Origin of the sequence: Pseudanabaena sp. UWO311, from assembly GCF_006937785.1 — a bacterium.
In the GTDB taxonomy this organism is placed as follows: domain Bacteria; phylum Cyanobacteriota; class Cyanobacteriia; order Pseudanabaenales; family Pseudanabaenaceae; genus Pseudanabaena.
In genome coordinates this window covers 227,998-283,806 of the sequence record NZ_SJEE01000002.1, presented here as the reverse complement: position 1 = coordinate 283,806, position 55,809 = coordinate 227,998, and the positions used below count along the sequence as shown (strand labels likewise).

63 protein-coding genes (2 of these 63 cut by a window edge) are annotated in these 55,809 nt (G+C 41.3%); 23 read left to right on the top strand and 40 right to left on the bottom strand.

The features are described 5' to 3' along the window. A protein-coding gene (locus PseudUWO311_RS03135; protein WP_142653619.1) for an AAA family ATPase crosses the window boundary here: on the bottom strand, positions 1-354 show its beginning. Its footprint begins 963 nt before the window's first position; 354 of the gene's 1,317 nt are visible here — the first part of the coding sequence; the start codon lies at positions 352-354; its stop codon lies beyond the left edge, outside the window. Positions 355-544: 190 nt separating this feature from the next. Here PseudUWO311_RS03135 and PseudUWO311_RS03130 point away from each other — a divergent pair, with 190 nt between their 5' ends. Genes PseudUWO311_RS03130 through PseudUWO311_RS03120 form a run of 3 tightly spaced genes read left to right on the top strand, consistent with a single transcriptional unit; the run spans position 545 to position 1,381 of the window. Continuing rightward, positions 545-742, top strand: a complete 198-nt coding sequence (locus tag PseudUWO311_RS03130) for a hypothetical protein (RefSeq protein ID WP_142653618.1) — start codon at positions 545-547, stop codon at positions 740-742. Continuing rightward, on the top strand, positions 739-1,005 hold the full coding sequence (locus PseudUWO311_RS03125) for a hypothetical protein (RefSeq protein WP_142653617.1): 267 nt from the start codon (positions 739-741) through the stop codon (positions 1,003-1,005). Before PseudUWO311_RS03130 ends, PseudUWO311_RS03125 begins: the two co-directional genes overlap by 4 nt. 40 nt (positions 1,006-1,045) lie before the next feature. Beyond that, complete coding sequence (locus PseudUWO311_RS03120) at positions 1,046-1,381, top strand: DUF433 domain-containing protein (RefSeq protein ID WP_142653616.1); 336 nt, start codon at positions 1,046-1,048, stop codon at positions 1,379-1,381. 31 nt (positions 1,382-1,412) lie between these two features. Here PseudUWO311_RS03120 and PseudUWO311_RS03115 read toward each other — a convergent pair whose 3' ends face one another. After that, on the bottom strand, positions 1,413-1,757 hold the full coding sequence (locus PseudUWO311_RS03115; protein WP_142653615.1) for a type II toxin-antitoxin system PemK/MazF family toxin: 345 nt from the start codon (positions 1,755-1,757) through the stop codon (positions 1,413-1,415). Further along, positions 1,757-2,002, bottom strand: a complete 246-nt coding sequence (locus tag PseudUWO311_RS03110) for a toxin-antitoxin system protein (protein ID WP_142653614.1) — start codon at positions 2,000-2,002, stop codon at positions 1,757-1,759. The genes PseudUWO311_RS03115 and PseudUWO311_RS03110 overlap by 1 nt, the downstream gene beginning before the upstream one ends. A 44-nt stretch (positions 2,003-2,046) precedes the next feature. Here PseudUWO311_RS03110 and PseudUWO311_RS03105 point away from each other — a divergent pair, with 44 nt between their 5' ends. Further along, entirely contained in the window at positions 2,047-2,478 is a 432-nt protein-coding gene (locus PseudUWO311_RS03105) for a Uma2 family endonuclease (RefSeq protein WP_263402892.1), read from the top strand. On the opposite strand, the gene PseudUWO311_RS03100 is transcribed toward PseudUWO311_RS03105, so the two are convergent. The 3 genes from PseudUWO311_RS03100 to PseudUWO311_RS03090 form a co-directional block, all read right to left on the bottom strand. Further along, positions 2,475-3,173, bottom strand: a complete 699-nt coding sequence (locus PseudUWO311_RS03100; protein ID WP_142653613.1) for an ABC transporter ATP-binding protein — start codon at positions 3,171-3,173, stop codon at positions 2,475-2,477. The two genes, PseudUWO311_RS03105 and PseudUWO311_RS03100, sit on opposite strands and share 4 nt — an antisense overlap. 167 nt (positions 3,174-3,340) lie before the next feature. Further along, on the bottom strand, positions 3,341-4,615 hold the full coding sequence (locus PseudUWO311_RS03095; RefSeq protein WP_142653612.1) for an ABC transporter permease: 1,275 nt from the start codon (positions 4,613-4,615) through the stop codon (positions 3,341-3,343). 99 nt (positions 4,616-4,714) lie between these two features. Then, entirely contained in the window at positions 4,715-6,130 is a 1,416-nt protein-coding gene (locus tag PseudUWO311_RS03090; RefSeq protein ID WP_142653611.1) for an HlyD family secretion protein, read from the bottom strand. A 267-nt stretch (positions 6,131-6,397) separates the two neighbouring features. Here PseudUWO311_RS03090 and PseudUWO311_RS03085 point away from each other — a divergent pair, with 267 nt between their 5' ends. Beyond that, positions 6,398-7,291: a cation diffusion facilitator family transporter gene (locus PseudUWO311_RS03085; protein ID WP_142653610.1), complete on the top strand. Its 894-nt coding sequence runs from the start codon at positions 6,398-6,400 to the stop codon at positions 7,289-7,291. A 197-nt stretch (positions 7,292-7,488) separates the two neighbouring features. Here the strand turns inward: PseudUWO311_RS03085 and PseudUWO311_RS03080 are convergent, their stop codons facing one another. The 4 genes from PseudUWO311_RS03080 to def form a co-directional block, all read right to left on the bottom strand. Next, positions 7,489-8,388: a neutral zinc metallopeptidase gene (locus PseudUWO311_RS03080; protein ID WP_142653609.1), complete on the bottom strand. Its 900-nt coding sequence runs from the start codon at positions 8,386-8,388 to the stop codon at positions 7,489-7,491. 268 nt (positions 8,389-8,656) lie between these two features. Next, complete coding sequence (locus PseudUWO311_RS03075; RefSeq protein WP_142653608.1) at positions 8,657-9,451, bottom strand: ABC transporter permease; 795 nt, start codon at positions 9,449-9,451, stop codon at positions 8,657-8,659. Continuing rightward, entirely contained in the window at positions 9,441-9,806 is a 366-nt protein-coding gene (locus tag PseudUWO311_RS03070; protein WP_142653607.1) for a cupin domain-containing protein, read from the bottom strand. Before PseudUWO311_RS03070 ends, PseudUWO311_RS03075 begins: the two co-directional genes overlap by 11 nt. A gap of 54 nt (positions 9,807-9,860) precedes the next feature. After that, positions 9,861-10,427 carry a peptide deformylase gene (def, locus tag PseudUWO311_RS03065; RefSeq protein ID WP_142653606.1) on the bottom strand — a complete coding sequence of 189 codons (567 nt, stop codon included), beginning with the start codon at positions 10,425-10,427 and terminating at the stop codon, positions 9,861-9,863. A gap of 249 nt (positions 10,428-10,676) precedes the next feature. Here def and PseudUWO311_RS03060 point away from each other — a divergent pair, with 249 nt between their 5' ends. Continuing rightward, positions 10,677-11,858 (top strand): AAA family ATPase, encoded by a 1,182-nt coding sequence (locus PseudUWO311_RS03060; RefSeq protein WP_142653605.1) that lies wholly within the window; start codon positions 10,677-10,679, stop codon positions 11,856-11,858. Continuing rightward, entirely contained in the window at positions 11,855-12,463 is a 609-nt protein-coding gene (locus tag PseudUWO311_RS03055; RefSeq protein WP_142653604.1) for a DUF4276 family protein, read from the top strand. The genes PseudUWO311_RS03060 and PseudUWO311_RS03055 overlap by 4 nt, the downstream gene beginning before the upstream one ends. A gap of 40 nt (positions 12,464-12,503) precedes the next feature. Here PseudUWO311_RS03055 and PseudUWO311_RS03050 read toward each other — a convergent pair whose 3' ends face one another. The 7 genes from PseudUWO311_RS03050 to PseudUWO311_RS03020 all read right to left on the bottom strand — a co-directional run bounded on the left by PseudUWO311_RS03050 (position 12,504) and on the right by PseudUWO311_RS03020 (position 21,054). Further along, entirely contained in the window at positions 12,504-12,992 is a 489-nt protein-coding gene (locus PseudUWO311_RS03050; protein ID WP_142653603.1) for a hypothetical protein, read from the bottom strand. Positions 12,993-12,995: 3 nt separating this feature from the next. Further along, entirely contained in the window at positions 12,996-14,372 is a 1,377-nt protein-coding gene (locus PseudUWO311_RS03045) for an AAA family ATPase (protein WP_142653602.1), read from the bottom strand. Positions 14,373-14,383: 11 nt separating this feature from the next. Beyond that, positions 14,384-14,866 carry a CRR6 family NdhI maturation factor gene (locus PseudUWO311_RS03040; RefSeq protein ID WP_142653601.1) on the bottom strand — a complete coding sequence of 161 codons (483 nt, stop codon included), beginning with the start codon at positions 14,864-14,866 and terminating at the stop codon, positions 14,384-14,386. A gap of 117 nt (positions 14,867-14,983) precedes the next feature. Then, entirely contained in the window at positions 14,984-15,955 is a 972-nt protein-coding gene (locus tag PseudUWO311_RS03035; RefSeq protein WP_142653600.1) for a DnaJ C-terminal domain-containing protein, read from the bottom strand. Between the two features lie 118 nt (positions 15,956-16,073). Next, positions 16,074-17,432: a phospholipid carrier-dependent glycosyltransferase gene (locus PseudUWO311_RS03030; protein ID WP_142653599.1), complete on the bottom strand. Its 1,359-nt coding sequence runs from the start codon at positions 17,430-17,432 to the stop codon at positions 16,074-16,076. Positions 17,433-17,596: 164 nt separating this feature from the next. Further along, the gene (locus tag PseudUWO311_RS03025; protein WP_142653598.1) at positions 17,597-18,358 is read right to left on the bottom strand and encodes a DsbA family protein; all 762 of its coding nucleotides are present in this window, start codon (positions 18,356-18,358) and stop codon (positions 17,597-17,599) included. A gap of 674 nt (positions 18,359-19,032) precedes the next feature. Next, positions 19,033-21,054, bottom strand: coding sequence for a PAS domain-containing hybrid sensor histidine kinase/response regulator (locus tag PseudUWO311_RS03020; RefSeq protein WP_142653597.1), 2,022 nt, complete (start codon positions 21,052-21,054; stop codon positions 19,033-19,035). Between the two features lie 509 nt (positions 21,055-21,563). Here PseudUWO311_RS03020 and PseudUWO311_RS03015 point away from each other — a divergent pair. Then, complete coding sequence (locus PseudUWO311_RS03015; protein ID WP_103670384.1) at positions 21,564-21,779, top strand: DUF2949 domain-containing protein; 216 nt, start codon at positions 21,564-21,566, stop codon at positions 21,777-21,779. A gap of 51 nt (positions 21,780-21,830) precedes the next feature. Here the strand turns inward: PseudUWO311_RS03015 and PseudUWO311_RS03010 are convergent, their stop codons facing one another. From PseudUWO311_RS03010 to PseudUWO311_RS03000, 3 genes are all read right to left on the bottom strand, one after another. Beyond that, positions 21,831-22,103 (bottom strand): MoaD/ThiS family protein, encoded by a 273-nt coding sequence (locus PseudUWO311_RS03010; protein ID WP_142653596.1) that lies wholly within the window; start codon positions 22,101-22,103, stop codon positions 21,831-21,833. Between the two features lie 103 nt (positions 22,104-22,206). Then, positions 22,207-23,169 (bottom strand): PhoH family protein, encoded by a 963-nt coding sequence (locus PseudUWO311_RS03005; protein WP_142653595.1) that lies wholly within the window; start codon positions 23,167-23,169, stop codon positions 22,207-22,209. Positions 23,170-23,328: 159 nt separating this feature from the next. Continuing rightward, the gene (locus PseudUWO311_RS03000) at positions 23,329-24,486 is read right to left on the bottom strand and encodes a peptidylprolyl isomerase (RefSeq protein ID WP_142653594.1); all 1,158 of its coding nucleotides are present in this window, start codon (positions 24,484-24,486) and stop codon (positions 23,329-23,331) included. A 105-nt stretch (positions 24,487-24,591) separates the two neighbouring features. On the opposite strand from PseudUWO311_RS03000, the gene PseudUWO311_RS02995 reads away from it, so the two are divergent. From PseudUWO311_RS02995 to PseudUWO311_RS02985, 3 genes are all read left to right on the top strand, one after another. Beyond that, entirely contained in the window at positions 24,592-26,535 is a 1,944-nt protein-coding gene (locus PseudUWO311_RS02995; protein ID WP_142653593.1) for a PAS domain S-box protein, read from the top strand. Positions 26,536-26,768: 233 nt separating this feature from the next. Next, positions 26,769-28,343, top strand: a complete 1,575-nt coding sequence (locus PseudUWO311_RS24310; protein ID WP_223807425.1) for a hypothetical protein — start codon at positions 26,769-26,771, stop codon at positions 28,341-28,343. A 186-nt stretch (positions 28,344-28,529) separates the two neighbouring features. Next, entirely contained in the window at positions 28,530-29,846 is a 1,317-nt protein-coding gene (locus PseudUWO311_RS02985; RefSeq protein ID WP_142653592.1) for a dihydrolipoamide acetyltransferase family protein, read from the top strand. Between the two features lie 367 nt (positions 29,847-30,213). Here the strand turns inward: PseudUWO311_RS02985 and PseudUWO311_RS02980 are convergent, their stop codons facing one another. After that, entirely contained in the window at positions 30,214-30,432 is a 219-nt protein-coding gene (locus tag PseudUWO311_RS02980; RefSeq protein WP_142653591.1) for a ribbon-helix-helix protein, CopG family, read from the bottom strand. A gap of 457 nt (positions 30,433-30,889) precedes the next feature. On the opposite strand from PseudUWO311_RS02980, the gene PseudUWO311_RS02975 reads away from it, so the two are divergent. From PseudUWO311_RS02975 to PseudUWO311_RS02965, 3 genes are all read left to right on the top strand, one after another. Then, positions 30,890-31,615 (top strand): hypothetical protein, encoded by a 726-nt coding sequence (locus PseudUWO311_RS02975; RefSeq protein WP_142653590.1) that lies wholly within the window; start codon positions 30,890-30,892, stop codon positions 31,613-31,615. A gap of 448 nt (positions 31,616-32,063) precedes the next feature. Next, positions 32,064-32,780 (top strand): Uma2 family endonuclease, encoded by a 717-nt coding sequence (locus PseudUWO311_RS02970; RefSeq protein WP_223807424.1) that lies wholly within the window; start codon positions 32,064-32,066, stop codon positions 32,778-32,780. A 75-nt stretch (positions 32,781-32,855) separates the two neighbouring features. After that, on the top strand, positions 32,856-33,635 hold the full coding sequence (locus PseudUWO311_RS02965) for a DUF3120 domain-containing protein (protein ID WP_142653589.1): 780 nt from the start codon (positions 32,856-32,858) through the stop codon (positions 33,633-33,635). 187 nt (positions 33,636-33,822) lie between these two features. On the opposite strand, the gene PseudUWO311_RS02960 is transcribed toward PseudUWO311_RS02965, so the two are convergent. After that, on the bottom strand, positions 33,823-35,184 hold the full coding sequence (locus PseudUWO311_RS02960) for an AmpG family muropeptide MFS transporter (protein WP_142653588.1): 1,362 nt from the start codon (positions 35,182-35,184) through the stop codon (positions 33,823-33,825). 512 nt (positions 35,185-35,696) lie between these two features. On the opposite strand from PseudUWO311_RS02960, the gene trxA reads away from it, so the two are divergent. The 4 genes from trxA (at position 35,697) to PseudUWO311_RS02940 (ending at position 37,335) form a co-directional block, all read left to right on the top strand. Continuing rightward, positions 35,697-36,026, top strand: a complete 330-nt coding sequence (gene trxA / locus PseudUWO311_RS02955) for a thioredoxin (RefSeq protein WP_094534188.1) — start codon at positions 35,697-35,699, stop codon at positions 36,024-36,026. A gap of 120 nt (positions 36,027-36,146) precedes the next feature. Beyond that, complete coding sequence (gene pyrR, locus PseudUWO311_RS02950) at positions 36,147-36,695, top strand: bifunctional pyr operon transcriptional regulator/uracil phosphoribosyltransferase PyrR (protein WP_142653587.1); 549 nt, start codon at positions 36,147-36,149, stop codon at positions 36,693-36,695. Positions 36,696-36,758: 63 nt separating this feature from the next. Further along, positions 36,759-37,001: an AbrB/MazE/SpoVT family DNA-binding domain-containing protein gene (locus PseudUWO311_RS02945; RefSeq protein ID WP_142653586.1), complete on the top strand. Its 243-nt coding sequence runs from the start codon at positions 36,759-36,761 to the stop codon at positions 36,999-37,001. Continuing rightward, on the top strand, positions 36,976-37,335 hold the full coding sequence (locus tag PseudUWO311_RS02940; protein WP_190303375.1) for a type II toxin-antitoxin system PemK/MazF family toxin: 360 nt from the start codon (positions 36,976-36,978) through the stop codon (positions 37,333-37,335). Before PseudUWO311_RS02945 ends, PseudUWO311_RS02940 begins: the two co-directional genes overlap by 26 nt. On the opposite strand, the gene cobM is transcribed toward PseudUWO311_RS02940, so the two are convergent. The 3 genes from cobM to PseudUWO311_RS23885 form a co-directional block, all read right to left on the bottom strand. Beyond that, entirely contained in the window at positions 37,332-38,090 is a 759-nt protein-coding gene (cobM, locus tag PseudUWO311_RS02935) for a precorrin-4 C(11)-methyltransferase (RefSeq protein WP_142653585.1), read from the bottom strand. The two genes, PseudUWO311_RS02940 and cobM, sit on opposite strands and share 4 nt — an antisense overlap. Before the next feature lie 44 nt (positions 38,091-38,134). Further along, a complete protein-coding gene (gene cbiD / locus PseudUWO311_RS02930; protein ID WP_142653584.1) occupies positions 38,135-39,172 on the bottom strand; it encodes a cobalt-precorrin-5B (C(1))-methyltransferase CbiD in 1,038 nt (345 codons plus the stop codon). Between the two features lie 84 nt (positions 39,173-39,256). Then, complete coding sequence (locus PseudUWO311_RS23885) at positions 39,257-39,784, bottom strand: hypothetical protein (RefSeq protein ID WP_190303374.1); 528 nt, start codon at positions 39,782-39,784, stop codon at positions 39,257-39,259. Positions 39,785-40,428: 644 nt separating this feature from the next. Between PseudUWO311_RS23885 and PseudUWO311_RS02915 the strand changes: the two genes are divergently transcribed. Beyond that, positions 40,429-41,271 carry an Npun_R2479 family HD domain-containing metalloprotein gene (locus tag PseudUWO311_RS02915; RefSeq protein ID WP_142653581.1) on the top strand — a complete coding sequence of 281 codons (843 nt, stop codon included), beginning with the start codon at positions 40,429-40,431 and terminating at the stop codon, positions 41,269-41,271. A gap of 52 nt (positions 41,272-41,323) precedes the next feature. Here the strand turns inward: PseudUWO311_RS02915 and psbO are convergent, their stop codons facing one another. Next, on the bottom strand, positions 41,324-42,163 hold the full coding sequence (psbO, locus tag PseudUWO311_RS02910) for a photosystem II manganese-stabilizing polypeptide (RefSeq protein WP_142653580.1): 840 nt from the start codon (positions 42,161-42,163) through the stop codon (positions 41,324-41,326). Between the two features lie 233 nt (positions 42,164-42,396). Between psbO and PseudUWO311_RS02905 the strand changes: the two genes are divergently transcribed. Next, the gene (locus PseudUWO311_RS02905) at positions 42,397-42,729 is read left to right on the top strand and encodes a hypothetical protein (protein ID WP_142653579.1); all 333 of its coding nucleotides are present in this window, start codon (positions 42,397-42,399) and stop codon (positions 42,727-42,729) included. 94 nt (positions 42,730-42,823) lie between these two features. On the opposite strand, the gene petG is transcribed toward PseudUWO311_RS02905, so the two are convergent. The 5 genes from petG to PseudUWO311_RS02880 all read right to left on the bottom strand — a co-directional run bounded on the left by petG (position 42,824) and on the right by PseudUWO311_RS02880 (position 46,431). Then, positions 42,824-42,922 carry a cytochrome b6-f complex subunit V gene (petG, locus tag PseudUWO311_RS02900; protein ID WP_071590170.1) on the bottom strand — a complete coding sequence of 33 codons (99 nt, stop codon included), beginning with the start codon at positions 42,920-42,922 and terminating at the stop codon, positions 42,824-42,826. Between the two features lie 161 nt (positions 42,923-43,083). After that, positions 43,084-44,514 carry an SGNH/GDSL hydrolase family protein gene (locus PseudUWO311_RS02895; protein WP_142653578.1) on the bottom strand — a complete coding sequence of 477 codons (1,431 nt, stop codon included), beginning with the start codon at positions 44,512-44,514 and terminating at the stop codon, positions 43,084-43,086. Positions 44,515-44,604: 90 nt separating this feature from the next. Beyond that, positions 44,605-44,988: a lactoylglutathione lyase gene (gene gloA / locus PseudUWO311_RS02890; protein ID WP_142653577.1), complete on the bottom strand. Its 384-nt coding sequence runs from the start codon at positions 44,986-44,988 to the stop codon at positions 44,605-44,607. 54 nt (positions 44,989-45,042) lie between these two features. Beyond that, complete coding sequence (locus PseudUWO311_RS02885) at positions 45,043-45,492, bottom strand: DUF3531 family protein (protein ID WP_142653576.1); 450 nt, start codon at positions 45,490-45,492, stop codon at positions 45,043-45,045. A gap of 63 nt (positions 45,493-45,555) precedes the next feature. Then, on the bottom strand, positions 45,556-46,431 hold the full coding sequence (locus tag PseudUWO311_RS02880; protein ID WP_190303373.1) for a DUF4349 domain-containing protein: 876 nt from the start codon (positions 46,429-46,431) through the stop codon (positions 45,556-45,558). Between the two features lie 453 nt (positions 46,432-46,884). Between PseudUWO311_RS02880 and PseudUWO311_RS02875 the strand changes: the two genes are divergently transcribed. Then, positions 46,885-48,315 (top strand): LCP family protein, encoded by a 1,431-nt coding sequence (locus PseudUWO311_RS02875; RefSeq protein WP_223807423.1) that lies wholly within the window; start codon positions 46,885-46,887, stop codon positions 48,313-48,315. Positions 48,316-48,397: 82 nt separating this feature from the next. Here PseudUWO311_RS02875 and PseudUWO311_RS02870 read toward each other — a convergent pair whose 3' ends face one another. From PseudUWO311_RS02870 to PseudUWO311_RS02860, 4 genes are all read right to left on the bottom strand, one after another. Then, the gene (locus tag PseudUWO311_RS02870; protein ID WP_142653574.1) at positions 48,398-49,225 is read right to left on the bottom strand and encodes an SDR family oxidoreductase; all 828 of its coding nucleotides are present in this window, start codon (positions 49,223-49,225) and stop codon (positions 48,398-48,400) included. A gap of 190 nt (positions 49,226-49,415) precedes the next feature. Next, positions 49,416-50,075, bottom strand: a complete 660-nt coding sequence (locus tag PseudUWO311_RS02865; RefSeq protein ID WP_142653573.1) for an SDR family oxidoreductase — start codon at positions 50,073-50,075, stop codon at positions 49,416-49,418. Between the two features lie 203 nt (positions 50,076-50,278). Then, a complete protein-coding gene (locus PseudUWO311_RS23880; protein ID WP_190303372.1) occupies positions 50,279-50,443 on the bottom strand; it encodes a hypothetical protein in 165 nt (54 codons plus the stop codon). Between the two features lie 20 nt (positions 50,444-50,463). After that, positions 50,464-50,886, bottom strand: a complete 423-nt coding sequence (locus tag PseudUWO311_RS02860) for a hypothetical protein (protein WP_142653572.1) — start codon at positions 50,884-50,886, stop codon at positions 50,464-50,466. Between the two features lie 265 nt (positions 50,887-51,151). Here PseudUWO311_RS02860 and PseudUWO311_RS02855 point away from each other — a divergent pair, with 265 nt between their 5' ends. Continuing rightward, on the top strand, positions 51,152-51,928 hold the full coding sequence (locus tag PseudUWO311_RS02855; RefSeq protein ID WP_142653571.1) for a Uma2 family endonuclease: 777 nt from the start codon (positions 51,152-51,154) through the stop codon (positions 51,926-51,928). 190 nt (positions 51,929-52,118) lie between these two features. Here PseudUWO311_RS02855 and PseudUWO311_RS02850 read toward each other — a convergent pair whose 3' ends face one another. Beyond that, positions 52,119-52,562, bottom strand: a complete 444-nt coding sequence (locus tag PseudUWO311_RS02850; protein ID WP_142653570.1) for an SMI1/KNR4 family protein — start codon at positions 52,560-52,562, stop codon at positions 52,119-52,121. Positions 52,563-52,711: 149 nt separating this feature from the next. Next, the gene (locus PseudUWO311_RS02845; protein WP_142653569.1) at positions 52,712-53,542 is read right to left on the bottom strand and encodes an Rpn family recombination-promoting nuclease/putative transposase; all 831 of its coding nucleotides are present in this window, start codon (positions 53,540-53,542) and stop codon (positions 52,712-52,714) included. A 1-nt stretch (position 53,543) separates the two neighbouring features. Between PseudUWO311_RS02845 and PseudUWO311_RS02840 the strand changes: the two genes are divergently transcribed. Continuing rightward, on the top strand, positions 53,544-53,732 hold the full coding sequence (locus PseudUWO311_RS02840; RefSeq protein WP_142653568.1) for a hypothetical protein: 189 nt from the start codon (positions 53,544-53,546) through the stop codon (positions 53,730-53,732). Here the strand turns inward: PseudUWO311_RS02840 and PseudUWO311_RS02835 are convergent. The 3 genes from PseudUWO311_RS02835 to glgA all read right to left on the bottom strand — a co-directional run. Next, positions 53,729-54,400, bottom strand: coding sequence for a hypothetical protein (locus tag PseudUWO311_RS02835; protein WP_142653567.1), 672 nt, complete (start codon positions 54,398-54,400; stop codon positions 53,729-53,731). The genes PseudUWO311_RS02840 and PseudUWO311_RS02835 overlap by 4 nt on opposite strands. Beyond that, positions 54,401-55,276 (bottom strand): hypothetical protein, encoded by an 876-nt coding sequence (locus PseudUWO311_RS02830; RefSeq protein ID WP_142653566.1) that lies wholly within the window; start codon positions 55,274-55,276, stop codon positions 54,401-54,403. It lies immediately after the preceding gene. A 219-nt stretch (positions 55,277-55,495) separates the two neighbouring features. Then, positions 55,496-55,809: the end of a glycogen synthase GlgA gene (gene glgA, locus PseudUWO311_RS02825; RefSeq protein WP_142653565.1), read on the bottom strand. It continues 1,063 nt past the right edge of the window; 314 of the gene's 1,377 nt are visible here — the last part of the coding sequence; its start codon lies off the right edge, out of view — the gene reads right to left on this strand; it ends in the stop codon at positions 55,496-55,498.

Genomic DNA, 55,809 nt, shown 5'->3' with positions numbered 1-55,809 from the left:
AGGTTCTTCACTACTTGAAGGATAGGCGAAACAGTATAGTAGTTTAATATCTCTAGAAAATGCTTGGTTAAATTCTGAATAGGAAATTGTTAATTCATTTATGGTTTCTTGAAAACCGTTGGAAATGTCATTTTCTCCAAAGCCGTTCATACCCCAAGCATCGGAGTTCTTTGCATTTCTAATACTACGCATTAATGGATGAATTAGCTCAAATAATAAGTTGTCTAAACAATCTATAACACTTGATTTGCCTGAGCCATTCACACCAATAAAAACAGCAAGATTTGATGGAAAATCTATAGTGATATCTTTGAATCCCCTAAAGTTTTGCATCCGCAACTTTTCTATATGCATAGCTGCTTTACACTAATAAACTTAATTTTCTATTCATTGTAGCGACATCCGAGAAAAATTAGACTAAATCACCTGAAATTAACTTTGCATGTTTAGTAGATTTCTTGAAAGGTGGTAAGTTAAGGTAAAGCTAACATATTACTGAGATTCTAGCTTTGATATAGTAGTTATAACTTATTGGCAAAAAACTATGAGTATTCAAGAACTTGAAACAGCGATAAAAAAGCTATCTGTTAAGGAATTAGCTAACCTAACAACATGGCTGATAGATTACCATGAGCAAATATGGGATCAGCAAATAGAAGAAGATCTTGATTCTGGAAAGCTCGATCAATTATTAGATGAGATTGATAGCGAGTATGAAGCAGGGCTAGCCAAAAGTTTATGAATCACCTGACTCTGCCTAGATTTTGGCAAGCATATAACAAACTTCCCAAAGACATCCAAGCACTCGCCGATAAAAATTATGAATTGTTGAAAAACAATCCTTTACATCCATCGCTTCACTTTAAGAAAGTTGGCAAGCGTAAAAAATTATGGTCTGTGAGGATCACCGATAATTATCGAGCACTTGGACTCGAAAAGCCAGAAGGTATTGTATGGTTTTGGATTGGCACACATAGCGATTATGATGCGATCCTAGATCAGTAAGGGTTGAACGATATTTAACATTAGTCAATCTAAAAATATTATGACGTTAGTAGTTACTGCTGAACCAGTTCCACTCAAAACCGATACCGATGGCGTAGTGCGCGTTGGCAAAACTCGCGTCACCCTTGATACAGTCATCAAAACCTTTCAAAATGGTGCAACGGCTGAAGAAATTGTTTATCGTTATCCATCCCTGAAACTAGCCGATGTCTATACCACCATTAGCTTTTACCTCAATCATCAACAAGAAGTCGAAACATATTTACAGCAAAGGCAAAATCAAGCGCAAATAATCCGCAAAATGAACGAGGCAAAATTTGATCCTCAAGGATTACGCGACAGATTAATTGCACGTCAGGTAGAGCAAGCTTCATGAAGTTTCTAACTGATGAAAACATCGAAATCAACTATAGACCCATCAGAATGCGTAATCGGTCTTCTACATCCGCAAACGACTGAGTAGATAAAGATCCTAAGCGCTTATCTAACCTCTCTACAGAAATCGATCGCACATCTTCACACTTAATAAAACTCTTCACCTTCAAACCTCCGTCTGGAGGATTAACCTCCACATGAAAAGGAATTGATTTATCCTTTGAAGTGATAGGAACAACAACCACTAATCCAGCAGATCCCTGATTGAACAAATCTACAGAAACTACCAAACAAGGACGTTTCCCCGCTTGTTCGTGACCTCTCACGGGATTAAGATCTGCTAACCATACCTCTCCCCTTGCAATCTTTTGAGGCATTAATCATCAATCCCGTCAGCTAAAGTTTGCTCCCACTCCTGACGCTCATTAAGCTCATCTTGCCACAATAACTCGTTTTTCCTTAAAGCCGTAAAAGCCTGATTCGCTTGTAAAAGAAACAACTGTCTGCGATATTGCTCCACTGCTTTATCCAGCAAAGTTTGAAAATTATCACCAGACTGTTGAGAAAGTCTTAAAAGAACCTCATGAGTATTCTTGTTTATAGTTATAGCGATTTCAGACATAGCTAAACCTTAAAAATCTATACTTAATTTTAGCAAATATTACGATGATACTTGTAAGTTATCTGATGAATTACATCTTACCTAGAGAACTGGGAATTATCCTCGACTCTAGTACAGCCTTCACGATGAAAAATGGTAACAAGCGATCGCCTGATATTTCCTTTGTATCTAGAGACAAGTTAAAAGGCTTAACTGAATTGCCCGATGGCTTTTTAGATGGCGCACCTGATTTAGAGATCGAGGTTCTCTCACCTAACAACACGATCGCTGAAATCGATCAAAAAATTGTGGAATATTTCGAGAATGGCTCACGCTTAGTTTGGGTGATCAATCTAAAATCACGTTATGGCCTAGTCTATCGCTCAGCACAAGAACCCGATCGCTTACTCAAGCAGTCAGATTCTTTAGATGGAGAAGATGTTATTGCTGGTTTTACAATGCCGTTGTCTGAACTATTTCAAAAGATATCATTTTAAATTGCTCTCTTCCCACCAGCCGCTATCTGTTCTGCTTTAACGATCAAACCATCTTGAATCCGAATGATACGGCGAGTTCTTTCTGCAACATCATGCTCATGGGTAACCAGAACGATCGTAATTCCCTGTGAATTTAATTCTCCTAATAATTCCATGACCTCATGGGATGTTTGCGTATCGAGAGCTCCCGTTGGTTCGTCAGCCAGAATTAACGCAGGACGATTGGCTAAGGCCCGAGCGATCGCAACTCGTTGCTGTTGACCGCCTGATAGTTGATTTGGACGGTTAGACAAGCGATCGCTAAGTCCGACTTTAGTTAATGCTTCAGTGGCGAGGCGATGACGTTTCTCTTTGGGGATATTGGAATAAATCATTGGCAGCATTACATTCTCGATCGCTGTTGAGCGCGAGAGTAAATTAAACTGCTGAAACACAAACCCAATCCGCCGATTGCGAATAAAGGCTAGTTCATCATCGTTATAGGTCGTTAATTCGCGATCTTCGAGATAGTATTTGCCAGACGTAGGGCGATCGAGACAGCCAATAATATTCATCAGTGTTGATTTGCCAGAGCCCGACATTCCCATAATGGCGGCATATTCTCCTGACTTAATCTCTAAATCAATACCTTTAAGAATTGGCACATCAACTTCACCAAGGCGATATGCTTTACGGATATTTTCTAATCGAATCATTTTGTTAATCACTTAAGTTGTGTTTGGGAAAGAGCAACCCGAAAGATAGCGCTTTCTCATGAGTTATACCAATCCACAGAAGTGTGGCAACACTTTTGTGGATTAAAAACCAAACCCTGCAAGGGTTTTAAAAACACAAAATAGCTACGCCATTTTGTGTTTTGATATTAATCACTTCTGAGAGCTTGAATAGGATCTAACTTAGCGGCACTCCTCGCAGGAATTACTCCAGCAACTAAGCCCACCATCATTGATAACCCGAAACCTGCTGCCACTGACCAAAGCGAAATCAGAAATGGAAATTGAAAAATTGTCGCCGAAGTATAGGCGATCGCAACACCTAGCCCAATACCAACTACACCGCCAAGTCCAGACACTAAAATCGCTTCGGTAAGAAACTGATTAAGAATCGCCGATCGCGTTGCCCCTAATGCTTTGCGGACACCGATTTCGCGGGTACGTTCTACCACCGAAACTAGCATGATATTCGCAATGCCGATGCCGCCAACGATTAGAGATATGGCTGCGATCGCGCCGACCATGAGCGTCAGCAAGCCGACAATATTTGTAAAGGCGCTCACGATATCTGTCTGGTTGACAATCCGAAAGTCATCAGGCTGTGGCGGATAAATTTTGTGCCGTAGACGCAACAGATTAGTCAATTGGAATTGTGCAGCTTCAAGCTCTGTCTCATCAAGGGCTTGCACCCAAAATCCACTGACAGATATACCCTGCAAAGCATTATTTCCTACCAGTCGCGCCGACATATTCTTGAGTGGAATAAATACGCGATCGTCCTGATCGAAGCCGCCAGAAGCGCCTTTTGATTCCATTACGCCGATCACTTGATATTGCTCGCCTTGAATGCGAATCCTCTCGCCGATCGCATTACTACTACCAAACAAATCCGCACGAACTTTAGAGCCAAGCACTACCATTGATTTCGCATTATCAATGTCTTCCTGTTCAAAATATCTTCCTTCCGTTGGGAAAGTATTGCGGAGTGGTGAATAGTTAACATCTGTCCCGATTACCGTTGTTGAGGTGTTTTGACCGCTATAGGAAACCTGCCTAGTACGCTGTAAATATGCAGACACCAACTTCACCGCAGGTGCTTTTGCCACAGCTTGAGCATCTTCTAAAGTCAAGGTGGAAGCCGAACCACCACCTTGACTAATGCCACCTGTTCGCGCTGAGCCAGTCAGGACATTAATTGAATTTGTGCCAAGGGCTTGTAACTGACTTTCCGTCGATTTTTGAATGCCTTGTCCAATTGATGTAATCGCAATCACGGCGGCAATGCCAATGATTACTCCCAGCATAGTCAACGCAGTTCGTAAACGATTATTCCAAAGAGACTCCGCTGCCATGGTCAGAATTTCAGCAAATGGAACCTTAGCAACTTGAAGGCGCGGTTTTGCTAATGGCTTTGACTTTTGCATAAATTTATCGCACTTTCTTAATTACAAACCAGATCTTGATTACATCGCTTTGAGTTCAAATCCGAATCTCACAAAACCTTTAAGGTTTTGTGAGGTTTATTAACTACGACTTCGTTGAGGAGAAGGCGATAGTCCTGGAATACCTCTAGGTTCGGTTTTCGGACGTGAACCTTCAGGAAAAGAGATAAAAATTTTCTCATTGCCAGTTAAACCCGATTTAACTTCTGTTTTATCATCGACAGTTAGCCCTGTTTCAATTGGTGTGAATATAGGAGTTTCACTTTGAGCTGTCTTAACATATACACCAGTCAAACCCTTCTCTCTGACGATCGCAACTGTTGGCACAACCAGCACATTCTTTAATTCACCAGCCTTAAACTCTAAGCTGGCGTTCATACCCGATCGCAACATTTGCTTATCTTGGGAGGTGATTTCAGCTTTCACTTCAAAACTCGTGACGTTTTGGCTAACGATCGCTTGCGGCGAGATGGAGACGACACGACCATTAAACTTTTTATTAGGATAAGCATCGACTTGTAAGGTAACTGTTTGCCCAACCTTAATTTGAGCAATATTCGCCTCAGCGACATTGGCGACAACTTGATTATTGCTAGCAAGAGCAAGAATCGAAGAAGCTGTTGCTGAACTCACCGCACTTCCTGAGGTTGTCGGGGTCACAAATGCGCCTGGATCAGCATATTTTCTAACTACCACCCCATCAAAAGGAGCGCGAATGATTGTATCTTCTAGCTGAGCTTGCACGTTTTGCAAAGATCCTGCGGCAGCAACAACTTGCGCCTCTGCGCGATCGATTTCTTCAGGACGTGAGCCTGCCTGTTGCAAAGATAATGCCTCTCGTGCTTGCGTAACTCTGGCGCGATTAGCTTCCATTGTCGTTCTTGACGCATCCAGATCCCGTGATGCGATCGCCCCATCCTTATACAGCTGTTGATTTTGGCGGTAGACGATTTCTGATTGCTCTAGCGTCGCTTGGGCATTAGTTAAATTTGCTTGGGCTTGAGAAATATCTTGAGGACGATTGCCTGCTCTTAATAGATCGAGGCTTGCCTGAGCCGCCGCCAAATTTCCATCAGCTTGAGTAATTTGCCCTAAAGTATTGGACTCATCCATATAGGCAAGGATTTGCCCTGTCCGCACATTTTCACCTTCTTTGACTAGTAAGCTCTTGAGTCTGCCAGAGCTTTTTGGACTAACATTAATCGACTTTTCGGGCTGAATTGTCCCATTTGCCGTAACGATAATGGGTAAATCCGTACGCTTAATCGATACTGTGCGATCGCGTTTACGAGTTGATTGATTATTGGCAGGTGCAATTAACTGGGTATAGGCATAGTAACCACCACCGCCAACAGCCACAAGAATTAGGAAGATGGCAATACGCCATCTCCATTTGCCCATAAACTTTTTTTTAGGGCGATCAAGTTCATCAGGGAAATCGGATAGATCATCGGCAATATCCACCTCCCTTGGTTCTAGCTCTTTTTCTGATTGCATGAAAGTTCCGTCAATGGTTTAGTGGGTTTAGACTCTTATACGCGATTAAATGTTCACTTCGGAAAAACATACTAATTGTTTAATTGTGAAATTCAAAAACTAGATGAGTCCCGAAGTGGCTCTTCTAGTTTAAATGCAACTATATGCTTACAATTGTAGCGCTGTAGTTTTTAGTATCTAGTTTTTGGTTCGGAGATTCTCATGATGAGAATCGGTTTAATAATGAGAATTGTTTCTTTTGGCTCCATTACCTAATTTTCAATAGATATGCAAAACAAATCTGCTCGTTATTATGGTTTTCTCTCGATTGGAGCTGCAATCGCCACGATCGCACTGAAATTAGGCGCATACCTATTGACTAATTCTGTGGGTTTTTTATCAGATTCTCTTGAGTCAGGAGTTAATCTTGTAGCTGCGATCGGGGCAGTATGGGCATTAACCTATGCAGCTAAGCCACCCGATGAAGAACATGTATTTGGACATTCTAAAGCTGAATATTTTTCGAGTGGATTTGAAGGAGCCTTGATCCTCGTTGCAGCTGTAAGTATTGCGATCGCGGCAATTCCAAGATTATTAAATCCTCAACCTCTTGAACAGCTTGGTATTGGTCTAGTACTTTCCTTAGTCGCATCAGCAATTAACGGAGGAACTGCGCTCATATTACTCAGAGCAGGTAAACGCCTACACTCAATTACTTTACGAGCCGATGCTCATCACCTACTCACGGATGTATGGACTTCTGTGGGCGTAATTTTGGGATTATTCTTAGTTTCTGTAACAGGTTGGTTGATTCTCGATCCCTTGATTGCTCTATTAGTTGCTGCCAATATTGTTTGGACTGGCGTAAAACTGATACAAGAAAGTGGTTCAGCACTTTTAGATGCTTCAATTCCTTTAGAAGAGCGGCAAATGATCGATGAAATTCTCTCTTCCTACGATCGCCATCAAGTACAATTTCATGCAATTCGCACCAGAATGGCAGGTACAAGAAGGTTTGTATCTTTTCACATATTGGTTCCAGGCGTTTGGTCAGTGCAACAAGGACATGACTTATGCGAAGAGGTTGAATCTGCTATCTGTAACGCTTTACCACACATGAACGTTCTCACGCATTTGGAACCATTAGAAGATCCCAAATCTTGGACGGATCAGGAGTTATAAAAGAGGGGCGCTTCGCGCCCCTCTTTTATAACTGATGTTACGCAGAACTTAGACGATGAAGCTCTTGCTGCTAGACAATCAGCGCAGCCACGGGGGAGATGCCCTTACCTGAATAATTCATGTTCTGTAGGGGCTGTGCCCCCGTGCCAGCCCCAAACCTCAGCTATCGCAGGAATTCTATCAGCGTAAGGAGAGTTTTATAATTTATTAGTTTCAAAAGTATCACATTGGTTGATATCACCTGTGTTTAAACCACGCTTAAACCAAGTTACTCTTTGCTCAGAAGTTCCATGAGTAAAAGATTCTGGAATTACATGACCACTTTTAGATTGCTTTTGCAAATAGTCGTCGCCGATCTGAGTCGCGGTGTTTAGAGCTTTAGTCACATCTTGATCCGTGATCAGACCTCGTTGAGCCGTGAAGTGTCCCCAAACACCTGCCAGACAATCCGCTTGCAGTTCTATCCTTACCGACAGTTCATTGGCTTTAGCCTTACTTGCAGTAGATTTCAACTGCCTGACCTTGCCTGATGTGCCGCGCAAATTTTGAATATGATGACCAACTTCATGGGCGATCGCATAGGCTCTCGCAAAGTCAGCATCGTTGCCAGCCGTAGCTTCTAGATATCTAAAGAAACCCATATCTAGATAAACTTTGCGATCGGCAGGGCAATAAAATGGACCCGCTGAAGTTTTGGCTGATCCACAGGCTGAATTAACGTAACCATCAAATAGAACTAATTTTGGTGCTTGATAATTACTGTTTAGCTGCTGCTTAAAAATGCGCTCCCATGTATCTTCAGTATCACCAAGTACTGATTTCACAAATGCCGAGTCGCGATCTTGGGTTGGCTTTTTGACTAGGGCTTGTGGTGCAGGGGCAGGTTTATTGTTGCCTCCAATCAAATTTAAAATCTGAGAGGGATCAACCTTAAAAATTAGCCCAACGATAACTGCGATCGCCATCGCGCCACCACCTAACCCGCCCAGCATTCCCATTGATGATGAACTTAAATTGTTTGGTGTAGATGACTCATCAGAAGAACCATCGCGCTGGTCTTCTACGTTATCGCTCTCGCGCATTTCATCCCATTTCATATAGCCATTCCTGATTCATGTGATTTCATTGTTGTGAATATAGCGCTATCAGCCCTAACTAAAACCAAATAATTTTTTAAAATGTAGCAATAATACCAAATCACAAAATGGCGCAGCCATTTTGTGATTTTAAAACCCTTACTGGGTTTGGTTTTTAATTCACCAAAGTGTCGCCACACTTTAGTGAATTAAAAACCAAAAGATAAGTGGCGGCGCGAAGCGCCGCCACTTATCTTTTGGTTTTGCGGGAGAATCACATTTAGCTGTTCTATGCTCCCATGCCTGAATATTGCTTGATACCTTTACGCCATAGCCAACGACTGATCACGAAGAAAACCGCCATCCATCCAGCCATTACCCCAATTCCTTGCCAGACATCGATCGCTTTACCCACCAAAAGTGCCGCAGGAAAATACACCATATAAGGGAAAGGTGTCCACATGACAATATCGCGAACTAGTGGTGGAAATACATCTAGAGGGGCAATGATCCCTGATAGAAAGATATAAGTTAAAAACCAGAGTTGTTCGATCGCACTAGCTCTCTCTGTCCAAAATGATAAAAGTCCAAAAGTATATTGAATGAGGAATCGCAATAAAAAGGCGATCGCCACAATAAATGTCGCAAGTAAACCAGTTGACCAAGACGGAATCCAGAATGATTGTGGATAGAGAACAAAAAATAAAGCTATCAAAACCACCAGCATTGGCAATCTCGCAAAACGCTCAGCGATGTGATTGATCAAATGATGCCAAAATGGGTCAATCGGTTGTAAAAGACGATGTGAGAGCTGTCCTGAAATTAGTTCTCTCTCAAAGTCCCAAATTACCCAAACAATATTAAATTGCCTTACAACAAATACCGCTAAAAAGTAACGAATAAACTCTAATGCCGTGAAACCAAAGCTACCAGTTTCCGAAGCTTTTAGCCATGCACCCATCAAAATAAATGGCAAAGAATTCGATAATAACCAGATAAAAAGTTCTGCTCGATATTCGAGCATATAGGCGTAATAGGTTGAGAATAATGTTCTCGCAACCCGAAATATATATCTAAGCCGCATAAATAGTTTCATCTTCTTTGCGCCAAGCAGGATCGACGATGCAAATGAATACAATCGGCTCATCACCAATGTTGCGCAGAAATTGCTTGGCATCTGGTGGAATATATACCGCATCACCAGATTCGATCTCGCGAATCTCTTCGTCTATATGCATTTCCCCTTTACCACTCAGAATGTAATACACCTCAGAAGTAGTCAGAGAATGCGATTGAGAAGTCTCGCCCACTGGCAAAATTGCATGGGCGAGGCTATATCGCAGATTGATATCCTGCTTGTCAGGATGTAATAATTCGCGCAGTATTGTCGAATCTCCAGCAATAAACTCTGGACAATCCAGCAATTTTTGGATCAACATCAATGGAACTCCTCTCACAAAGTGGGATTGCAAAGCGGGCTTGCCGCCCTGCTACTATCTAATCGCTTGGACATCCTTAGGCGCAAAGCCATGGGCGCTTAATTCTTTGTTAAGAGCGATCGCATTCTTAACGCGATCGACAAACAAGACTCCATTCAAATGATCCATTTCATGTTGAATTACTCTTGCAAGCAAACCTTCAGCTACAAGATGTTTGGGTCTACCATCTTCATCGCGATAGGAAACTTCAACGCGATCGGGTCGCACGACATCTAGAAATACTTCAGGAATACTCAGACAGCCTTCTTCGCCAGTAATCAGGTCACCACCTGAAGACTTTACTTCAGGATTGATCATTACTAAGGGTGGGATGTTCTCATCCTTGAGTTCGATATCAATAACGAGTAATTGCTTATTGATCCCCACCTGTGGCGCAGCAAGACCGATGCCGTCGTTGCTATACATGGTTTGCAGCATATCGACAACAATCTGACGAATTTCGTCGTTTACTTTGCTAATGCGCTTGGCTGGCTGGCGCAATACGCGATCGCCTAGGGTATGGACTTGCAGTGGCGGATTCTTGAGCTTTTGTTTGGGGACTTTTATTGAAATTGCAGACATTGCCAATCAGCTTGTAAATATAAGCTTGTAGTTAACTATTTATATTTTGGCATATTGCATCGCTTGTTCAGCAATTAACGTACTTTGCTTGTCGAATAGGGGTGCGGAGGGTAGATACGATCGCCTAGTTCATCGGTGAATTCAAAGAGTATCTGAATGATCGTGCTGAATTCGTAAGCAAAGCTGAACACGATATACTTAAAATTAACCAAAGCAACGCACGCAAAAAATCTGGCTGATTACTTGATTATGAGTAAATTTGAAAGAATATCAATTAAAGGGTTTCGTCGCCTTCAACAAGTCGATCTGGAAATGCGAGATCTTGTAGTGATGATTGGTGCAAATGGCTCAGGCAAGACATCCTTTTTAGATGCTATGTCAATGTTAGCGGCTTCAGCAAGTGGAAAGTTACATGAGTCATTACAAAGCAAAGGTGGGTTAAATGAAATTTTGACTAGGGGGCGATCGCAAGAACTAGAAATATCACTTTCGATGAAAGCAAATGACAAAGACGCTTTGCAATATAGTTTAGAGATATCTCCTAAAGGTTTATCTTATGAGATTAGGGAAGAAATTTTAGAACAAAAGAGAAAGCAAGAAATAGAAATACTAAGTAACCTTGTGCCAATGACAGCAAACTTAATTTCTCCTAAATATATTGATTCGCATGGTTTAGATATCACATATTTTCAGAAAGGTAGTGGATTCTTAAAACCAAATTGGGAACATAATTATCTGGAGACTTCTCTTTCTCAAGTTCCTAAAATGTATCAAGAACCAGAGAATCTGCGAAAAAGTCTTGCTTCTTGTACTTATTATGGAGCGCTTGATGTGTCAGGGACAAGCCCAATCCGCCTACCTCAAGCCATGCGACCCGCGAAATTACCAGGGGTAAGAGGTGAGGATTTAGTTTCTTGTCTTTATGATTTGCGTGAAAGCGATCGCGATCACTATGAAATGGTTGAGAGTATTATTTCTGCTGCATTTCCAGATTTTGAGCGTTTAAATTTTCCTCCAGTTGCGGCGGGAACTATCTCTATGACTTGGAAAGACAGAAATTTTTCACAGCCTATATATGTCCATGAACTATCAGAAGGAACGCTGCGATTCCTTTGGTTAGTAGCACTATTACAGAGTCAAAATTTGTCAACAATTACACTCTTAGATGAACCTGAAGTTAGTTTGCATCCAGAACTTTTAAGGCATTTAGTTTACTTGATGCGCGAGGCTTCCAAGCATACGCAGTTAATTGTCGCAACTCACTCAGATCGACTTATTCGATTTCTTGCACCCCATGAAGTTCTGATTTGCGATCTTGAGGATGGCGAGGCAAAAATGACATGGGCTGATACGCTCGATTTGGATAAATGGCTAGAGGACTACAGCCTCGATCAACTTTGGTCAATGAATGTAATGGGTGGTCGTCCATGAAAATTGCTATTTTAGTGGAAGGGGCTACCGAATCAGCTTTTAGAGAGAAGCTACGCGAGTTTTTGCAAAAATATTTAGCGCAAAATATGCCGAGATTAAAATTTATTCCACAGGATGGGAGAATTCCAAAGGAAGATAAGTTAAAGCGGATTGTGGAAAATTTATTGAGTGGGAAAGATGCTTATGATGCTGTGATTGCTTTGACCGATGTATATACGGGGTCAAGAGATTTTGCAAATGCTGCTGATGCTAAAGCGAAAATGACTGCATGGGTTGGTAATAATCCGAAGTTCTATCCACATACTGCTTGTCACGATTTTGAGGCATGGTTACTTCCCTATTGGCAGACAATCCAAAAGATTGCTAAACATAACCGTTCTGCACCTAGTGGCGCACCAGAGAAGGTCAATCACAATAAACCGCCTTCTTACTGGATCAAGGAGATTTTTAAATTAGGGGATTGCAAAAGGGACTATAGCAAGATTATTGATGGCAAAGCTATTCTCAAAAATCAAGATCTGATGATTGCGATTCAAGCCTGTCCAGAGCTAAAGGCTTTTGTAAATCAAATTATTTCTTTGTGTGGTGGTAAGGTGATTGTCTAAAACTTGTAAAATTTGGAGGCGATCAGTGTACTCATAATGATTAGATGCGATCTTTCTCAAATTGTACTGAGCCATACGCAAAGTCTCCACCAAATTTTTTAAGCAACTTTCTTAGGGCGATCACTCTTGAATCTACTTCGATGGATTTTGGATCGGCAACTTTGCTCAAAACTACTCTGGCAAAGACTTTTTCTGTAAATTTATATTTTTCAGCTTGAAAATATGCAATTGTCTGGGTTAGTTGCTCGACAGCAGAAATCAAATCTCTTCCTTTCAGTTCGACAAAGTATATATCCGATGCTTGTTCATTCACAGATTTAGATTCACAAACGATAATGAGATAATCGCATTTTCTTTGGCTTTGACTAGGAATTACGCAACCATCAATTCTTACTTTACATACTTTCTTTTTGGATGGATTTTGAAGAATATATTTTCTTTTATTCTCTTCTGCAACAACTAGCTTTCCTTCAGAACAATTGGTACAGTCTCGATAATTTTCTTGAAAATCTTGACAATTAAACTTCATGCCTCAATCCTCAAGATCAAACAGTTGATTAAAGGTATCAACGATAATGTTTGAGGCTCTATCGATTTCGGCTGATTGAATTAATCCCATTTCGCGATCGACAATAGTTCGTGCAGTACCATTCTCTAAAATATAAGAATTTAATCTATCTGGATTAATCCAGAATCGATGATCTATAATATCTAACACCTTATCACCTTTCTTTAATTTGTAACTTAGAGTATGTGCATAAAGAAGGTTATTAAATGATGAGAGAATATAAGGACTATGAGTAGTTAAAACAACTTGATTATCACGTTGATAGTCTAAGTTGTTTTCTTGATTAACTATAATTGCAATTAAATCAATTATTTGTTTTTGTGCTATGGGAAAAAGATGGGCTTCAGGTTCTTCTATGACTAAAAATACTTTACGCTGATTAAGAATAAAAAGGAAAATAATCAACAATATCCAAACAACTTCCTGTTGTCCTGAAGAAGCAAAATTAATTAAAGTACTTTTATCATCTGCAAAAGCAATTTTTTCGATTCCATTAATAGAAGTATAAGATCCTCTCAAAACTGAATTGACTATATCTCTAGCAATAATAATAGTTTTTATTGTTTCAGGATTATTAAAGCTGTCAAAACAGTCTCCAATTAAATTATTAAGACCTTCCTCAAAAATTGGTTTTATTTGATCAATACGAGAGATAAAGTTTTGCATCAGATAATCTAGTTTAGGTAAGCTATTTACATCTGAATCTGCATTAGAAATCTTTTCATTACCCATATCAATGTTATACCTTTGCTGAGATAGAGTAGTGATTAAGCTACGCCCAGCAGGTAAAAAGACAATATCTCTATCATCACAAAATAGCCAATTAAGTTCATTCTCAATTTCTTTTAATAGTGCAGATTCTTTTGATTTAATAGCACTTATTTCTATTGAAGAATAAAAACTGGAAGATTTAGGATGTAACTCACTATATAAACTATGAGCCTTGTCCATTATCTTTTTAAATGTTTTTATGAGATCTTCACTAAATTCGATAGTTATAGAATGATTATCTTGAGATAGATAAATATACGTCTCAACTTCATCACGATATCTATACTCCAATCTCATATTTGGAGATTGAAGTGTAGAGCCGTATATCTTTATGAATTTTTGTCTTGCTAGTTTAGCAAAGTTAGAAATGGAGTTATCAAATTTATTTTGGTTATAGCAATCAAGATAATATCTATATAAATCATCTCTTAAAGATTTAAAAAAGAAGATTGCTTTACTGACAGTACTTTTCCCACTAGCTTGAGAACCAATGAACACAAGAATATCATCTATATCGATTTCGAGATCCGAGATTGGTCCAAATTGATGAATAGTTAATTTTTGTTTCATACGGGTTTTATTTACAAAAGATTGAAGAATGCTGAATCGATTTCGTAGCCTAGGCTTTGGGTCATTTGCTGTAACTTAGCTGTGCTTTCAATGCCGCGTGACTTGAGCCAGAGCGAAATTGTGAATACCTTCTGCATTACAAAAAGCTCCAAGGCTTCAGGATTGTATTGCAACACATAGCCATCACCTTCGCGCTTAAACTGGTGGGGAACTAGCATCGCGGCATAGCGACTGAGTTCTGCACGCCAATCGAGGATATAGCTAAACCAAGGATAGGTAGCATCAAGGCGGACAAACCAGAGACGGACTTCCGAGATTTCTGATAGTTCGCGAGGGTCGCCATCTTCCTTATTCCATACTAGTTCGATTTGAAATTGGCGATCGCCTTCGGGTGTTGCATCCCAATTTGCTAATAACTTCTCGATCGCAATTTTGGCAGGAGTAATATCCAGCGACTCAATACAGGCTTGGTTGACGTAGATGATAGTAGACATATGGCTTTTAGAGCTAAGTAAGATGGGCGCTTTGCGCACATTAAAGATTAAATATTTATTTTTTGGTAAGTTTTCGCGAAGAATAAGTTTAATGGGAGCTTTGCGCCCATTAAACATTTATTTTTTCGGTAAGTTTTCGCGAGGATCGAAAGATTGGATTTCTAGCAACTGCTCGTATAGTTCGCGCTCGCGCTTGCTAGGAGTTTTGGGAACTACGATCTGGACTTCTACATACTGATCGCCAAAGGTTCGTGCATCCTTTGGGAAACCTTTGCCAGAGAGTCGCAACTGCTGTCCAGACTTCACCGCAGGAGGAATAGTTAGCTTTACTAAACCGCTTAAAGTGGGAACTTCCACCTGAACACCGAGTACAGATTCGCTCGGTGAAATTGGTAATTGGCAGCGAATATCGGAACCTTCGAGGGTAAAGAATGTATGTGGTTTGAGCGTAATTTTGAGATAGAGATCGCCACCTGATGCGCCTTGACCTTTGAGTCTGATTCTTTGACCTGAAAGCACACCTGCGGGCATATTTACTTCTAGCGATCGCCCATCTTCGAGTCGTATACGTTCGCGACCACCAACATAGGCTCGTTCGAGAGGCAACTCTAATAAAGCCTCAGAATCTCGGCGTGGCGTGGGGCGTGGAGGGGCTTGTGTAGTAGTGCGGTAGGACGACGCGCCGCCAGTGTCTTGAGCACGCTCATTAGTGCGAAACTTGCCTAATAATTGATCGACAAATTCTTGGAAGTCGTTGTATTGGCTAAAGTCAACATCGCCAGAGTAGCCACCACGCTCAAAGTCTGGCGTATATTGCTCTCGCGATGTAGGTGGTCGGCTCCCTGCACCTTGAAATCCGCCTTGTTTCCAATATTGCCCAAAGCGATCGTATTGCTGGCGTTTGGTGGTATCAGACAAGACTTCGTAGGCTTCGCCGATGTCTTTGAATCGCTCTTCGGCTGCCTTGTCATTGGGATTCAGGTCGGGATGATATTTCCGCGCTAACCTGCGATAGGAGCGCTTAATTTCGTCAGCCGTGGCTGTCTTCGGTACACCGAGGATTTCATAATAGTTGCGAAAGTTTTGCATATTTCCCGAACTGCAAACAAGGAGATAACTTAGCTTACCTTATCGTTGCTTTAGCAAACGCTTGCGGGTTTGCTAGGCACAGCGCAAATACAGTGCTTTACACGGCATTTGTTTTGATTTAGATCCAGCTAGGTAACCACATTAGCACGGGCAAATAACCTGAGGAGATCGGTAAACCGATATAAATTGGCATCCAAAATACAAAAGCGATCGCAATAATTCCCACAATCCCAGAACCAAGCGTCCTCAATTCTTGTAATGGCGATCGCCACATTAACGATACCAACAAGGCAAGAGTGGCAAAGGCAAAAACTGAGGCAGGCATATAGTGATACAAAAATATGCAACGTTTGCTTAAGCTCCAAGGCAGCCAATGTGCCAGAAAACTAGTAGTTACATAGAAAGTAACCCAGAATAATGTTGATGGCGACAGAGATCTGTTTGCACGATTTATTTGAGTTATTAGCTTGGGTGGGAACCTTAGCTTTGAGGCAACTAAAAATGATAAGCCGATCAGCAATGCGATCGCACTGAGCCAATATAACAATGGATTACCCATCGCGTGAACAAATTGCACCATGCTGTTGGGACGTGTCTCAAAAAAATAGGCAACGGGACGGATTAATAAAACCCAACTCCACCAAGGCGAACAATAGGGATGGATCGGTTCAGCTTTGCCAGCACCCAAGTTTTGATGAAAGCCAAGTATTTGGCGGTGCAATTCCCAAATATCGCGTTCGGGATTAATCATTAAATGTGGAATCCATTGCACAAAATAAAAGGCGATCGGCAAAATGATTAATCCAATCACAATTTGCGGAGCATTTAAAGTTTGGCGATAACGTGACCATGCATAACCCATCAGCACTACTAGCCCGACCACATAAGCCAAGCCTGTCCACTTCACGCTAATTGATGCGCCGAACATCAAGCCTGAAGCAATTACCCAAAACCATCTTTGTCGCGATCGCTTTAGGGCTAGCACGATACATAGATGGCTGAGCATCCCAAAAAGCAAAATATAAATATTGATCAAGCCAAACCTTGACTCTACCAATAGCAAGCCATCCATGGCAATAAACCAGCCCGCTAGCCATGCCCAACCACGGCGATCGCTCAATTGCCAGAACAACTCATAGGTAACTAAGGGTAGTAATGAACCTGCCAGTGCCGTCATACAGCGGTAGCCAAAAGGCGCAAAACCAAAAATCTTGATGCCTATGGCAATGATGTATTTAGCTAGAGGTGGATGCGCGTCAAATAGAGTCTCTCCACGCAAATAGTTTTGAGCAAACTTAGGATAATAAACTTCATCAAAAACGACATCCGCCGTGCCATCCAAATTCCAAAAGCGAGTGCCAAAGGCAACCAAAGCGATCGCCAATACGCCAAAAACTGGATGCTCCGATAGCCAAATCAGGCGATCAGACAAACGAGCAAGGGGAGTACTGATTATTTTTTCCCTCCAATTGCCCATTTAATGTTCTCATCTAAAAAATACTAGAAATATTAGGGGTTACGCTGTAGCCCCGCACTCAAGTGCGGGCTAAAAGCTCAAACCCGTTGAAACGGGTTAATTAGAAGTTTTTTCAGTCCACTTCAGTGGACTTGAGCTTTTAGCCAAGAACTTGAGTTCTTGGTTTATTTACCCGCTTTAATCTGGGCTACTAAAGATTCCAAATCCTTAATGTCAGGCACACCAGATAAAAATACTCCGTTTACCACAAATGAGGGTGTACCACGTACTCCCAAAGACTTACCAAGTTCAAAATCTTTATTGATAGCTGCTTTTGCTTCTTCGCTTTTGCGATCGCGATTAAAGCGATCAACATCAAGTTTCAAAGTATTTGCAAGTTCCAGATAAAACTCTTCACCAAGTTTACCCTGCTGCTCAAATAAAGCATCATGATATTCCCAAAACTTGCCCTGTTGTGCCGCAGCCCAAGCCGCGAGCGCCGCAGGTTCAGCTTGCTTATGAATCTCCTTCAGCGGGAAATGTTTAAACACTAAAGTGACATCATTCTGATTTTTTGCCATGAATTCCTTCACCACAGCATACCCTCTTGCACAAAAAGGACATTCAAAATCTGAGAACTCAGCCATAATAATTTTCTGGCTTGCTGAACCTGTAACTGGAGAATTGCGGAGTAGCAATCGAGGTTCTTGGCGAATTTGGGACAACACCTTATCGCGCAACTGCTCTTCTTGTTGAGCCTGAGATCTCTGATAGGACTGCACTGAGTCTAAAATCACCTGCGGATTTTTACGGATAATTTCTAAGACTTTTGTCTCAAATTGAGCATCAGATAGTTGAGCATTTGCTGTTTGTCCTGTAGAAGCACAACTAGTAATCATCAGTAAGAGTGCAACTAAGGCTGAGAGCAGGTATGGTTGGAGTCGCATTACAAAAACATCCCAAATAGAAGGTGGAATTCTTTTCGTCTTAAGTCTACACGATCTCTAATCAAAACCGATTTTAGGGTTTTCAGCGCCGCTGGCGCAGAAAACCCTAAAATCGGTTTCATAATTTAGAATTGCTACATTTCTTGTATCTTAAGGAGTACACGATTTAATAAGGAACCAATTTTTAGTAGCGTGGCTTTACTACGCCACTAAAAATTGGTTCCTTATGGGCGACGACATAATATGTTAAGTTATACTAAGTTTGTTTAAGATTACACACGGGGCAATTGATTTGAGACGTAGTTAAACAATCTTACTGTTACCAATAGATATAACAATAACCGCTATTACCGATACTTCCAAAAGTCAGACTCTAATTCTTGCAGGTAACTATTCTGAATATTTAAACTGGCACAAAAACAATCTATCTATTAAATCTTGTAAATATGTAGAACGAATTGAAGACATACAGGGAATACATGGATTTTTGACAAATAGCGTTCTCTATGGAGATTATGAGCATAACCCTGTGTATAACACCTCAAAAATGCGCGAATTTTTAGCTGAACGTAATTCTCCATTTCGCGCATATGTGCGCTAGCAAGCAAAATAAACCTTAAGATCCAAGTAGACAAATCGCCCGCCAAGTGGGCAATTTGTCTACTTGGATCTAGTTACTTATAAATATATTTTAAGTTTAGATGCTCCGTCATTCTGTCAAAAACTTTATCTTCTGTAAATGGTTTAGAGAGGAATCCATCAAACCCATTTAGACATAAATCCTCTTCTCTGAAATCAACTAAGCTAGCTGTTAAGGCAATTATTTGGACTTTCTGCGATGGGGGAATATTTCTCATTGCCTCAATTTCCCTGATTGCCGATGCAGCCTCTTGCCCATTCATGATCGGCATCCTAACATCCATCCAAATCAAATGTGGTGACCAAGATTGCCATACATCGATCGCATCTTGTCCATTCGTAACTTCGCGCACCTCAATTCCTAGCGGTGATAAAATCCTCGTTAATAGTTGGCGGTTCAGACGCATATCTTCAGCAATTAAGATACGGTAGACTTGATTGTCCTCAATGCCGATCACTCGACGTGGTGATTTAGTTGGAGAATCGACACTAAATAAATCTAAAGACTTAACGGGAATGTCAAATCTGAAGGTAGAACCTTCGCCAACTTTACTGATGACAAACATTTGCCCACCCATTAGCCTCACGTAGTTATAGCTAATCGACAGTCCTAGCCCAGTCCCTTCTTGCGATCGCCTGCCAGAATCTGTTTGGACAAAGGGCTGAAATAAGGTTGATATCTCTGCTTCGGAAATACCCGTCCCCGTGTCTTCCACTTCAAAACACAAGCAACGAGGAATCTCGGAAACTTCTCCAGCTATTCTGTCTATATTATCGGGTAAGTTGCGGACATCTACGCGCACTATAACGTGTCCTGATTCAGTGAACTTGATCGCATTACCGATTAAATTGATTAATATTTGGCGTAATTTACCTTCATCGGTATAAATATAGGGAGGAACATCTGGCTGAACACTCACATCAAAAGATAAATCTTTTTCTTGAGCCTTCAGATACAACATATCTCTTGCGGTATCTACGATGTCGTATAGAGAGCATTCCTTCTCACGCAAAAGTACGCTACCAGCTTCGAGCTTTGACATTTCTAAAATGTCATTAATCATTGCTAGTAGATGATTGCCACTATTACAGATAGTTTGCAGATCTGTCTGGTGTTGTTCATTTAATTCTTGGTCATAAAGCATTAGCTGAGCAAAACCTAGAATTGCATTTAGAGGAGTACGCAACTCATGACTCATATTTGCTAAAAAGGCAGCTTTAGAACGGCTTGCTGACTCGGCAGCTTCTTTTGCGAGCTTAAGGTCATAAGTACGTTCTTCCACTCGTTGTTCTAATAGATTGGCTTGTTCTCGGAGTTTTGCTTCTGACTCACGCAGGGCAAGTTCTGTCTTTTTAAGCAGCGTAATATCATAGAAAGTATTTAATAAAACTTGCTCGCCTTTTAGCCATAGTGGATGCACAGATGCTAGTACCCACAAGGGTTCTTGATTAGCTTTGCTTAGACGAATCTCGTAGTCGCGCACTTTTTGGTTTTGCAAAAGATGCTTCTGTAAAATCTCCCATTCTGCGGGTAAATAGTAAAGATCTTTAATAGATCGCTGTATTAAATCGTGGGATTCTCTTTCGAGGATTGTGCCAGCACTAGTATTAGCATATGTAATCACACCATCAGAGAGTTTACTAACCAGCATTGCCATACTAGTTGATTCTGCGATCGATCTAAACTGCTCCTCGCTTTGGTGCATCGTCTCGACAGCGCGATTGTATTGCTCGTATTCGATCGCATCACCATGCTCAGTGCTAGTCGCTAGCATTATTTCGAGATCACTTTTATCTCGATAGACAATTTCTAATATTGATTGCAAGGTAGCTTGAGCCATCTTGCGCTCAAGGATTTCACTTTTTAGTCTTTTATTAACATCTAGAAGCTCCGCTTCAACAAGATCGCCATGTTCAACTGCGGTTAATAAGGAGTTTTCCAGATCGCTATTTTCCATCTGAAGTCGGCTGACTTGCATTCGTAAGCTTGTGACTTCCTGCTGGAGTTTTTGCCAGTCTTTTATGGATATTTCTTCAGAAAATTTGGAATTGTCCATGTAGGGAAATTTTGCTAAAGCAAACAAATTATTTAGAAGCGCCCAAGATCAAAAGCAAAGCAATTTAGAAACATGAACAATTGTAATCAATTCTAAATTATGAAACTGATTTTAGAGTTTGTAACGCTGTAAGCGTTACAAACTCTAAAATCAGTTTTGAGGCAAGTCCACCGACAGCGGACTTGCCTCAAAACTAGTTTTTGTAATGATAATTACTCAGACACACGATGCAATATTTTTTAAATGTTAAAAGTTTACTAAATTTAGTATGAGCTTTTAAAGATTATATCAGTTGTTTTTTGTCAAAATATTTTGACATATCCGATAACCATGGTTACTTACATAAAAATTAGTCAAACTAAAAATATGAGATGCATAGCTTCACTTTGATTATCATATTCTTCGGTTTATATCTTGACAAAAAATAACTTTGACGTACGTTGTTAGATGTGGTAAGTTGCGCTACGCTATTAATCCAAATCGCCTAAGTAATTAGTTCTTTGATTTCAATGAGTTATCACTCCCAGACATACGCGATCGCTAGTCGCCAAGAAGATTTAGAGAGACACCTGCTAGAGCTGTCTGTCGTTGACCGTGAGCAGTTGGCAGTTGCTAAACGCTGGCAAGCCCGACAGGAGGGGCCATTGCTAATGATTTTGCTACAGCTTAGTTTTATCGACCTGCATCAGTTTAGTGGCTTACTTGACTGGTCTGGACAGGGCTAACCAAAAAAAGCAAAGCGCCCGCGTAGCGGGCGCTTTGCTTTTTTTTGGGACTTATCCGCCACTCACAGGTGGTATCAGTGCTACCTCATCGCCATTTTTAAGAATTGTCTGTGGTTCGGCAAAATTGAGATTCACTGCATAACGAGTTAGCGATCGCCATTTCTCAAGATGTGGATGTTGAATCGCTAGGCGATCGAATATTTGTGACACCGTTGTACCTGACGTTAGCGTAATTTGCATTTCATCGGTAGCGAGTACCTCTTGGAAAATCGCAAATAATTTAACAGTGATGTGAATATCTTCAGAAATTGATTTGTAGTTCATAGTTTTACAGCGCTTTGCCCTGAAATGAGAACTAAGAATTTTGTTAAACGTAGGGGCAATTCATGAATTGCCTTTACGTTTAACAGAAATCTTAGAGCTTATATTAATCTGCTTCTGCGTTTTCGTAAGCAGCGATGATGTTATGTACTAGAGGATGGCGCACTACATCATTTTTATCAAATAAGTTAAAGGAAACGCCTTCAACTCCTTTCAGAATATTCATGGCGATGATTAAGCCAGATTTTTGATGGCGGGGTAAATCTATCTGGGTAATGTCGCCCGTGACGACCATACGCGATTTAAAGCCCAGTCTAGTTAAGACCATTTTCATTTGGGCGGCAGTTGTGTTTTGAGCCTCATCAACAATGATGAATGAGTTACTGAGGGTACGTCCACGCATATAGGCAAGAGGTGCGACTTCGATAATGCCGCGCTCCATTAACTGTGGGACTTTCTCCGCCCCGATCATTTCGTTCATTGCATCGTAGAGAGGACGGAGATAGGGATCGATTTTTTGCTGCAAGTCTCCAGGCAGAAAACCGAGACTTTCACCTGCTTCGACTGCTGGTCGGGTGAGTATAATCCGCTCAAATTTATTGCTTTGCAATGCGCTCACCGCAGCAACAGCAGCGAGATAGGTTTTTCCAGTACCAGCTGGCCCCACACCAAAGATTAAATCGTGATTTTCCATCGCTCGCACATATTGCTGCTGGCGATAGGTGCGTGGCTGCACTGAGTCACCGCGACGATTACGAGAAATAGTGGCGCGATCGCGCCATTCGCCAGAGCGCTCCTCCGCGATCGCTTCACGAGCAGCACGAATATCCACAGCTGCGATCGTTTTTTCCTGTGACCACAATGGTTTTAATGCATTAACCATTTGTTCAACAAGGTTGATCTGCTCTGTTGTGCCATCAATTAATAGGTCTTGCCCCCGCATGATTATCCGCACACCTGTTGTTTCTGCAAGTAGTTTTAAGTTTTCCTCGCGTGTCCCAGCTAGACAGATTGCGCTACTAGGATTTGGCAAGCTTAAAATATACGGCTCGTTACGGGGAGTACCCATTAAATTAGTTATCCTCTGGTTGTGATTGTGATACACAGCGCTTTGTGTTCAAACCTGAACCAAGAAATTTTTTGAAAGTTTTGCAAAGCAAAACTTTCAAAAAATTTCTTGTGGTTCGTTTGATCGTAAATTGCTGTAAGTGGGTTTTGCCCCACCACATTACTTGATTAAATTCTCAGCGCCACTAATGACACGGACTGTCAAAATTTTGTCGCCTAGTCTTAGTTTATCCAAAGTTTCCTTGCCATCGGTGACATAACCAAAAACGGTATAGTTTCCATCTAGCAAATTTAAGCCTGCGGGGGTTAATTCTGATTCAAATAGGTAGATGAAAAACTGAGATGAACCAGCATTAGCATCATCATTAGGATGCGCCATGGCAACAGTGCCAAAGGCTGCGAAAGGCAGTACGGGCAATGTACCTGACAAACCTTGTTCCTCAAAAGTTTTGCCATAGGTTGGCACTTTTTGATCGGGTAGGCGCACCTCGATTGGGACAGTCCGATATTTTTTGGTTTTAGGATCGATATAACCATCGGCTGCACCATCGGGATCACCCGTCTGCAAGTAATAGTTTTCGTCGGCTCGCGTGAAAGTTAGACCATCGTAAAAGCCCTTCTGAACAAGATCAACAAATTGACCTGCATTGACTGGTGCATTGTAGCCATCGACTGTAATCGTAGCATTACCTTTTTCAGTGGATATCTCCACTAGGGCTCGTCCCTTGAGTTGGGGCAATTGGGCATATTGGGCAGGAACTTCAAAGGGGAAAGCTTGAATAAAGTCTGATTCGACTAAACCTACATAGTCCAAGGCTCTTTCCGATAACGCTTTAACACTGTTACGGTCTTTGACTGCGATCGCTTCTTGTAGAGGGACAAGGGCTGTCGTTAAGCTCGATAAATGTTCAGATACTAATCCTTGGCGATCGCTGCTAACTTCAGCGATTAACTGTGACTGATTTTGGCTTAGGGTTTGTGAAATCGTATCAATATCTCGTTTGAGGTTGCTCCATCGCTTCAGATTAGCTTGGCGAGGCATTTGCTCTAATGTACGCTGGACATCGCGCATCACTTCGCTATCAATCGGTAAAGCATTTCTCAAGATGACACGCGGATCTTTAATTGCACTTTTGGTTGGTAGTGCTGCTATGCTTGGCGCGATCGCCAATATCATCGTCAAACAAGTCACTAGCAAACAAGCGATTGTCAGCGTTACGCCCTTAAACCACCAAGATCTTCGAGAGACGAGCTCTCTTTGCTGGTTTGTTAGATTGCTGGTTCTTTCTAAATTACGATTTAAATTAAGATTTAACATTGCACTCAAAACTAAATTAGCCACTTAAAAAATGCTATTGCATTTGGTTGCACAGTTAGGCAAACTTAATTTGATTTCATGCAGTCCTATCTTTAAGAATTTATTATGACGGACGCAAGCATCGATTTACCAGAAGAGCATTATCCAAGTCGTGAGTCTGATAAATCAGATCTATCAGCATTAAAAAGCGATCGCCTATTTAGATCGATTATGGAAAATGTTGCCGATTTAATTGCAGTGATCGATGCTAAAGGTTATCGGATCTACAATAGCCCCTCCTATCAGAGAGTCTTGGGCTATACATCGGCAGAACTTAAAGGCACATGGGCTTACGATAAGATTCATCCCGATGATCAAGCGCAAGTAGTAAAAGCGGCGGCGGAAACCTTAAAAACGGGTGTGGGGAAATCTTTAGAATATCGGATGCAGCATAAAGACGGAAGTTGGCGAATTTTAGAATCTTCAGGCAACGTGATGCGCGATGGGCAAGGGAATGTTCAAAATATTGTGATTGTTGCCCGTGATATTAGCGATCGCAAAAAGGAGCAGTGGGAACGCCGTCGTGCCGAAAGAGAACTAGAGCGATCGCGTCAAAGTTATAAGGATCTAGTCAGACGAGAGGAAATGTTAAACCGTCGCCTTACTAGCCAGATTCGCAATTCCCTTGATCTAGATACGATCCTCGCAACAGCCGTAAACGAAATACAGGATCTATTACTGATCGATCTATGCAACTTCTTTTGGCATGTGCCCAATACTAATCCGCCAGAGTTTCAGCTTGTGCATTTTGCGGCTAGTCATAACTTTCTTGAGGCAGCCACCAGTTATCCTCTGTCGCAATTGTCTCAATTTGGTCAGCGCTTGCTTAGTCAAGAAATTATTCAGATTCAGTCGATATACACTAATCCAGAATTGGATAATGTTAGTCGGATGCTTCTAGCTGAAAAAGGTTTTACGTCGCAGTTACTTGTACCGATCAAAACCCGATCGCAAAAATTAGGGGTGATTGTTGCCGCGCATTGTCAAGGTAGTCGCCCTTGGGATGCGGATGAGGTAGAACTATTGCAAGCCGTGGCGAACCAATTGGCGATCGCGATCGATCAAGCCGAGCTATTTGACTCTGCTCAGACTAATGCTGCCAATGCCCAAGCCCAAGCCATACTGATCGAAAAAGCCCTTGCTGATTTGCAAAAAACCCAGAGCCAACTGATTCAAACCGAAAAAATGTCGAGTCTTGGTCAATTAGTAGCAGGGGTTGCCCATGAGATTAATAATCCTGTCAATTTTATCTATGGCAATCTCAACCATACCAACCGCTCTGTCCAGAATCTGCTAGATGCGATCGCTCTTTATCAAACAAATTATCCAGAACCAGTTCCCGAAATCTCTAAATTTCTCGATGAGATCGATCTGGAATTTCTCCAAGAAGATCTGCCGAAAATGCTGACATCGATGAAAATCGGAGCTGACCGCATTCGCCAAATTGTCTTGTCTTTACGAAATTTTTCGCGCACTGACCAAGAAGGAAGAAAACCCTTTAATATCCATGAAGGCTTGGATAGTACGTTACTGATTTTACAAAATCGCCTTAAAGCTTATGGCGATCGCCCTGCGATTAATTTAACTAAGCGTTATGGCAATATCCCGATTGTCAATGTTTATGCGGGGCAACTTAATCAAGTGTTTATGAACATTTTAAGCAATGCTATTGATGCGATCGATGAGAGTGTCGCAAATCGTGATCATGCTACCGATATTACCCAGCACCTAGCTAGTGAAATTTCGATCATTACTGAGTTGAAGCCGCCCACACCTGAAAATCATCAACTAATGGTGGTGATCCGCATTGCCGATAATGGGCGCGGTATTCCTGAAGATATTCTCAAAAAACTTTTCGATCCCTTTTTTACTACTAAGCCAGTGGGCAAAGGCACAGGGTTGGGGCTATCAATTAGTTATCAAATTGTGGTAGAGAAGCATCAAGGAAGATTGGAATGCTTTTCTAAAGTCGGCGTAGGGACAGAGTTTAGGATCGAAATCCCTGTATAGATACTAGAAGCCCTGCACTCAAGTGCGGGCTAAAAGCTCAAACCCTGTAAGGGTTTGGTTTTTAATTCACATAAGTGTTGTCACACTTTTGTGAATTAGTATTAATTGGAATTCTTCTTTAGTCTGCTTCAGCAGACTTGAGCTTTTAGCCAAGAACTTGAGTTCTTGGTTTATTGGCTACCTACACTATTTGGTTTTTCGATTATTCTAGGCATTGTAGAGATCGCTCCACTATGAAATCTAACTCACCAGACAATAACGCCTCACCCTTACAAAATATCTTCTCGTGGGTCAAGAACACCCCTGAGAGAGCAATTGACGAGGCTTTTGAAGCGGCTGTCAGCATCAAGCGGATTGAAGAAGAAACTTTTAAAGGTAATAAAATTTCTAATGATGGCAGCTTTGGTAGCAACGTATTTAGTGTATTTGAGATCCAGCTTCAGAAGTATCTCCGAACAATTAATGCGCGACTGAATTTCTACAAAGTTAGTGCCTCACTGCCCTATTTGCAGACTCAAAGCTCCAGCAATCTAGCCAATACCGCGATCGCCAAATACGCAGCCAACGATCAGGACAATGATCCCGTAGGCAATGGACAATTGTCAGCAAATCAACTATCTGGGAATAGTCGAAGATTTTCTATTTATCAGAAACTTGCATTTATTGACTACACTCTCGAAAGATATACCAGCCCAAGCGCTCAGACTATCGATGTTGTTGTTACACCTTCAGTAAAGACAAACTTATCTAACAGTAAAGGTATAGAGTCTGAAGAACCTGAGATAGAAACCGAAGAAAAGTTTCAACTTTTTAAAAACACTAAGCCTAAGAGTTATAGACGAACTCCTCAGCAGGTCACATCTGTAGAGAAGAGCATTTTGCCTGGTTCATTTTTTAAAGCTTTTGATCGGGTTAAACGTAATCTTAGTGGCTCATATACTGATTATGAGAAAGATATTGTTGAAGAATTGAGACAGTCGCGAAAGCGGATTAATCAGGCTTTACGCTACATTGTGGTTCTCGTAATTTCTGTGATCGCCGTGCAGTTTTTATCAAAAGCAGTGATTTTTAGTCCGATGATCAATAGCTTTATTGATGCTAATAATATGACTGTCAAGTTTAGCCCTGCAATCGAGGAAAAAGCTTTTAATACGCTACGACTAGCCAAAGAACGAATTGAATTTGATTTCATGATCAAATCAATTGTTCTGGAACAAGCGCAAGAGAAACAAGAAACTAGCGCTCCTAAAAAGACAGCTTCAGAAAAGCCAGAAGAATCTACAAACAATCCTAAAAAGACAGGCTCAGAACAATCAGAAGAACGCACTGTCAATGCTAAAAAGACAGCTTCAGAACAATCAGAAGAACTTGAGAAATTGATACAGGAGGAATCGGTTAAAATTTTAAAAAGATTCAACGCTGAAAGCCTTGATGGGGTTAAGAACTTACTAGCCGATATTACTGCTGCTTTTGTCTTTTACCTTTTTCTACTTTCAGGACGCAAAGAATTAGAAACTATTAAAGAGTTTCTAGATGAAGTTCTTTATAGTCTTAATGACAATGCTAAAGCCTTTCTGATTATTATCGCAACCGATACCTTTGTAGGATTCCACTCTAGCGAAGGATGGGATGCCTTGTTAACAGTTTTATTTAGTCATTTTGGACTACCTGAAAATAAAATCTTGGCGCAATCTTTTATCTCTACAGTTCCTGTTTTTTTGGATGGACTTTTCAAATTCTGGATTTTCCAATACCTAACGCAAGCTTCACCTGCCACCGCCACAATTTATCGAGAAATGAACGAATAAGTTTGACACCACTTTGTGCGTAAGAAAAAAGATAAAAGGCGGCGCTTCGCGCCGCCTTTTATCTTTAGAACCGAGAATTGCTGTAAGCGATCGCAAAAACAAGTTAAGATTTATGATGGCTTAGCGACCCAGCCGTTGACAGCCGTTGACTTTGTTAGTTGTGCAATAGATTTTTACAAATTCCCTATGATTTACGAAATTTTCATGCCCGCGCTTAGCTCCACCATGACCGAAGGCAAAATCACCTCTTGGGTGAAATCACCAGGTGACAAAGTGGAAAAAGGCGAAACTGTCGTGATTGTAGAGTCTGACAAAGCTGATATGGATGTCGAAACCTTCTATGAAGGTTATCTCGGCGTAATTCTCACGCCCGCAGGTGAATCTGCTCCTGTTGGCTCTGCGATCGCCTATGTCGCTGAGACCAAAGAAGAAATCGAAGAAGCTAAGTTGAAAGCGGCTGGTAAATCCTCGTCACAAAACGGATCGGCTGCTCCCAAACTATCTGAAGAGCCTCCCGCCAAATTAGTTTCTACCCCTACAGCAGCCTCGGTTGCTTCCATCCCTGATGTCGTCGTCTCCTCACCACGCAAATCTGCACCAACAGCAGCATCAGATCGTCAAATCGTATCCCCAAGAGCTAAGCGCATTGCTAAGGATAATGGGGTTGACCTAGCTAAAATCTCAGGAACTGGTCCCAACGGTCGAGTCACTGCTGCTGATGTCGAAGCATTTTTACAACCTGTGGCGGCTCCCGCAACAAAGGTTGCCACACCTGCACCATCAGTAACTGCTTCACCTGCCGCAAAACCATCAGCCCCCGCACCAGCATTGGGAACTGCACAATCACTTACTACCTTACAAAAGGCAGTAATCAACAATATGAATCAGAGTCTTTCTGTACCTACATTCCGTGTGGGCTACACGATTACTACTGATGCTCTAGATGCTCTCTACAAGCAAGTTAAGTCTAAGGGCGTGACCATGACCGCACTTTTGGCGAAGGCAGTTGCCGTAACTTTACAAAAGCATCCTTTGGTGAATGCAAGTCTTAGCGATCGCGGTATTGAGTATAAGAGCAATATTAATGTTGCCGTTGCTGTAGCAATGGATGACGGTGGCTTGATTACGCCTGTATTAAAAAATGCAGATCAAACCGACCTCTACAGTCTCTCTCGTGATTGGAAAGGACTAGTCGATCGCGCTCGTGCGAAGCAATTGCAACCTGATGAATACAACTCTGGCACATTCACCATTTCCAACTTGGGTATGTTTGGCGTTGATCGCTTCGATGCAATTTTGCCCCCTGGAACTGGTGCAATTTTAGCGATCGGTGGATCTCGTCCTCAGGTTGTGGCAACGAAGGATGGTGCAATCAAGGTTGCTAGTCAAATGCAAGTCAATCTCACTGCCGATCACCGTGTGATCTATGGCGCTCATGCGGCACAGTTCTTGCAAGATTTAGCCAAGTTGATTGAAACCAATGCTCAATCTTTGACTCTGTAATATTTCTGGCTGTTGATCAAAAAACCGTTATTGTCAGAAATTATTCGCGCTTCAGATGATCCCTATGTAGGGGCAAAGCATTCCCACAGCAATTCATAAATTTTGAGGTTGTTTTAATTTTGGGAATGCTTTGCCCTAAACTCGCAACGCAGGGACAATTTATCGGTGAAAGCGAAGAGGGTAGAGCTTTTGCGTTTCGAGGTGATGGGTGGAAAGCATGAAATACTGGCGCAAATGCTCTACCCCTACAGGTGATTGGTGATATTTTTCTGTGGTGATCGCTCCAAACTAAATTGGTGATCGCACATTTATCGGTCGTCTAAAAAATCAGAAATTTGGATTGGGAAAATGGTGTCAAGGACTATTCTCATGACACCATTTCAAAGATATCTTCGTCTGTGAAGTCACCTTGTAGGTCAGCTTTGTTAAGCATTTTTTTGCGTAGCGATCGAAATTGACGTACTAGCAGATATTCCCGAACCGCACGTTCGATAAGTTCTGTTGATGAAATCGCCTCAATTTTTGATCGCAATTCGAGTGAAGCTTTTACATCTACTGGCAGATTTATGGTTATTGCTTCTTGCATAGAGCATTAGGGACAAAGTAAAAAAGCATTGCTTGTGAGTATTTTAGCAAAAAGCAAGTTTTCTTAGAGACTAGACATTTACTCGGCGATCGCGAAGCTCTCCACAAAAAAGCGATCGCTTAACAATTATTTGTTATTTGTACTTGGCGATCGCCGACAACTTCTCGAAACTCAACAACAAAGTAGAATGTTTTGATTGCCTAATTTCGGCGGAAAACAGTTAACCTTGTCGAGCTTATCGGTTCAGTCTAACGTTCCATCTGAGCGGCTGCAAGTAGCTTTTGCACCATTACTAGAATTTCTCAGCAGTCCGCTCCAGTCGAGTTATTATGCCGCTGACACTTCACGGATACATAACATAAATATCCTTAAAATATGCATACTGGTATAATTGGTTCAAAGAAACTATCGCTTCGATACACATATGCCGAGAAGTTACTCATCAATACGTCTTGAGATGGAAAAGATTGAAAATTCTCTCCATATTAGAGCTTATGTAAAGATGAGAGAACTATCCTTGAGTTTCTACACATTTAAAGAGAATCACCAGATGCTCAAGCAGCATTTGAATGCTAATGATGATATGGATTATCAACTCCAATTTGAGTACAAACCCCTCAGGTGGCAGTACCATCCATTGCAACAAGAAACTTATCGACTACTCCTCAATTTTGTTGCCTCAGCGATGGCTTTGGTTGAACATACTAGAAATATTGTCAGAGACACTTATTCCAACTGTCAATTTCAAAGAGAATACCAAAACAAAATTAGTCAAGAGATGAAAGATGCTCCAGTTAACAAATTTATTCAAGATTTAAGATCTCATATTTTGCATAATAAATTCCCTTTTGTTGGAATTCAATTTCATCATCAGCGGATTTCATCACTTGGAGATTCGGAGAATCTTTGCAGCACAAAAATCAGGCTTACATTCAGCAGGGATGGATTACTAAAATGGGATAAATGGACAAAGCCTGCCCGAGAATATTTAGATTCTCAAGGCGATTTAATTTTTATTGATGTCTTGATTGATGAATATTACTCACTAATTGAAAGCTTTCATTTATGGCTCAATAAAAGACAACAAGAAATGCACGAATCCGAATATTCATGGCTGCTCGACCAATGGGAAGAACTTTATAAAGAGCTTGACGATGCTATATTGGCAAAAAGGTTTGATTAACTAATGCTGTTTGAATTAAGAAATTATCATGTCATTTTCATCTCAGTCTCTCATCAAGAGAGAACCTGCTGCATAACTATGTATTAGACGGAAAAATTCTACCTAAGTATGATTATGGGGGGGCTGAATATAAAATTTCTGGCTAACTATACCATATGACATATTTAGACGGAAAATTTTGGCTAATCACTCAAATAGCTTGTTAGCCCAATACCGTCATATATTATTCGGATTAATTGCTTAACAATTTTACTGTGCAAACTGAGAGTCCGCCTAGGAAATCGCTAGATAGAATCAGCTACAGTATACATACGGATTAAGCACTATTCCAAACTCACCAAGGGAAGCTATGTGCAATATACAATTGATGAACTGAAAACTATTATTGGGATAGAAAAAGATTCTAAGACTTGGCACAGATTCACACTAGATAAAAGAAAATAAAGCCATGACGATCGCTACAGAACAAGCTAAATCTAAAGCCAAAATTTGGACTGATGAAGAGTTTATGGCTTTACCCGATCGCGGCGATCTAGTGCGACCTAATGCCGAACAAAGGATTTGGCTAGAAAATATCAGTTGGCAAACCTTCGAGCAATTGCTGGAAGATGTAGGCGATCGCCGCAGCACTTTATTTCATTACATCAATGGAAACTTAGAAATTATGTCGCCAATGGCGCTACATGAGAGCAGCAATCGGTTTATTGATGATTTAATTCGGGTGCTGTCCGATGAACTAGAGATAGATTTATGTAAATGCGGCTCATTATTGATGCGGATTTCTGAACTCAAGATTGGTGCAGAACCCGATTCTTGTTATTACATTCAAAATGAGCCAAAGATTCGGAATCAAGAAGTAATTACGATGGGGCAAGATCCGCCACCCGATCTAGTGTTAGAAGTTGACATTACCAATCCGAGCGATCGCCGTTTACCGATTTATGCTCAACTCCAAGTTCCTGAAATTTGGATCTATAACGGCTATAACTTAGAGTTTCTAGGCTTAGAAAATGGGGCATATCGCAAAATAGAACATAGTTTATCTTTTCCTAATTTACCTGCGGCGATGGTGGTGGAGTTTGTGCAGAAGCGATTTGAACTAGGTGATCGGCAAACCCTCAAAGAATTTCGGCAATGGGTGAGCGACAACCTTAAAAAAAACTAGAGACTATTCGGGATCACTCAAAAAAGACTGTTAATATATTAAGTAATAAAAATTAATATAACTTTTTAACATACATTGTTTTTATCTCCTGACAAGGTTGAACTTGAGGAGCGCTCCTTAGCACGGGCAACAGTTCAGGTTCTACCCCCTACTGTCAATGTCACGTCAGCGTTTCCGCAATACTTATCACAATATTTACTATCCGCAGCCTCACTGTTACAACATTGGCGCATCTGGTTTGCATCACTCTTTTTAGTATCCGTCCCCGTCTTCTTTGAAGCTCCCCTTGTGCGCTACGCCCCTTGGTTGAGCTTGATTTGTACCGTCGGTTGGTTAGCGATCGCCAAACATCTTCAAGCAGACCCCAAAAAACAAGTATGGGGCAGTCTCACTTGGGGCTTTAGCCTGACTTGGTTATGTGGCTCTCTGTATTGGGGCTGGCTACGCTGGGAGCCTGCCTACCATGTACCAGTCGAAGCTTTAGCTTTGCCTTGGGCAATCTGGGCAACTCGTCAAGATTCACACCGAGTCGGGGGGCTGTTTTATATAGGCTCACTATTCGGCACAGCTATTACCGATCTGTATTTCTACATCGCGCATCTTTTTCCTAACTGGAAAGCCTTGATGCAAGTTGAATCAAATATTAGTCTTGCTCAACCGATTTTAAAAAATGCTTTAACTTTGGTCGAAACACCTTGGGGAATGACTTGGGCTTGTATTTTGGCAGCTTTGCTCTTGATTACTGGAAATAAAGCAATGCGATCGCCTAGTCTTGGCTACTGGGCTTTTGGAGGAGCAGTGTTAGGAACAATTCTTGTGGATTTATTGTTTTTTAGCGTGGCAGTCATAGGCTAAAAAAGAAAGGGCGCAAATCGCCCTTTCTTTTTTAGCAAAATAAAAACCCAGCGCTTTGGGCGCTGGGTGCAGTCAGTTTAAGGCTTCATTGATAAGTAGATTACTTGAATAAGATAGAGCTTTACCTCACGCGATCGGGTGAAATATTTCCAACAACAACAGCTCTGCTTTGCAGGGCTGTTGTTGTTTAGTCGATTGGCAAAGAATCCACTTTTTTGAATTCCCCATTCCAAGGTGCGAAAAATGGCAAGAACATCATCCCAGGAATGGCTAATACCAACGTAAACAAGAAAAATAAAGCCCAGCCCTTGCCATCACTACCAGCTAACCAAGAGATTTGATTAATCGAAGTCCATGAGGAAATATTACGCTGAATAAATTGGGCCGACTCGCCTGAAAATGGTGAAGCTATAAGATCTCGCCCAACCGCAAATAGACTTGAAAGCAGTGCAAATTGAGTTGCTGAGAAACTAGGATTGCACAACACCATCAGAAATCCCAAAAACCCTGCGGTTCCTAGACCACTGCAAAAGTTCTCTACATTGATTGCAGCTAGTAAAACTAGATCATTTTTCCCAGCAACGGCGATCGCGTAATAGCCAATGTTGCTAATTGCTTGCAAAAATCCAAATACCCATAGCGATCGATTAACCCCAATTTTGCTAAGAATAGCTCCCCCAGCCAAAGTCCCAACAATTGTGGCAACTAGTCCAATTCCCTGTCTGACCGTGCCAATCGTGCCATCATCAAAAATAGTTTTTAAGAAAGGGACTGCCATTTTACCCACCATGGCATCGCTAAATCGATAGAAGATCGTGAAAACAAGAATTAATAAAACCTTCCCCACACCCAAGCGTTGAAAAAATTCTTGAAAAGGCTTAACTACAGCTTCATCTAATGTCGCAGGACGAGCATTAGCTTCTGGCGGTTCGGGGGCGATGAATGTGGCGATCAGTCCTAGACTCATCACAACTGCTAATAACACATATACCCAAGCCCAACCCAATCGGCTTGCCAAGTTAAACCCAACAAACCCCGCAAATAGTAACGCAATGCGATAGCCCATTACCCAAATGCCAATCCCTGCACCAACTTCCTGGACTTCTAGCACATCAGTACGATAGGCATCGATCGCAATATCTTGAGTGGCACTTAGAAAGGCAAGTATCAAGGCGGCGATCGCCAATATTGGTAAAGCTGCCGTTCTTTCCATTGGCGCAATATTCCCTATTGCAAACATTTGTAAAGCGATCACCAAAATAGCAAGAACTAAACCGCCTTGTGTTATCAAAATCCATCCTCTACGTCGTCCTAGAAAAGGTGGCACAAAGCGATCAATAAAGGGTGACCACAGAAATTTGAGTGAATATGGCAGTGAAACTAAGCCTAGCCAGCCAATTGTACTAAGGTCAAACTTAGCGCTGGTAAGCCATGCGCGAAATGCATCATCGGTGAGTGCATAGGGTAGCCCTGACGCAAAGCCCAGTGACAAAAGCGCCGCCATTTTGCGACTCTGAAAAACTCGAAAAAATTGGGCGATCGTATTCATACTTGCGGATTAGACTACAATATATATGTAAGCGGAGACGAAAGTTTCCGTTCACTCCTCACACCACATTCCGCCTGAGCTTATGAGCAGCAAAGGCGGTTTCTTATTTTTTGCCTATAAAAGGCAAATTTTGGTGTCGCCTGAGCTTATACGCATCAGCAGCAAGGGTGGTTTCTTATTTTTTGCCTATAAAAGGCAAATTTTGGTGTCGCCAGAGCTAGCTTAAGAGCATCAGCATAAGACAGAGGATGTTTTGTTTTTTGACTATATAACTATTTGGGTTTCCCCACCGTAGTCGATAAAAACCCAAATTAGTGTCATAACAGCTTTGTGATATTACAAAGTTATTGCGCGTACTCAAAAATTTGCAATCGTTGCGAAGAGTTAACTCAATGGTTGAGTGCGTTGCTTAACAATTCTGGTTTTTAGCAAATGTGCAATGCTAGCTGTTATACTACCTACACGCAATTTTTGAAAATAAAAGTTTTTAATATTTAGGGAGTTAGCAAAGCATGTCATCAGCGATCGCCGTCACAGATGCTAGCTTTGAGCAGGACGTACTTAAAAGTGACATCCCTGTTCTAGTAGATTTTTGGGCCCCTTGGTGTGGCCCTTGCCGTATGGTTGCTCCTGTAGTCGAAGAAGTCGCTACACAATATGAGGGCAAGATCAAAGTTTTTAAGCTTAATACCGATGAGAATCCTAGCGTAGCTGGACAATATGGCATTCGCAGTATTCCCACGCTCATGTTATTTAAGGGTGGTCAAAGGGTGGATGTGGTTGTAGGTGCTGTCCCTAAGACAACATTATCTACCACTATCGAAAAGCACTTAGATAGTTAAGAATTTTTCCAACCATATAAAGTAAAAGGGGCGCATTGCGCCCCTTTTACTTTATATGGTTAAGCGCAAAGCGCTATATTTAAAGTCAATACCTACTAGCTAATTTAACGAAACTAAGTGGTGTCACAATCTAAGATTGTCGAAATTTTATCTGCTGACGAGTTGCGTCGGACGATCAATCGTTTGGCTTCGCAAATTGTCGAAGCTAGTGATGATCTCTCTAATGTTGTTTTACTTGGTGTTTATACTCGTGGTGTCCCCTTGGGTGTGGCGATCGCAAAGCAGATTGAGACTCTGGAAGGAATTTTAGTGCCTTCAGGCGCTTTGGATATTACATTTTATCGAGATGATCTCGACAAAATTGGGCTGCGAACACCCAGCAAAACCGAGATTCCTTTTGATCTTAATGGTAAAACTATCGTCTTAGTCGATGATGTTATTTACAGCGGTCGAACAATTGGAGCTGCTTTAAGTGCAATTCATGACTATGGTCGCCCCAAAGTAGTTAGATTATTGGCTCTGATCGATCGCGGTCATCGTGAGCTTCCAATTCATCCTGATTATGTTGGGCGAACCCTGCCAACTTCTAAGGATGAGCAGGTGAAAGTATTTTTGAATGCCGCAGGGGATGGTCGCGATGGCGTTGAGTTAATTAAACCACTTAGTTAGAAACTTGACAGCTTTAATCAGGTATTACGGTAACATGGTATTACCGTAATACTATATGATGCCATGCAAGCAACCAAAAAGGCTTTAGTCTCAAAAGTTACTTCTAAATTTCAAACAACAATCCCTCAATCTATTCGTGATGTTATGGGGATATCTCAGGGAGATGCGGTTGTATTTGAAATTGAGGAAGGTCGAGTCTTCATCAAAAGATTACAGCCATTAGATTTAGATTATCTCAATGCGGTGTCAGGGACACTTAGTGAGTGGTTATCGCCAGAAGATGAGGAAGCCTATCGTGACATTTAAGCAGTTTGATGTGGTCATAGTTCCTTTTCCTTTTACAGATACTGCTAATCAAAAACGAAGACCTGCACTCGTAATTTCTGACCACTTAGTTTTTAATGCGACCATGAGTCGTAGCATTATGGCGATGATTACAACTGCAAGTCATTCACCTTGGGCGCTTGATATAAATATTTTTGATTTGCCAAGCGCTGGACTTACTCATCCTTCCGTAATTAGAATGAAATTATTTACTTTAGATGATGTATTGGTAACAAAACGTATTGGGGCTTTAAGCCAAGCTGACCGTGAAGCAACTCAGAGATCGATCTCACAGCTTTTTAAGATTAGTCTTTAACGAAAAAGTCGCTGGTAGTGAGAGCTATATAGCTGCGATCGCTCTTTTGTACTACTTCTTAAATTATTTAAAGCAGGACTAATCACAAAAAGCGTAGTTCTGGTTAAGTTTTCTTTGATTGTGGTGGATGCCATTTCTGAAAGGGGAACCGTCAAAATCTTTTCATCTTCCCAACCTAATCGATAACAAATAGCGACGGTGGTATCAGATGGATAATGTTCAATTAACTTAGCTTGGACATTCTCGACATGATGAGCACTTAGATATAGACATAATGAAGCTTGATGGGCAGACAGACTCGATAATTCTTCGCGTTCAGGAACCTGAGTGCGCCCACTGATGCGCGTGAGAATTATCGTTTGGACTAGTTCGGGAACAGTTAGTTCTATTTGTAATCTTGCTGCTGCTAGTTGAAATGCGCTAACCCCAGGAATGATTTCAAAAGGGATTTCGGCTTCAACTAGAGACACTATTTGTTCTTGAATTGCACCATATAAACTAGGATCACCATCATGTAAACGGACTACGAGTTTTTGAGATCGCGCTCTATCAACAATAATCTCTAAGATCTCCTCTAGGGATTTGCTCGCAGTAGGAATTATTTCGGCATCAGAACGACAAAATTGCAGCATTGAGTCGGGGATGAGAGAATTCGCATAAACGATCACATCGGCTTTGATTAAGAGGTTACGCCCCTTAACTGTAATTAAGTCAGGGTCACCAGGCCCCGCACCGACGATATAAACTGGTTGCATTAAAAAACTCTAATATAAAGACAGCGCAACGCGCTGTCTTTATATTAGACAACTAACTGCCCTAAGCGATCGCACAAAATTGTTTTGATCTCAATTTTAAGATCTGTGTACTTCTGTACATAAGCTGTAGCTCGCCGCGTAATTTGATCAGTGAGGTACTGAAAAATCACGCGATCGCAGTCATGCTCAACTAATAATTTATGCACTGTTTCGGCTGTAAGCGAACGCTCTATTTCTTGAATTAATGCGATCGGTAAATTCTCATGTACAGCCGCTCTAACTAAAATATCTATTCTGGCATCAGCCAAGTGACTAGAGGTATTGAAAATTCCACCTGCTAGTTTTAATAACTTTCCATGATAGCCAACAAGAGTAATCGAAGTTACACCTAAAAGCGCAGCTTCTACTAACATTGCACCTACCCAATTGGCTGTCTGGACTAATTGCGAAGTTTGAAACCCAAGATTTTGAGCGACTTGGTAGCCATTTGCCCCGATATAAAATGCTATTTGATGGGAATTAGATGCTTTAGTGCGTAAATCTGCGCGAAACTCTTCGAGTTTATCTTCTACGGAGAGAGGTTTGGATATTGCAGAAGTTCCTAATAAAGATAGTCCCTCAAGAATACCAAAAGCAGCATTGGAAGTACGTTTAGCCAATGCTCTTCCTTCAGGCAAAATAAATCTAATTCTTGCGGAGAGATGCTCGGGCAGGAGTTGCAAGAGATTAACTTCTGCTAAATTTCGCGCTAATTGATAGATAGCTGGTTCTCCACTAGAAGTTCTTCCCAAACCTTCTCCAGCTTCCAAAATCATCCGTTCTCCACCCGTTGAAGATTCTAATTTTACCCAAGCCCAGACAGGAGTTCCTGCGGTCAGATCGAGATTGTCCCCTGGGTTACTAATGGCGATCGCGATCGCTGTATTGTCGTCAATAATTGCACTTTGAGCAATTTCCACTGTCCCTGAACCAGATTCTAGTAGATCAAGTTCTACTGAAGTTGAGTTCTTTCTTTTGATGGCAAAAATTGCGGCTTTGGCAGCAGCGATCGCAAATACAGGAAGAGTATACCCAGATTTCATATACGTAATTATCTCGATTAAACAGAGAGAGACAGCGCTTTGCGCTGTCTCTCTCTGTTATAGCTTTACTGAAACGATTAGGATTTATTTAATCTTGTCTTTGTGTTGAGGGCAAGAGATCGCCACGCTAGCACCAAGTACAAAACCTGTATACTCTTTCAATTTCGTGAGTTTGTCCGCAGGGATAGAACTACCTTGCTTGTCAAATTCTTTCTCGAGTGCATCGGTTAGGGTTTTCATGGGAACACCTGAGTCAAGTGCTTTACATGTTTCCGCCTCGACTAAACCAATGTACTTGATACCACCAGTTGCTTCATACATTTCCTTGTATTCAGCTTGATCTTTGATAAGGGCATCAATATCTTTAGTCTTACCTTCAGAAGGAGCATCTGCTTTAGGAGAAGCATCTGCTTTAGGAGAAGCATCTGCTTTAGGAGAAGCATCTGCTTTAGGAGAAGCATCTGCTTTAGGAGAAGCATCTGCTTTAGGAGAAGATGAAGCAGCCACTGACGGCGAAGGAGCTGTTGGTGTAGCACTAGGCTGCTGACATGAAGCTAATGCCAATGCAATGGATACAGGCAATAACAAACTACCAGCGAAGCGTTTAAGCATATTTGATATTTTAGGAATAAGATTTATCAGTCTAAATAATACTACCCTAACTATATTGCCTATATAGTACTTTTTGCTGCAACTTAAAAGTTATACCAATTCTCAAAATGGCGTTGCCATTTTGAGAATTCTAAAACCTTGCTAGGTTAGGATTTACGCTGTAGTTATGCACTTAAGAGCAGACTAAAAAAGTTCAACCCCATTTCGACGGGTTGCTTGGAAGTATTCTCTAGCATACTTGAGCTTTTAGCATCAATTCTCATTATCAAACCAATTTTGGACTTTTTGAAAGCAAGCCTACGTCGCAGGTATAGCTGTCGCCAAATGTACTAGGACATAAAATCCAAGAATTGGTTGGCGGCGCTCCGCGCCGCCAACCAATTCTTGGATTTTGATTTGTCCTAAGACAAGTGACATTAGCTATAAAATCTTCATCGCCCGCACAGTGGGCAGTGAAGATTTTAGGGTTTATATTTAATTGAGCCTAGCTACCTAAAATTTTAAGGATTGTTATTAGAAAGTAAAAGAGGCATCTTACGATTAATTTCTGATTTTCAGGAATTTTATTGACAATCGCACCAACAATAAGAGTTAGGCTTATTATTTAGATTACATTTTGGCTTTACTTAGGTACGCGAAGATTTATGTTTAATGCAACTGAACTGCTGATCGGTAACTTTGTTGAACAACTAAAGCTAGGATATCGCCGTACCTATGGCGGCTATCTACATGATTACGAAGATATTATCGGCTGGGCTGGCAACATGGCGTTGGAAAATATTGCCAATAGTGATGCTCTTTATCACAATGTCGAACATACGATCTTAGTGACGCTAGTTGGTCAAGAAATTTTGCGAGGTAAGCATATCCGTGAAGGACGAGTCTCACCTGAAGATTGGTTGCATTACATTATTTCTCTTGTTTGCCATGACATTGGCTATGTTAAAGGGGTTTGCCTCCAAGATGGAGGTGGTAAATTTGCAACTGGTATTGGTGAGGCAATGGTGGAGTTACCTGCTGGAGCGTCAGATGCGGGACTAACGCCATACCATGTCGATCGCGCTAAACTATTTGTAAATCAGCGCTTTGCTAATCATTCTTTGATTAAGTCTGAGAAAATTTGCCGAAATATTGAATTAACAAGATTTCCTGTACCAAAAACTGGCGACCATCAGGATACTACGCATTTTGCAGGCTTGGTGCGATCGGCAGATTTGATCGGACAGCTCAGCGATCCCCGTTATCTCAAAAAAATTGGGGCTTTATTTTATGAGTTTGAAGAAACTGGTGTAAATATGGCGCTTGGCTACGCTCACCCAGGGGACTTACGCCGAAACTATCCTAAATTCTATTGGACAAGCGTATATCCATTTGTTAAAGATGCTCTGTACTATTTGTCTCTGACACAGCAAGGTCAAGAGATTGTAGCGCACCTTTATTCCAATGTTTTTGTAGTCGAACATGAGAAGCCAGAATATCAACCATAATCCACAAAAAAAGAGAGTTCCCAAAGGGAACTCTCTTTTTTTGTGGACAAATTTAAGAGTTAACTTTGCCGTAAAAAATGCCGCGAATGATGACTTCCTTGGGTTCAACACCTCCAAGATCGTTGTCAGAGGTTTGCTCAGTCTCAAAAGTACCAGCAATTTCGCCAGTATCAGCATTGAGCTTAGCGATTTGCAATGACATAGTACCTTTGGAGGTCGAGTCATCCTTTACGCTTCTGTTATCAAAAGAATTACGCTTAGCAGGTAATGCTTCAGCAGAGTCATAACCGATCGCTAGACCACGACCCTTAGGATCGATAAAGCCTGAGCCACGATAGGTAGGAACATCGGTAGGACCAACAAAGTCAACCGATGTGGTGATGCCATTTACACCAGGAGCAGTTTTGGCATTGAAACCTTTGATGGTAAACAAAATTGCTACCAGTTCACCACCAGGCATTTTGACAGTGATGGGTTGATAGTCTAAACCATCAGTTTCTACTAGGGAAAGGCTACCATCGCTATTTCCAGTAACAGTTGCTTTCACGAAGTCGAGGCTAGAAGTTGAGCGAGTCATCAGCTTGCTAGCAACAAACTCAGATTTTTTACGCTTATTGCTAGATTCTTCTTTAACAAAAAATGAAGTTGGCTCTAGGCAAAGCTCTGTTATTTCGACAGACTGACCTGCACCAATGGGAATAAAGTTGCGGCCGCCGCGAGAAGAACCCAGAATGTCAGGACATTTATTTGCTAAACCAGTATTTAAAATTTGGTCATAGGTCAAGCCTTGAGTACCTGCGATCGCATTAGTAGCAAATAGACCGCTTACTACTAACAGACATAAACTGATACACAATGTAAAAATTGCTTTCGTAAAACTACGAAATTTCATAAATAACCTCTTTTTAATTTAATGGGATTTAACGGTTAGTATTTTAGAGTTAGGACGGATTGAGCAAAGCACAGCCTATGATAACTCTGTTAAAAATACGATCTAGTTTGGGATTTTAAATTGAGATCGTTAAGGAGTTGGTGTTGCTTTAGACTAGCCATAGGGGTTAGCTAACTAAAGACTTAATTTATAAAATTCCAATCACCATATTATCGCGCACGAGGGTACTTAGCTTGGCACAAACTGAAATCCAATCACAGAACCAATCACAACCGAGGCAAACTGCAAATTTATCGGAGGTTGATGCGATCAGCGATCGCCTATGGCAAATTGCTCAAGATCAGCAAAACGATGTGGCTAGTCTTTTGCAGATTTTACGAGTTTTAGAAGTAATCCATAAGCGCATTCGCGATGATTTGTTCCAACCAGCTTTACCTACAAGTCGCCATGAGTTGTTTAATCTTTTACGCGATATTGAAACAAATGGTGGTTGGCCACATATTTATCGCATGAAAATCAATGAAATTTGCCGCTATTTAGAACAACCCGAAGCATTAGAAGAATAAATTGGGGATCTAGCAAGGAGCATTATTTAAGTTTGTACCAAAAAGCAGAAGAGGCATTTTACACCTCTTCTGCTTTCTGATTTTTATGTTGTTACTAGACGCGACGATATTGCTGATAAGCAGCAAAAAACAGTCCGCCAAGGGTAATGAAAATAAGACCGAGGCAAATGCCCGACAGAATTGGTTCTACCATAAATATTTATTAAACTCACTGACTTATATAGTTTACTTTAGCTATTCTCATTATGAAAATCAGTTTTTGCATTTTTACGATTTTGTAGCTGTTAATAGTCTTTCCTTATACAAAAAAATGGCTATGCCATTTTTTGTATTACTAATAAAACTCGCCTAGTTCTAAGGAATAATCAGTGAACGCAGGACACTCGACTGATTAGGTTCTGGTGTGACCACGGGCTGAGGCGGTGTGCTTGTTTTTGCATCCACATCACCACTTAGGGCATTTGGAGCAGGCTGCACCAAAAAGAGCTGTTCGGTACTTTCATATAGTTTCTGAGCTAATACATCATTGGCAGCTTCAGTCAGATGGATGGGATCGATGAAGGCTTGCTGGTTAGTATTTTGAAACAGCTGATAAAAACTGACAAATTTGGCCTTGATCGGGCTATTGCTCAGAGCTTGTTCAGTGAGCATGTAAGCATTAGTAGCGCGATCGCTATATTCCTTGCCCAAAGATTTTAGAATACCTTCTTCTTCTTTGGTTAAGGATTTTTGCTTGCCTGTTATTTCTGGCTGAAGCAGGATCAAAGCAGGAATATTATTAGTCAATCTCATCATTTGCTGAGTATTGTAGAGATATCGGTCAACTCTTTTTTGAGTTTCCTTAGGATCTTTGCTAAGTTGTTCAGCATTAAAAACTTGATATTCAGAGCTAAATGTACTGATATCTGCTGGTATTACCCATTTTTGCCATGCTTTGACTAGATAGAGCGAATTTAACCAATTATTAAATTGCTGGGTTAGATGTTGTCGATATTGGGCTAGTGGATCACGTAGCATTTGCTCAACATTCCCAATTTCGCGAGCAGTCTGATTGCTAGGCGATCGCAAATCTTCATAGCCATCGAGAATCAACAGTGCATTGGGGCTATATGTCATTACCTTATGCGCTAATAGAGCTAGTTCATTGCCAGAGCTATAGCCAGGAGCCGCAGCCGCAATTACTCTATAGCTGCCATCACGAATACGCGGAGGTAATGCTCGCATCGCTTCAATTTGGTCGGCAAAGTAGGGGATTTCTTTGGGCTTAAACTTTTCGGGACTGCTATTCTGAGCACGGACGCGCTCGTTCAGCAATTTCTCAACCTTAAAAGCTAGAGCATTTTGATTCTTTTCCGCCATATTTGTAAAAGCGGTGGAGCCACCAACCAAAAAGACTCGGATCTCGTTAGGAGGCTTGACAACGGGGACGGATGAATCTTGGCGAAAGCCCTGATCGTTGATTTGCCAATATTCACTACTTTGACTGGGAAGCAATTCATAACCCAGTAGTGGACTGCGTTTTACTTGGAGCTGCCCAGCATCTGGTAGTCCAGGATAGTTATTACCATTAGAGTCCTGCAATTTAAAGGCGTAGGACTGAGCGATCGCTACAGTTTTGTTGGGGGCGAGCTGGTTGTTACTACCTGTTGCTAAAACTGCTCCTCGTGCGATTAGTTCCGCCAAAATCAATATTAATGGCAGACCAATTAGGATCAAAAGTAGAGTATTTCGCAACCAAGATTTGCGCTTGGATTGCCAAGAAGTTGTATATCGGGGTCTACGCATGACTAGGCTACTGGTGTGCAGCTTTACAGCTTATAACAATTTTTATCTCAATCTTCAGAAACTTGAATTGCGGCTTCGCCGCAATTCAAGTTATTTGAGTTGAATCAACTCGATTTTATAGCCATCTGGATCTTCGACAAAGGCAATTTCAGTTGTGCCATGCTTCATCGGTCCTGGCTCACGGGTAATTTTGCCGCCTTTTTCTCGAATAGCGTCACAGGCGGTATAAATATTTTCCATACCTAACGCAATATGACCATAGCCAGTGCCAATGTCGTAGGTACTGGTATCCCAATTATGGGTTAGCTCAATGACGGCATTGCTCGATTCATCGCCGTAACCAACGAAGGCGAGGGTAAAGCGCCCATCAGGATAATCCTTACGACGCAATATTTTCATACCTAGGACATTACTATAAAAATCAAGCGATCGCTCTAGATCGCCAACTCGAATCATGGTGTGCAAAACGCGCATTTTGGTTTTCCTCTAAATTTTTATTAGAGACATGCCCAGCATGTCTCTAATAGTTTAACGATCATAATCTTCATCATCTAGACTCTTATGCTCAACTAACCAGTCAGAGTTTTGTCCACCGATAATTACTTCTTCGATCGCGACATATTCCTTATCAAATTGGCGCAACGCATTTACCAAAGTATCGATCGCGATCGCATCGGTCGTTCCCAAGTCAACCCAACAGCGCCCCCATTCGTTTTCGTATTCGAGATCAGTCATGTTGTGCATGACCGACATCATCTCATCATCGGCGGCTTGATTGTCATAGTCAAAATAGCTGACATCCACACCAGATTCTAAAACCTGCATATTGCAGGCATTGAAACCACCTAATTTACCAAGCAAAAACCAAGAATTAAATACCTCGTCTAACAGTTGTTTTTCTTGCTGGGAGGGGATTTCATTGAATTTTATCCAGATCCATAAGTCGAACCAATCGCATTCTCGAAATCTAACTTCCATAATCAACTTGCAGATCTTTCAAAAATCTCGATAAAAATATGTCAATACTAGTTTAGCAGTAGCTTAATCTGAACTCACATTAGAGTCAGGCTTTGAGGCTTGCGCTAGTTGGCGATGTCGGTGTCGTAAAAATAAGTAAATTGCTAGAGGGATTAGCCAATAGGGACAATAGACTAATAGCCAGATTGCTAGTTTTAATAGTCCGATGCTGACAACTGTAAAAGAATTGGCGGCGCTATTCCAAGTATTTTGTAATTGTGTGCCGAGATCAGATTGAGGTGCAATGGTCGATATCGCGGACAAAAGTCTTACCTGTATCGTTGAATAAGCAACTTGATTTTTTAGATTGGTGAACTGAGCATCAATTTGCTCAATCTCTTCCCTGACACGACTGAGTTCTTGCGTAACTTTTAGGACATCACCCACAGAGCCAGTCTGCTGGAGGATTCCCTGTAGCTGTACTTCAGTTTGTCGCAAATTTTTGAGGCGAGCTTGCAAATCCACCAATTGAGTAGAGACATCTTCAGCTTTAATTGCTCGCCCTTTGACAATTCCTAGCTGAGCGATCGCATCAATCATCAAATCAAGACGTTCTTGAGGAACTCTGAGTCTCAGGAAAACTGACTGTTCCATGTCAGAATTTCCTGAACGAAAGTCCTGTAATTCTAAAATATCTCCCTGTTGTTGTTTGATAAGTGCTGAGATGGCTTTAGTAACCTCTTCGATGGACTTGACTTGTAGAGAAATTTCAGCAGATTTAATTAGCAGCGGACGGGGGACAACTTCCTTTGCGGGGGCGTTTGTAGTTGAGGCTTGTTCGGGCTTAGATACAAGGTTAGGAGCGGAGGAGGGGGCTTTTAACGAAGAAGCACAACTGGCAAGAGCAATCACAGCAAGCATACTCACAGCTTTTAGAGATCGAGAGGTTTGACTTTTCAAATTCTTTCTCACTACAGGGTTTGCCAAGTTGACGTTAACTTGATTTTATATGTTGCACCATCTGAATTAAAACCAAAAAAACACGAGGGGCGGCGCTAAGCGCCGCCCCTCGTGTTTTTGGGTTGTTTAGCTTGCACTTGAGCGTAGGGCAATACATATTTACAGATATAGAGAATTGCCAATTTGCGAAATTCTCTATATCTGTAAATATGTAGTATCATCCATCCAAATAATTTGCATAGCTAGACTTTTTGCTAGCCTAATAGGATGTTTAACACTTTGTAACGATAAGTTACGATACAGTGCTAAAGTAAAATGCTAATTAGTCTAAAAGCCTCAAGAGTGCTATCTAAAGTTCTTGAGGTAATTAAAAAAGTGTGTTGAGCCCCATCTTTGCTCATGGGTGGGTGATCGCTGAAGAAACCGTTCAGTCGTGAGGAGTATTCCCTACCTGTGGCAACAAATCCAATCAATTTAGGTAACTCAAGTTTGACTAACAAGTCGCCAAAGACCAAAACGGCTTCAAAGCATAAATGGACTCTTTTTGTAGTTCTATTTGTGGCGCTGTTGTCGGGAGGATTAGGTGCAGGCTTGGCTTTTGTATTGAGTAGTAGACCTTTTCAGCAGCGTCAGCTATCGGCTGATGAGGCAGCAGTATTTAATCGTAATTCCGATGGCATGACTTCAGCGATCGCGGGTGTACCGACGCTGACTCGTCCTGTCAATATCTTGGTTCTCGGAACGATCATTCTTACCTCTGACTTACCTGATGCCCAGTCCAAGCCCAAAGGTAAATACTTGGCTGAGGTTGACGACAACCTCAATGGGATGAGTGACGCAATGTTGCTGATCCGTTTTGATCCTGCGATTCAAAAAGTTGCAGTTTTATCAATTCCTCGTGATACCCGTGTCGATATTCAAGGTGTAGGCAAGACCAAAATTAATTTTGCCAACTATGCAGGTGGTGCACCCCTATCAGCACAAACTGTGAGTCAAGTGCTGGGTGATATACCGATTGATCGTTATATCCGATTCAATGTCAATGGTTTTGGTAAATTAGTCGATGCCCTTGGTGGTATTGATGTGTATGTGCCGAAAAAGATGAAATATCAAGATGATAGCCAACATCTATATATCAACCTTAATGCGGGGCAGCAAAAATTAAACGGTAGTAAAGCAATTCAATACATGCGCTATCGTCACGATGATCTGGGCGATATTGGTCGTGTACAACGTCAGCAAGCATTTTTCCGTGCTTTTATCGATCAGAAACTAAAACCCGAAGCCATCACTAAGTTTCCTGAAATCCTAGCCATTGTTAAGGACAATATTGATACAAACCTATCAGTCGAAGAAGTGCTTGCCCTTGCTGGGTATACGTCAAAGATTGATCGCAAAAATATCCAGATGCATATGGCTCCAGGACGGTTTAGTAACCCAGGCGAGTTTGATAGCTTGAGCTACTGGATTTTGGATAATCGACGACTTGCCAAAATCATGAGCCAAAGCTTCGGGATCATGAAGAAAGCAGACGCAAGTCTAGAGGAAAGCACCCCTCAAAATCTAAGAATTGCGATCCAAGATAGTCTGTCCCAACCTGAAGGCTCCAAAAAAGCCACAACTGTTCTGTCTAAGGCTGGATATGCTCAAGTATTTCCTGCTAGCGATCGCTGGACAAAGCCTCTTGCGAAAACGGTGATTGTTGCTCAAAATGGCGATCGAGAAAGTGCCGAGAAGTTGCGAGAAGCTCTGGGTCTTGGTGAAGTGGTCATCGAGTCAACAGGCGATATTGAGTCAGATATCACGGTTCGGGTTGGCAAAGACTGGCTTCAAGCAAATAATATTCCCCTGAAGCCTATTAAACCTACACCAACAAAACAATAGCTAAAAAAAAGGTGGTGCAAAGCGCCACTTTTTTTTAACTGCTGTAAAAAATAGAGAAGGCTAAGCCTTCTCTATTTTGAATCTAGACACCTGTGCTTTGGCGGACAATTTTGGTGAAGAGAAAATCAGGTAAAAGCTTACGCATAAATAATAATTGCTTAGCAAGTGGATCGGCGGGATAACGCAATTTCCATGATTTATCAGTGCTAGCGGTATAGATAGTTTTGGCTACAACTTCAGGTAATGCTCCCGTTGTGCCAATCTTATTGAGTTTCGTCAAAATGCGATCGCTAAATTCATCATATTCTGGAAAATCAGGATTGCTGGTGCGGTCTGCCGATCGCTCATAAAAGTCAGTTTTAATTGGACCTGGCTCTACAATTTTGACGCGAATATTGAAAGCAAGAAGTTCATGTTGCAAGGATTCCGAAAATCCTTCCACAGCCCATTTCGTGGCGTGATAAAGGCTATAGAGAGGGAAGGCGACGCGCCCGCCAATAGAGGCAACGTTCACAATTACACCCTGCTTGCGATCGCGAAAATGAGGTAGCACTGCGCGAGTGGTTTCCATCAGTCCAAATACATTAGTATCAAATTGACGCTGGATTTGCTCAGGGGTAGAAGTCTCAAATGCTCCTAACATGCCATAGCCAGCATTATTTACCAGCACATCGATCGCCCCAAATTTAGCAATACTTTCTGCAACTGCATCAGTGATCGTGGGACGATCGGTAACATCAAGTTTTAGGCAAACTACGCGATCAAGATTTGCCAGACTATTGGTTCTGCTTATTTCTTGATCAGGCGATCGCATTGTGGCGGCGACATTCCAACCTTGTTTTTGGAAATATAAAGCCGTTGCTCTGCCAATTCCTGATGAAGCTCCAGTAATGAATACAGTTTTAGGCATATTTGTTTATTTGTAGAAATTTATGATCAAAAGAACCATCAAATTTATTCAACTAAGAGGGTAAATACCCCACCGCTCTGCGGTGTGAGTATATTCCAGTAAAAAAGAATTTGATACCCCGTCCGCTTGCGGCGGGGTGATTCATTAAAAGCGTTGCCTTGCAGCAATTTTAAATAAATTTTGGTTTTGGTTAAGCAACCTTAGCAAACAATCCAGCGATCGGGCTGTCGGGGCTATCTGCTCCAACCACAATCTCCACCAACTTGTTTTTTGCAGCATCTTCAAATAAAGCCTCGACCGTCACTTGGGCAACTTTAGTCCGAGGAATACTCCCTTCAAATAAAGTGTCAGGGCTAGACATTACCAGTCCACCTATTTTCTCATGATTTAGCAATCCGCCAGGGCGAACGATCGTATAGGTCAAACCACTATTTTGCAAATATTTTTCTGCTTGTTTTTTCCAGAAAAGTACTAGCCAGAATAGATTTAAAGGATGGAATAGCTTTGATACACAAAGAGAAGAGACGATCGCAAAATGTTTGATGTTTTTTGCCTTCGCAGCATTCACTAAGTTCTTTGTGCCAATATAGTCCACCAAATATGGCTCCATAGCATTTAGGCTCGGCTTTGCACCTGTTGCGCATACCAGCACATCACAATCTGCGATCGCCTCTGCTAATGTGTCCGCAAAAAGCACATTTCCTCGAACCAATTCCACTTCGGGCGGTAGGATTTTTTTAGCGAGTTCTAGGTCACGGACTAAGGCTCTTACGGAAATATTGCGCTTAACTAATTCGGTGACAATATGTCGTCCTGTTTGCCCTGTGGCTCCTGCTACAAATGCTTTCATAGGTTAGTGCTCAAAAATTACCAAGTTATGATTCTGCGATTTAATCAAGAACCAATTTTTAGTGGCGTGGCAAAGCCACGCCGCTAAAAATTGGTTTCCTACATTACTGCGCTCTTATAACTCATTGTAATCTGAAACCAATTAGGGATTTTCAGCGCCTGCGGCGCTGAAAATCCCTAATTGGTTTTGAATAAAAAAGCAAATTAGAGCATAAAACCCAAAAGAGTAGCGCCGCCACTACTCTTTTGGGTTTTACAGTCTAAGCAAAGCTTACTCCGATGTAGCATTTCACCAAAGTCCCGCCACACTTTTGTGAATTGAGGATCAAACCCATCAAGGGTTGTAGAAACATCAAATGGCTCAGCCATTTGATGTTTTTGTATTACTTCTATTTGCGATTGAAAACTTCTAAGGTTTGGCGACTAAACTCGCGTAGATTTGCGACTCCATCTTCCATCGGCATCTTATCGCCAAAGAATTGCCAATTGTCCACTGTGGAAAATCGCCAACATTCGCCTTTATGATCATGTCCACTTGCCTCAACGCCGATCGCCCTCAAGTCACCATCAACGGGATCTTCATATAGTCGAATTTGAAAGAGAATACTGCGAACCTTAAGCCGCCAGCTTACCCCTGGGAAATGAAAGCCTATATCAATCGAATCTGGATCAAGTAATCTGCGAGTATCAGAATTATTCAGCCAAGGTTTTAAGTCAGATCTTGCAGCAGGGTAAATAGCTTTAAACAAATTGACAATCGTAGCGATTTTTGTTGCTACTTCGACATTTCTAGCTTGTTCAGCAGCATTCACGGGCAATACCCTCACATAAAACCTACAAAATAAAGATTTATCAGCTTTTAATCGCTGATTCTAGCACTCGTCAACAATAAACCATATTTTAAGTCACGGTCGCTGTAGCAACTGTTATCAAAAATCTCTAAATATTTAAGGATGGGCGGCACGAAGCGCCTCCCATCCTTAACATATAAATACTTAACCCGAAAAAATACCGATTGCTATCAGTCGAAATCGTAAATATGATAGGCTGAATCTTGATATGACTTAGAGTGCCGTTATGAATATTTCTGGCGATCGCAAGCTAATTAAAACACTTGACTCTCCTTTAGAGGACTTTGAGCCGATGCCCGAAGGTGATAAACAACGCCGTAATTTGAGTTATGCGACTGAGGCTCTGAAACTGTGGTTTGAGCAATTACCAGATGTGTATGTTTCTGGGAATCTATTTATTCGTTATGAAGAGGATGGCGTAGAAAAGAGAATTGCGCCTGATATCTTTGTTGTGTTTGGAGCGAGTAAAGAGGATCGGGTAAGTTATACGGTTTGGGAAGAAGATGGGAAGGTTCCAGATTTTGTGTTGGAAATAACTTCTAAGGGAACCGTGACGAAAGACCGTACGGAAAATCCATTAATTTATCGGGATTTGGGTGTGAAAGAATATTTTCAATATGATCCTTCGGGGATTTCTCTGAAGCCTGATTCTTTGCAGGGTGTGCGGCTGGGAAATGGCAAGTATGTACCGATCGCTGTTTCAACTTTAGCTGATGGTACTTTGTCTTTGCATAGTCAAACGTTGGGTTTAGATTTACATCTTTTTGTTGATAAGACTTTCCGTTTTTACGATCCGATTTCTAAGCAGATTTTAAGGTCTCATGCTGAGGCGGAACATGCTAGGTATCAGGCGGAGTTGGAACGTTCTTATGAGCAGCAGGCTCGGCGTGAGGCTGAGGCGATCGCTACTCAAGCAACTTTAGCTCAACAACAGGCTGAGCTAAAAGCCCAACGTCTTGCCGAAATGCTTAGGTCGCTTGGACTAAATCCTGACGAGATGTAGTACGATCGCTCTCAAACAAGACATTCCCGATCGCCTAAAACATCACCTCAAAATCTCCGATCGCTATCAAATGAAAAAGCGATCGCTACGCTACTTGCTGGGACTTGTGAATAAATTGCTACTAATCGTCTTCTTTTTTCAATAAGAACCCATACTGATCAACATAGAATATTTCGCTCTCATAAGCAAACTAATAGTAAGAAAGCATGTCTCTTAGATTGTCAAACATCAATCTTGTGCTCTTTGTACCTAATTCTGCAAAATATTCGCGGATGGTGTTTCTCTCTACATCAAGAAAAAGGTATAGTTTGGCATCAAATTTGAGGAAAGGGAACCAATTGGGCGGCCAATTTATCCATTTAGCAAATTCACCTTCTCTAAGTTCAAAGTAACTATTAACAGAGTTTTCGAGTGGTAAAAATGTATGATAGGGGAAAAAATTATCTTCAAATGTATTTGAGCCATTTCGCCACTCATAAAGTTTATAGAAATCTTCTGGCAAATCAAATGGCAAAGGTTCAATTATCGCCTTGATCGCATCTCTACTTAACCCTGTCTGTAAGGAGTTGGCAGTTTCGGGCATTATCTCGCTAACGATGGTATAAATTTCTTCTAGCAGTTGTTGTATTCCCATGATGCTTACTACACTCCTGTGAAATTATGGTAAATGGGTCTCCTATCAACAAAGCCCATCCCAAGTATAGGTAGTCGTCACACCATCCAATGATGAAGGAATCTGTCATCACTTTTGAGATTATCGGTGCAGTTTTATCGGTTTGATAATTAAGCTTTTGGCGATCGCTTTGTTTTTGATGATTTTGGTGGTTGAGCTTTTTTGGCTGAAAGTTTTTGTAGCTTTTGGATTTGTTTGAGAGTTAGTCCTGTAAATTGGGCAATTAATTCTACAGAAATGTTGGAACGCATCATGTTTAGCGCTATCTGATTCGCTGTTTCAGCTATACCTTCAGCCTTGCCTTCAGCCTTGCCTTCTAGTAGAATTTCTTGATAAATAACTGATTCTTTCATGATTTCGCTCCTTAAAAGTCTTTGGATGATTTCTTTATTTAGGGCTATACCCGATATTATAGCTGTCGATGCGGCGACGTTGCTTTGTACTTGTTTATCGGTAATATTTTCGATTTGTTTGGCAACTTGTCTTAGGGTTTCTGTGGGGTTTTCGGTTTTTGTTAGTACAGCGAAGGGAAAGAGTCCTTGGTATTGCTGAAATATTTCTGTGGGCTGTTCCCATAGTCTGATGACGTTAAATTCATGGTTTAGCGCTCCAATACTAAAGGTCGTTTCATGGACTAGGGGAGATTGACTGGGGGTGAGGTAGATAACGACTTGATGTATTTGTCTTTCTGGGAATTTACGATATAGTCGCAGTCGATAGTCTGCCATGCGGAAGGGGATATTTTTATTTGGTTCGGTCTGAAATTCGATATGCAGAATAATTTTGGTTGATTCGAGAAATATCACGGAGTCGGCGCGAATTGGTTCGACTGAGAGTTCCGATGGTTCGATTTTGGTTAGGGGGATCGCTTCGCCCAATATCCAACTGGCGAAGTCTCTGGAAAAGCTTTCGGCTAAGAATTTGCAAATATTATCGATCATTTTGGGATTCTATCATTTACCGATCGCCTACTCATTACTAGAAAGCGATCGCTCTCAAACAAGACATTCCCGATCGCCTAAAGTATCATCTCAAAATCTGCGATCGCATTTACAATCACGAAAATCTAAAAGTGATTGCTGGATAGAAAGATATAAGGATCAAATGGATATTGAAATCGCAGTCATTTAGAGAAAAAACTCAATATCGGATGAATTATACTTATAAAAAAGTTCCCGAAAATTATTTCTGTTTTCTCCGTAACCAACACAACCTTTATCATTCAAGAAAAGCACTTCAGTCTCCAATCCTTCTGCTAACACCTCAAGCATGGCGGTAAGGCTATTAAAAGCTAGAACTACATCCATTCCTCCTCCAGCGTATAAATCAACTATCACAGAAGATTCGCTGAATTCTTCGGATATCAATGAACAATAATAAGTCTTTTCTTCTTGAAAAAAAGGGAAGAGATGTTTTCCGTCAAACGTGTATGTATCATCTTCAGTTTCCAGAATATCCATTACGACCTCTTGAAGTGGTTGGTAATGCAAGTGAAAATTCAACATCCATCTCCAATATTCTTCATTTGTTCCATTTCTCCATTGATATAGTTGACAAATATCTTCGGACAAACAACCTGGAATTACCTCACAAATAGAATCAATCTCCTGCCTACTTAATCCAGGAAGAAATGATTCAGCATAATTTGGTTGGTTTGTGAGCATCCAATTCATGATTCTATCAAGTACAGCAATCAAAGACATAGCTTGGGGTGGAGAAGGTATAAGGGTATTCCCAACCTTGTAGTTTGGAAGATCCCGCCACTTTACCATATCAAGAATATTTGTTTGTCTGACCATTTATATTTTTACTGGAGCTAAATCAGGAATAGACTCAAAGTTTGGTAGGACTGATGGATCAAGACTTAAGCGATCAAGTAATTTGGCAAACTCTTTACAGCACTGGGCTGAGCTTTGTAAAATTTGTTTCTGCGAGAACTTGATCATAATCCATCCTGAATCTACTAAAAAGCGATCGCTAAGATCCTTTTGCATGAGATTTGCCGCACTTTCTGAATCTCCAATAATCTCGATCGCAATATGGACATTGAGAACTGGATCGATATAAGTCAGTGTCGGCAGCCAATCCTGATTAACACTAGGAATGTAAAGCTTTATGCCTTGATAGATTGTCCCTGACAAATGTTGCTGAAGAGTGATTCCGAAATCATCGATAGCTGATTGATCACGATCTGGAGACTTTATTTTAGTTACGGCGATCGCATTTTCGATGGCAGGTATCTTTGCAAAAAATTTTTTAAATTGCTGATGCCGAAACTCAAGGATACGCTCTGGAGAATGGGCGATCGCTAGTTTTTGCTCATGTCCAACTTCCTCGCGGGAATAAGTTTCAAGCTTTTTGAAATAGTTTTGGAGAGTGTTTTGATAACTTTGGTAGCGTTTTTTGTAGGTAAGAAACTGATATCTGATCCGCAGCACAAGTGCCACCGTTCCGACTATCAGTAGCATGATTCCTAACTCTTTGGCAAAGGTAGTTACTAACGCTACGATGAATATTAAACCAAAGCTTAATGCGATCGCTTCTTGAATATTAATAGGCTGTGGCTGCTCAGAGGAAGTTAGTCTTGGTGGTGGACTAAGCTTAGGTGTAGCGGGCTTGGACTGAGCGATGCGCTGCACTTCTGGGGGAATTAGGATAACAGGAAACTGACGCATCGATTTGTAGTTCTTTTGATCGAAATGCTGTAAATGTAATTCTCACAGTGCTTTGAATGATTTGCAAGCAAATTAAACCAATTCGCAAAAGTGTGAAAATACTTTTATGAATTAAACTCCAAACCCAGTAAGGGTTTGAAAGCACAAAATGGCTATGCCATTTTGTGCTTTGGTACTAAAGAAATACGGCGCGATTCGCGCGTATTTCTTTATGAGGATTTAGGCATTATCTAAGCCAGGAATCGAGCGATAGAGCTGCACATACTTTTCGGCGGAAGCTTGCCAACTGAAGTTATTGCTCATGCCGCGTTGTTGCAACAAGCGCCATGCATCAGTATAGCGATAACTTTCCCATGCACGTACCATGCAGGTGTACATATCCAGCGGCTCGTAACGATCAAAACTAAAGCCTGTACCTGTCTGACCAATTGGATCATGAAATGACACTGTATCCACTAATCCACCAGTACGGCGGACAATAGGTACACAACCATAGCGCAATGAAATTAGTTGACTCAGTCCACATGGTTCAA

Bases quoted from the DNA above. Each gene is read 5' to 3' on its own strand.
- PseudUWO311_RS03130 (WP_142653618.1), top strand. From the start codon at position 545: ATGAGTATTCAAGAACTTGAAACAGCGATAAAAAAGCTATCTGTTAAG.
- PseudUWO311_RS03125 (WP_142653617.1), top strand. From the start codon at position 739: ATGAATCACCTGACTCTGCCTAGATTTTGGCAAGCATATAACAAACTT.
- PseudUWO311_RS03120 (WP_142653616.1), top strand. From the start codon at position 1,046: ATGACGTTAGTAGTTACTGCTGAACCAGTTCCACTCAAAACCGATACC.
- PseudUWO311_RS03115 (WP_142653615.1), bottom strand. From the start codon at position 1,757: ATGCCTCAAAAGATTGCAAGGGGAGAGGTATGGTTAGCAGATCTTAAT.
- PseudUWO311_RS03110 (WP_142653614.1), bottom strand. From the start codon at position 2,002: ATGTCTGAAATCGCTATAACTATAAACAAGAATACTCATGAGGTTCTT.
- PseudUWO311_RS03105 (WP_263402892.1), top strand. From the start codon at position 2,047: ATGATACTTGTAAGTTATCTGATGAATTACATCTTACCTAGAGAACTG.
- PseudUWO311_RS03100 (WP_142653613.1), bottom strand. From the start codon at position 3,173: ATGATTCGATTAGAAAATATCCGTAAAGCATATCGCCTTGGTGAAGTT.
- PseudUWO311_RS03095 (WP_142653612.1), bottom strand. From the start codon at position 4,615: ATGCAAAAGTCAAAGCCATTAGCAAAACCGCGCCTTCAAGTTGCTAAG.
- PseudUWO311_RS03090 (WP_142653611.1), bottom strand. From the start codon at position 6,130: ATGCAATCAGAAAAAGAGCTAGAACCAAGGGAGGTGGATATTGCCGAT.
- PseudUWO311_RS03085 (WP_142653610.1), top strand. From the start codon at position 6,398: ATGCAAAACAAATCTGCTCGTTATTATGGTTTTCTCTCGATTGGAGCT.
- PseudUWO311_RS03080 (WP_142653609.1), bottom strand. From the start codon at position 8,388: ATGAAATGGGATGAAATGCGCGAGAGCGATAACGTAGAAGACCAGCGC.
- PseudUWO311_RS03075 (WP_142653608.1), bottom strand. From the start codon at position 9,451: ATGCGGCTTAGATATATATTTCGGGTTGCGAGAACATTATTCTCAACC.
- PseudUWO311_RS03070 (WP_142653607.1), bottom strand. From the start codon at position 9,806: ATGTTGATCCAAAAATTGCTGGATTGTCCAGAGTTTATTGCTGGAGAT.
- def (WP_142653606.1), bottom strand. From the start codon at position 10,427: ATGTCTGCAATTTCAATAAAAGTCCCCAAACAAAAGCTCAAGAATCCG.
- PseudUWO311_RS03060 (WP_142653605.1), top strand. From the start codon at position 10,677: ATGAGTAAATTTGAAAGAATATCAATTAAAGGGTTTCGTCGCCTTCAA.
- PseudUWO311_RS03055 (WP_142653604.1), top strand. From the start codon at position 11,855: ATGAAAATTGCTATTTTAGTGGAAGGGGCTACCGAATCAGCTTTTAGA.
- PseudUWO311_RS03050 (WP_142653603.1), bottom strand. From the start codon at position 12,992: ATGAAGTTTAATTGTCAAGATTTTCAAGAAAATTATCGAGACTGTACC.
- PseudUWO311_RS03045 (WP_142653602.1), bottom strand. From the start codon at position 14,372: ATGAAACAAAAATTAACTATTCATCAATTTGGACCAATCTCGGATCTC.
- PseudUWO311_RS03040 (WP_142653601.1), bottom strand. From the start codon at position 14,866: ATGTCTACTATCATCTACGTCAACCAAGCCTGTATTGAGTCGCTGGAT.
- PseudUWO311_RS03035 (WP_142653600.1), bottom strand. From the start codon at position 15,955: ATGCAAAACTTTCGCAACTATTATGAAATCCTCGGTGTACCGAAGACA.
- PseudUWO311_RS03030 (WP_142653599.1), bottom strand. From the start codon at position 17,432: ATGGGCAATTGGAGGGAAAAAATAATCAGTACTCCCCTTGCTCGTTTG.
- PseudUWO311_RS03025 (WP_142653598.1), bottom strand. From the start codon at position 18,358: ATGCGACTCCAACCATACCTGCTCTCAGCCTTAGTTGCACTCTTACTG.
- PseudUWO311_RS03020 (WP_142653597.1), bottom strand. From the start codon at position 21,054: ATGGACAATTCCAAATTTTCTGAAGAAATATCCATAAAAGACTGGCAA.
- PseudUWO311_RS03015 (WP_103670384.1), top strand. From the start codon at position 21,564: ATGAGTTATCACTCCCAGACATACGCGATCGCTAGTCGCCAAGAAGAT.
- PseudUWO311_RS03010 (WP_142653596.1), bottom strand. From the start codon at position 22,103: ATGAACTACAAATCAATTTCTGAAGATATTCACATCACTGTTAAATTA.
- PseudUWO311_RS03005 (WP_142653595.1), bottom strand. From the start codon at position 23,169: ATGGGTACTCCCCGTAACGAGCCGTATATTTTAAGCTTGCCAAATCCT.
- PseudUWO311_RS03000 (WP_142653594.1), bottom strand. From the start codon at position 24,486: ATGTTAAATCTTAATTTAAATCGTAATTTAGAAAGAACCAGCAATCTA.
- PseudUWO311_RS02995 (WP_142653593.1), top strand. From the start codon at position 24,592: ATGACGGACGCAAGCATCGATTTACCAGAAGAGCATTATCCAAGTCGT.
- PseudUWO311_RS24310 (WP_223807425.1), top strand. From the start codon at position 26,769: ATGAAATCTAACTCACCAGACAATAACGCCTCACCCTTACAAAATATC.
- PseudUWO311_RS02985 (WP_142653592.1), top strand. From the start codon at position 28,530: ATGATTTACGAAATTTTCATGCCCGCGCTTAGCTCCACCATGACCGAA.
- PseudUWO311_RS02980 (WP_142653591.1), bottom strand. From the start codon at position 30,432: ATGCAAGAAGCAATAACCATAAATCTGCCAGTAGATGTAAAAGCTTCA.
- PseudUWO311_RS02975 (WP_142653590.1), top strand. From the start codon at position 30,890: ATGGAAAAGATTGAAAATTCTCTCCATATTAGAGCTTATGTAAAGATG.
- PseudUWO311_RS02970 (WP_223807424.1), top strand. From the start codon at position 32,064: ATGACGATCGCTACAGAACAAGCTAAATCTAAAGCCAAAATTTGGACT.
- PseudUWO311_RS02960 (WP_142653588.1), bottom strand. From the start codon at position 35,184: ATGAATACGATCGCCCAATTTTTTCGAGTTTTTCAGAGTCGCAAAATG.
- trxA (WP_094534188.1), top strand. From the start codon at position 35,697: ATGTCATCAGCGATCGCCGTCACAGATGCTAGCTTTGAGCAGGACGTA.
- PseudUWO311_RS02945 (WP_142653586.1), top strand. From the start codon at position 36,759: ATGCAAGCAACCAAAAAGGCTTTAGTCTCAAAAGTTACTTCTAAATTT.
- PseudUWO311_RS02940 (WP_190303375.1), top strand. From the start codon at position 36,976: ATGAGGAAGCCTATCGTGACATTTAAGCAGTTTGATGTGGTCATAGTT.
- cobM (WP_142653585.1), bottom strand. From the start codon at position 38,090: ATGCAACCAGTTTATATCGTCGGTGCGGGGCCTGGTGACCCTGACTTA.
- cbiD (WP_142653584.1), bottom strand. From the start codon at position 39,172: ATGAAATCTGGGTATACTCTTCCTGTATTTGCGATCGCTGCTGCCAAA.
- PseudUWO311_RS23885 (WP_190303374.1), bottom strand. From the start codon at position 39,784: ATGCTTAAACGCTTCGCTGGTAGTTTGTTATTGCCTGTATCCATTGCA.
- PseudUWO311_RS02915 (WP_142653581.1), top strand. From the start codon at position 40,429: ATGTTTAATGCAACTGAACTGCTGATCGGTAACTTTGTTGAACAACTA.
- psbO (WP_142653580.1), bottom strand. From the start codon at position 42,163: ATGAAATTTCGTAGTTTTACGAAAGCAATTTTTACATTGTGTATCAGT.
- petG (WP_071590170.1), bottom strand. From the start codon at position 42,922: ATGGTAGAACCAATTCTGTCGGGCATTTGCCTCGGTCTTATTTTCATT.
- PseudUWO311_RS02895 (WP_142653578.1), bottom strand. From the start codon at position 44,514: ATGCGTAGACCCCGATATACAACTTCTTGGCAATCCAAGCGCAAATCT.
- gloA (WP_142653577.1), bottom strand. From the start codon at position 44,988: ATGCGCGTTTTGCACACCATGATTCGAGTTGGCGATCTAGAGCGATCG.
- PseudUWO311_RS02885 (WP_142653576.1), bottom strand. From the start codon at position 45,492: ATGGAAGTTAGATTTCGAGAATGCGATTGGTTCGACTTATGGATCTGG.
- PseudUWO311_RS02870 (WP_142653574.1), bottom strand. From the start codon at position 49,225: ATGCCTAAAACTGTATTCATTACTGGAGCTTCATCAGGAATTGGCAGA.
- PseudUWO311_RS02865 (WP_142653573.1), bottom strand. From the start codon at position 50,075: ATGAAAGCATTTGTAGCAGGAGCCACAGGGCAAACAGGACGACATATT.
- PseudUWO311_RS23880 (WP_190303372.1), bottom strand. From the start codon at position 50,443: ATGGCTGAGCCATTTGATGTTTCTACAACCCTTGATGGGTTTGATCCT.
- PseudUWO311_RS02855 (WP_142653571.1), top strand. From the start codon at position 51,152: ATGAATATTTCTGGCGATCGCAAGCTAATTAAAACACTTGACTCTCCT.
- PseudUWO311_RS02850 (WP_142653570.1), bottom strand. From the start codon at position 52,562: ATGGGAATACAACAACTGCTAGAAGAAATTTATACCATCGTTAGCGAG.
- PseudUWO311_RS02845 (WP_142653569.1), bottom strand. From the start codon at position 53,542: ATGATCGATAATATTTGCAAATTCTTAGCCGAAAGCTTTTCCAGAGAC.
- PseudUWO311_RS02835 (WP_142653567.1), bottom strand. From the start codon at position 54,400: ATGGTCAGACAAACAAATATTCTTGATATGGTAAAGTGGCGGGATCTT.
- PseudUWO311_RS02830 (WP_142653566.1), bottom strand. From the start codon at position 55,276: ATGCGTCAGTTTCCTGTTATCCTAATTCCCCCAGAAGTGCAGCGCATC.